General features: G+C 70.9%; 50 protein-coding genes and 1 tRNA gene (1 of these 51 only partly in view). 28 read left to right on the top strand and 23 right to left on the bottom strand.

Translation table 11 applies throughout. The features are described 5' to 3' along the window. Together P8S73_RS08870 and P8S73_RS08875 are read left to right on the top strand one after the other, a co-directional pair. A protein-coding gene (locus tag P8S73_RS08870) for a hypothetical protein (protein WP_135010682.1) crosses the window boundary here: on the top strand, positions 1-287 show its 3' portion. The gene continues 259 nt to the left of window position 1, outside the view; 287 of the gene's 546 nt are visible here — the last part of the coding sequence; its start codon lies off the left edge, out of view; its stop codon occupies positions 285-287. Further along, positions 284-1,444 (top strand): PrsW family intramembrane metalloprotease, encoded by a 1,161-nt coding sequence (locus tag P8S73_RS08875; RefSeq protein ID WP_396350341.1) that lies wholly within the window; start codon positions 284-286, stop codon positions 1,442-1,444. Before P8S73_RS08870 ends, P8S73_RS08875 begins: the two co-directional genes overlap by 4 nt. Positions 1,445-1,507: 63 nt before the next feature. On the opposite strand, the gene P8S73_RS08880 is transcribed toward P8S73_RS08875, so the two are convergent. Further along, on the bottom strand, positions 1,508-2,416 hold the full coding sequence (locus tag P8S73_RS08880; protein WP_235005117.1) for a hypothetical protein: 909 nt from the start codon (positions 2,414-2,416) through the stop codon (positions 1,508-1,510). Between the two features lie 300 nt (positions 2,417-2,716). On the opposite strand from P8S73_RS08880, the gene rlmC reads away from it, so the two are divergent. Then, positions 2,717-3,853 carry a 23S rRNA (uracil(747)-C(5))-methyltransferase RlmC gene (gene rlmC / locus P8S73_RS08885; RefSeq protein ID WP_047978771.1) on the top strand — a complete coding sequence of 379 codons (1,137 nt, stop codon included), beginning with the start codon at positions 2,717-2,719 and terminating at the stop codon, positions 3,851-3,853. A gap of 139 nt (positions 3,854-3,992) precedes the next feature. Here rlmC and P8S73_RS08890 read toward each other — a convergent pair whose 3' ends face one another. Further along, positions 3,993-4,532, bottom strand: coding sequence for a gluconokinase (locus tag P8S73_RS08890; protein ID WP_047978772.1), 540 nt, complete (start codon positions 4,530-4,532; stop codon positions 3,993-3,995). A gap of 333 nt (positions 4,533-4,865) precedes the next feature. Here P8S73_RS08890 and P8S73_RS08895 point away from each other — a divergent pair, with 333 nt between their 5' ends. Next, complete coding sequence (locus tag P8S73_RS08895; RefSeq protein WP_047978773.1) at positions 4,866-5,615, top strand: rhomboid-like protein; 750 nt, start codon at positions 4,866-4,868, stop codon at positions 5,613-5,615. 160 nt (positions 5,616-5,775) lie between these two features. Further along, complete coding sequence (locus tag P8S73_RS08900) at positions 5,776-7,005, top strand: MFS transporter (protein WP_059281797.1); 1,230 nt, start codon at positions 5,776-5,778, stop codon at positions 7,003-7,005. Positions 7,006-7,195: 190 nt separating this feature from the next. Here the strand turns inward: P8S73_RS08900 and P8S73_RS08905 are convergent, their stop codons facing one another. Then, positions 7,196-8,653 carry an MFS transporter gene (locus P8S73_RS08905; protein WP_039101370.1) on the bottom strand — a complete coding sequence of 486 codons (1,458 nt, stop codon included), beginning with the start codon at positions 8,651-8,653 and terminating at the stop codon, positions 7,196-7,198. Between the two features lie 152 nt (positions 8,654-8,805). Continuing rightward, on the bottom strand, positions 8,806-9,555 hold the full coding sequence (locus tag P8S73_RS08910; RefSeq protein ID WP_070636696.1) for a sulfite exporter TauE/SafE family protein: 750 nt from the start codon (positions 9,553-9,555) through the stop codon (positions 8,806-8,808). A gap of 248 nt (positions 9,556-9,803) precedes the next feature. Between P8S73_RS08910 and P8S73_RS08915 the strand changes: the two genes are divergently transcribed. Beyond that, positions 9,804-10,403: a bifunctional 2-polyprenyl-6-hydroxyphenol methylase/3-demethylubiquinol 3-O-methyltransferase UbiG gene (locus P8S73_RS08915; protein WP_070636697.1), complete on the top strand. Its 600-nt coding sequence runs from the start codon at positions 9,804-9,806 to the stop codon at positions 10,401-10,403. Positions 10,404-10,452: 49 nt separating this feature from the next. On the opposite strand, the gene P8S73_RS08920 is transcribed toward P8S73_RS08915, so the two are convergent. Then, positions 10,453-11,556, bottom strand: a complete 1,104-nt coding sequence (locus P8S73_RS08920; protein ID WP_121242106.1) for a type I restriction endonuclease — start codon at positions 11,554-11,556, stop codon at positions 10,453-10,455. Positions 11,557-11,862: 306 nt separating this feature from the next. Here P8S73_RS08920 and P8S73_RS08925 point away from each other — a divergent pair, with 306 nt between their 5' ends. From P8S73_RS08925 to P8S73_RS08935, 3 genes are all read left to right on the top strand, one after another. Continuing rightward, positions 11,863-12,954, top strand: a complete 1,092-nt coding sequence (locus P8S73_RS08925; protein ID WP_070636612.1) for a DUF808 domain-containing protein — start codon at positions 11,863-11,865, stop codon at positions 12,952-12,954. A gap of 125 nt (positions 12,955-13,079) precedes the next feature. Then, positions 13,080-14,117: an NAD-dependent epimerase/dehydratase family protein gene (locus tag P8S73_RS08930; protein ID WP_039101373.1), complete on the top strand. Its 1,038-nt coding sequence runs from the start codon at positions 13,080-13,082 to the stop codon at positions 14,115-14,117. Between the two features lie 279 nt (positions 14,118-14,396). Continuing rightward, positions 14,397-15,782 (top strand): hypothetical protein, encoded by a 1,386-nt coding sequence (locus tag P8S73_RS08935; RefSeq protein WP_223110536.1) that lies wholly within the window; start codon positions 14,397-14,399, stop codon positions 15,780-15,782. Between the two features lie 44 nt (positions 15,783-15,826). On the opposite strand, the gene P8S73_RS08940 is transcribed toward P8S73_RS08935, so the two are convergent. From P8S73_RS08940 to hisC, 3 genes are read right to left on the bottom strand one after another with little or no spacing between them, the layout of a single operon-like run. Then, positions 15,827-17,512 carry a thiamine pyrophosphate-dependent enzyme gene (locus tag P8S73_RS08940; RefSeq protein ID WP_121242108.1) on the bottom strand — a complete coding sequence of 562 codons (1,686 nt, stop codon included), beginning with the start codon at positions 17,510-17,512 and terminating at the stop codon, positions 15,827-15,829. Positions 17,513-17,523: 11 nt separating this feature from the next. Beyond that, positions 17,524-18,957 (bottom strand): amino acid permease, encoded by a 1,434-nt coding sequence (locus P8S73_RS08945; RefSeq protein ID WP_039101375.1) that lies wholly within the window; start codon positions 18,955-18,957, stop codon positions 17,524-17,526. 5 nt (positions 18,958-18,962) lie between these two features. Further along, on the bottom strand, positions 18,963-20,096 hold the full coding sequence (gene hisC, locus P8S73_RS08950) for a histidinol-phosphate transaminase (RefSeq protein WP_181950985.1): 1,134 nt from the start codon (positions 20,094-20,096) through the stop codon (positions 18,963-18,965). Between the two features lie 188 nt (positions 20,097-20,284). Between hisC and P8S73_RS08955 the strand changes: the two genes are divergently transcribed. After that, positions 20,285-20,773, top strand: a complete 489-nt coding sequence (locus P8S73_RS08955; RefSeq protein ID WP_019311071.1) for an Lrp/AsnC family transcriptional regulator — start codon at positions 20,285-20,287, stop codon at positions 20,771-20,773. Between the two features lie 160 nt (positions 20,774-20,933). Here the strand turns inward: P8S73_RS08955 and P8S73_RS08960 are convergent, their stop codons facing one another. The 4 genes from P8S73_RS08960 to P8S73_RS08975 form a co-directional block, all read right to left on the bottom strand. Beyond that, positions 20,934-22,409 (bottom strand): RNA-binding domain-containing protein, encoded by a 1,476-nt coding sequence (locus P8S73_RS08960; RefSeq protein ID WP_052239282.1) that lies wholly within the window; start codon positions 22,407-22,409, stop codon positions 20,934-20,936. Positions 22,410-22,621: 212 nt separating this feature from the next. Beyond that, positions 22,622-22,705: transfer RNA gene (locus P8S73_RS08965), tRNA-Leu, on the bottom strand. A gap of 173 nt (positions 22,706-22,878) precedes the next feature. Beyond that, positions 22,879-23,793 carry a metal-dependent hydrolase gene (locus P8S73_RS08970; protein WP_396350562.1) on the bottom strand — a complete coding sequence of 305 codons (915 nt, stop codon included), beginning with the start codon at positions 23,791-23,793 and terminating at the stop codon, positions 22,879-22,881. Between the two features lie 323 nt (positions 23,794-24,116). Continuing rightward, the gene (locus P8S73_RS08975; RefSeq protein ID WP_223246107.1) at positions 24,117-24,755 is read right to left on the bottom strand and encodes a YdcF family protein; all 639 of its coding nucleotides are present in this window, start codon (positions 24,753-24,755) and stop codon (positions 24,117-24,119) included. 117 nt (positions 24,756-24,872) lie between these two features. On the opposite strand from P8S73_RS08975, the gene P8S73_RS08980 reads away from it, so the two are divergent. After that, positions 24,873-25,349 (top strand): thioesterase family protein, encoded by a 477-nt coding sequence (locus tag P8S73_RS08980; protein WP_019311075.1) that lies wholly within the window; start codon positions 24,873-24,875, stop codon positions 25,347-25,349. A 21-nt stretch (positions 25,350-25,370) separates the two neighbouring features. Here the strand turns inward: P8S73_RS08980 and P8S73_RS08985 are convergent, their stop codons facing one another. The 3 genes from P8S73_RS08985 to P8S73_RS08995 all read right to left on the bottom strand — a co-directional run bounded on the left by P8S73_RS08985 (position 25,371) and on the right by P8S73_RS08995 (position 27,767). After that, positions 25,371-25,922: a DUF2617 family protein gene (locus P8S73_RS08985; protein ID WP_019311076.1), complete on the bottom strand. Its 552-nt coding sequence runs from the start codon at positions 25,920-25,922 to the stop codon at positions 25,371-25,373. A gap of 136 nt (positions 25,923-26,058) precedes the next feature. Beyond that, complete coding sequence (locus P8S73_RS08990; protein WP_235005115.1) at positions 26,059-27,135, bottom strand: aldo/keto reductase; 1,077 nt, start codon at positions 27,133-27,135, stop codon at positions 26,059-26,061. Further along, on the bottom strand, positions 27,132-27,767 hold the full coding sequence (locus P8S73_RS08995; RefSeq protein ID WP_019311078.1) for a tetratricopeptide repeat protein: 636 nt from the start codon (positions 27,765-27,767) through the stop codon (positions 27,132-27,134). Before P8S73_RS08995 ends, P8S73_RS08990 begins: the two co-directional genes overlap by 4 nt. A 106-nt stretch (positions 27,768-27,873) precedes the next feature. Here P8S73_RS08995 and P8S73_RS09000 point away from each other — a divergent pair, with 106 nt between their 5' ends. Both P8S73_RS09000 and P8S73_RS09005 read left to right on the top strand, forming a co-directional pair. Further along, on the top strand, positions 27,874-28,323 hold the full coding sequence (locus tag P8S73_RS09000) for a YsnF/AvaK domain-containing protein (RefSeq protein ID WP_019311079.1): 450 nt from the start codon (positions 27,874-27,876) through the stop codon (positions 28,321-28,323). Between the two features lie 241 nt (positions 28,324-28,564). Beyond that, positions 28,565-29,110 carry a histidine phosphatase family protein gene (locus P8S73_RS09005; protein ID WP_019311080.1) on the top strand — a complete coding sequence of 182 codons (546 nt, stop codon included), beginning with the start codon at positions 28,565-28,567 and terminating at the stop codon, positions 29,108-29,110. 58 nt (positions 29,111-29,168) lie between these two features. Here the strand turns inward: P8S73_RS09005 and P8S73_RS09010 are convergent, their stop codons facing one another. Then, on the bottom strand, positions 29,169-30,023 hold the full coding sequence (locus P8S73_RS09010; RefSeq protein WP_019311081.1) for a formate/nitrite transporter family protein: 855 nt from the start codon (positions 30,021-30,023) through the stop codon (positions 29,169-29,171). Positions 30,024-30,364: 341 nt separating this feature from the next. Here P8S73_RS09010 and P8S73_RS09015 point away from each other — a divergent pair, with 341 nt between their 5' ends. Both P8S73_RS09015 and P8S73_RS09020 read left to right on the top strand, forming a co-directional pair. After that, positions 30,365-35,497: an NAD-glutamate dehydrogenase gene (locus tag P8S73_RS09015; RefSeq protein ID WP_396350342.1), complete on the top strand. Its 5,133-nt coding sequence runs from the start codon at positions 30,365-30,367 to the stop codon at positions 35,495-35,497. Positions 35,498-35,797: 300 nt separating this feature from the next. After that, the gene (locus P8S73_RS09020) at positions 35,798-36,298 is read left to right on the top strand and encodes a DUF456 domain-containing protein (protein WP_047979373.1); all 501 of its coding nucleotides are present in this window, start codon (positions 35,798-35,800) and stop codon (positions 36,296-36,298) included. A gap of 445 nt (positions 36,299-36,743) precedes the next feature. Here P8S73_RS09020 and P8S73_RS09025 read toward each other — a convergent pair whose 3' ends face one another. The 6 genes from P8S73_RS09025 to P8S73_RS09050 form a co-directional block, all read right to left on the bottom strand. Beyond that, on the bottom strand, positions 36,744-38,132 hold the full coding sequence (locus P8S73_RS09025; protein WP_191550803.1) for a molybdopterin molybdotransferase MoeA: 1,389 nt from the start codon (positions 38,130-38,132) through the stop codon (positions 36,744-36,746). Between the two features lie 22 nt (positions 38,133-38,154). After that, entirely contained in the window at positions 38,155-38,763 is a 609-nt protein-coding gene (locus tag P8S73_RS09030; protein ID WP_191550802.1) for a molybdenum cofactor guanylyltransferase, read from the bottom strand. Between the two features lie 4 nt (positions 38,764-38,767). Continuing rightward, positions 38,768-39,190, bottom strand: coding sequence for a hypothetical protein (locus tag P8S73_RS09035; protein ID WP_121566216.1), 423 nt, complete (start codon positions 39,188-39,190; stop codon positions 38,768-38,770). Positions 39,191-39,344: 154 nt separating this feature from the next. After that, entirely contained in the window at positions 39,345-40,160 is an 816-nt protein-coding gene (locus P8S73_RS09040) for an ABC transporter permease subunit (protein WP_059280707.1), read from the bottom strand. Then, positions 40,157-41,080, bottom strand: coding sequence for an ATP-binding cassette domain-containing protein (locus P8S73_RS09045; RefSeq protein ID WP_396350343.1), 924 nt, complete (start codon positions 41,078-41,080; stop codon positions 40,157-40,159). Before P8S73_RS09045 ends, P8S73_RS09040 begins: the two co-directional genes overlap by 4 nt. Positions 41,081-41,126: 46 nt before the next feature. Further along, positions 41,127-41,495: a GntR family transcriptional regulator gene (locus tag P8S73_RS09050; protein WP_039100967.1), complete on the bottom strand. Its 369-nt coding sequence runs from the start codon at positions 41,493-41,495 to the stop codon at positions 41,127-41,129. Positions 41,496-41,586: 91 nt separating this feature from the next. Here P8S73_RS09050 and P8S73_RS09055 point away from each other — a divergent pair, with 91 nt between their 5' ends. From P8S73_RS09055 to P8S73_RS09095, 9 genes are all read left to right on the top strand, one after another. Then, entirely contained in the window at positions 41,587-42,813 is a 1,227-nt protein-coding gene (locus tag P8S73_RS09055) for an acyl-CoA dehydrogenase family protein (protein WP_237573698.1), read from the top strand. Continuing rightward, entirely contained in the window at positions 42,807-44,144 is a 1,338-nt protein-coding gene (locus P8S73_RS09060) for a PIG-L family deacetylase (RefSeq protein ID WP_039100966.1), read from the top strand. The genes P8S73_RS09055 and P8S73_RS09060 overlap by 7 nt, the downstream gene beginning before the upstream one ends. A 269-nt stretch (positions 44,145-44,413) precedes the next feature. Then, positions 44,414-45,130, top strand: coding sequence for a glycosyltransferase family 2 protein (locus tag P8S73_RS09065; RefSeq protein ID WP_237573697.1), 717 nt, complete (start codon positions 44,414-44,416; stop codon positions 45,128-45,130). 65 nt (positions 45,131-45,195) lie between these two features. Beyond that, complete coding sequence (locus P8S73_RS09070; RefSeq protein ID WP_019311091.1) at positions 45,196-45,660, top strand: SRPBCC domain-containing protein; 465 nt, start codon at positions 45,196-45,198, stop codon at positions 45,658-45,660. Positions 45,661-46,110: 450 nt separating this feature from the next. Next, positions 46,111-47,148, top strand: a complete 1,038-nt coding sequence (locus P8S73_RS09075) for an IS30 family transposase (protein WP_168165702.1) — start codon at positions 46,111-46,113, stop codon at positions 47,146-47,148. Between the two features lie 210 nt (positions 47,149-47,358). Beyond that, a complete protein-coding gene (locus P8S73_RS09080) occupies positions 47,359-48,582 on the top strand; it encodes an MFS transporter (protein ID WP_035885291.1) in 1,224 nt (407 codons plus the stop codon). A 127-nt stretch (positions 48,583-48,709) separates the two neighbouring features. Then, positions 48,710-48,907, top strand: coding sequence for a helix-turn-helix transcriptional regulator (locus P8S73_RS09085; RefSeq protein WP_019310632.1), 198 nt, complete (start codon positions 48,710-48,712; stop codon positions 48,905-48,907). Then, positions 48,904-50,097, top strand: a complete 1,194-nt coding sequence (locus P8S73_RS09090) for a type II toxin-antitoxin system HipA family toxin (protein ID WP_019310631.1) — start codon at positions 48,904-48,906, stop codon at positions 50,095-50,097. The genes P8S73_RS09085 and P8S73_RS09090 overlap by 4 nt, the downstream gene beginning before the upstream one ends. A gap of 238 nt (positions 50,098-50,335) precedes the next feature. Next, the gene (locus tag P8S73_RS09095; RefSeq protein WP_019310630.1) at positions 50,336-51,430 is read left to right on the top strand and encodes an alanine--glyoxylate aminotransferase family protein; all 1,095 of its coding nucleotides are present in this window, start codon (positions 50,336-50,338) and stop codon (positions 51,428-51,430) included. Between the two features lie 87 nt (positions 51,431-51,517). Here the strand turns inward: P8S73_RS09095 and P8S73_RS09100 are convergent, their stop codons facing one another. Further along, positions 51,518-52,072 (bottom strand): type 1 glutamine amidotransferase domain-containing protein, encoded by a 555-nt coding sequence (locus P8S73_RS09100; protein WP_019310629.1) that lies wholly within the window; start codon positions 52,070-52,072, stop codon positions 51,518-51,520. A 353-nt stretch (positions 52,073-52,425) separates the two neighbouring features. Here P8S73_RS09100 and P8S73_RS09105 point away from each other — a divergent pair, with 353 nt between their 5' ends. From P8S73_RS09105 to P8S73_RS09120, 4 genes are read left to right on the top strand one after another with little or no spacing between them, the layout of a single operon-like run. Continuing rightward, positions 52,426-53,067 (top strand): ABC transporter permease, encoded by a 642-nt coding sequence (locus P8S73_RS09105; RefSeq protein ID WP_019310628.1) that lies wholly within the window; start codon positions 52,426-52,428, stop codon positions 53,065-53,067. Beyond that, positions 53,060-54,499, top strand: coding sequence for an ABC transporter ATP-binding protein (locus P8S73_RS09110; RefSeq protein WP_100205740.1), 1,440 nt, complete (start codon positions 53,060-53,062; stop codon positions 54,497-54,499). The genes P8S73_RS09105 and P8S73_RS09110 overlap by 8 nt, the downstream gene beginning before the upstream one ends. Further along, positions 54,496-55,275 carry an ABC transporter permease gene (locus P8S73_RS09115; protein WP_183085932.1) on the top strand — a complete coding sequence of 260 codons (780 nt, stop codon included), beginning with the start codon at positions 54,496-54,498 and terminating at the stop codon, positions 55,273-55,275. The genes P8S73_RS09110 and P8S73_RS09115 overlap by 4 nt, the downstream gene beginning before the upstream one ends. Then, a complete protein-coding gene (locus P8S73_RS09120; RefSeq protein WP_019310625.1) occupies positions 55,272-56,417 on the top strand; it encodes a glycine betaine ABC transporter substrate-binding protein in 1,146 nt (381 codons plus the stop codon). The genes P8S73_RS09115 and P8S73_RS09120 overlap by 4 nt, the downstream gene beginning before the upstream one ends. Positions 56,418-56,465 lie beyond the last annotated feature (48 nt).

The following is a 56,465-nucleotide window of genomic DNA, read 5'->3' on the forward strand; positions in this document are numbered from 1 at the left end:
ACGGCAGCCAGAACTTCGACACCACCGCGGACCGCGTGCTGCGCCAGCAGGCGCTCGACGGCACGTCCGCCGCGTTCGACGGCGGCACGGTGTCCGGTGGCGGCGGGTTCACCGGCAAGAGCTGCGTGGCCATCAAGACGGAGCAGAAGGTCACGGGCCCGTGCGCCGTGGTCCACAACGGTGCCACGGTGGTCCTGGCCACCGCCACGAGCACGAGCAAGGACGAGGCCCCGGACCTTCAGGGTCTGCTGGACAGCCTCGCGGCGAGCAAGGAGGGCGCCCGATGAGCTCCGCCGCCGTTGCACCGACCCGCCCCGCAGTGCGGGGCCACGCCGGTCAGGACGGGCCCGGGTACGGGCACGAGTTCTTCCGCCCGCGCTCGGCCGTGTGGTGGCTGTTCTGCGCGCTCGTGGCGCTGGGCACCACCGGGGTGTCCCTGGCGGTGGCGAAGTCCTTCACCACCGCGAAGGACTCGCTGCTGGCGATCGCCCCGATCTTCGCGCTCACCCTGGTGCTGTTCGCGGTCATCGTGCTGTGGGCGGATCCGTACCGGGCGCGTCGGCCGTGGATCCTGCTGCTGGCCACGGTGTTCGGGGCCACGGTTCCCACGTGGCTCGGGGGTCACGCCAACGAGCACATCCTGGAGCTCGCGGCCAAGGTGCTCCCGTGGGGAGTGGGCGCGGACTGGGGGGCCGCGTTCGCGGGGCCCACGAGCGAGGAGTGGGGCAAGACCATCGGGGTGCTCGTGATCATGCTGGTGGCCTCCCGCACGCTGACCCGGCCCATGCAGGGGCTGCTGGTGGGGGCGTTCGTGGGTCTGGGGTTCCAGATCTTCGAGAATGTCTCCTATGCCGCGAACAATGCGCCCACGGATGCGAACAGCGATTTCTCCGGTGCTTTCAGTGTGACGCTGCTGCGCAGCACCATTGGCATTTCCTCCCACTGGCTGTACTCCGCGATCATTGGCGTGGGGGTGGCATATCTTCTGGGCCGCACCGTGAAGCACTGCTCCGTGATGGTGCGCATCTCGGCATTCGCCGGGCTCTACGCCCTGGGGTGGGTGCTGCACTTCCTCTGGAACGCTCCTCCGGTGGCGGCGCTGCCGTGGCTGGGCATGCCGGTCAAGGTCGTACTGGCGCTGGTGTGCTTCGTGCTGGTGGCGCGGATCGCGTGGCGTCAGGAGCGTGAGTGCCTCGCGCGGGCGGAGCAGGAGCTGCGCGGGTCGCCTCTGGCCCGGGAGCTCCCGGCCGAGTACGGGCAGCCCGCGGTGACGAGTGCGGTGGGCACGCGCACGCAGCGGCGTCGTGGGCTCAAGGAGGCCCGCAAGGCCGGGGGACGCAGCGCCGTGAAGCAGGCCCGGCGCGCCCGCGCGGGCTACCTGGACGTGCTGCAGGCGTGGGGGCGCCGCGGCACCGGTGTGGACGAGCCGCCGGTGTCCGTCTGACGGGCAGTCGTCGGGCAACGCCGCGGGCCGGGCCCGGGGACCGTGCTGGTTCCCGGGCCCGCCTCACCGCACGTCGATGCCGAACACCCGCTTGACCGCGGTGACCACATGGCGCCCGTAGCGCTGCGAGGACGGTGTGGAGGAGAACGGCAAGAACCGGCCGGGCACGTCCGGGTGGGTGATCTTGCCGTGCGTGGGCCCCGAGGTGGTGACCTCGAAGCCCGCCGCGCGCAGCCGTTCCAGCAGCTCTCGGCGGTTGGTGGGGTAGCGCGTGCCGCTGCCGCCGGGCTTGGCACCCGTGCGCTCCAGGGAGTCGGGGGTGTCCGCCCAGGTCTCGTCCGGGCGGCGCGCGATCGCCCAGCCGCTGCGGTAGATCCCCACCACGCGGTGCTCCGCTCGCGTGACCTGCACGCACAGCGGGCCGCGCACGTAGTAGTCGGTGCGGCCCAGGTCCGCGGTCCACGTGTCCTCGGGGTCCGCCACCACGGCCCGCAGGGCGTCTTCGCCCACGTCCCACACACCGTGCACGTCCACCCCGTCCGCGGGGACGTCCAGCTCCCGCTCCTGCCCCGGTGCGGAGTCCACCGTGTAGAACGCGTTCTCCGGCGTGCCCGTCACCGGGGCCACCCCGGACCGCAGCCGCGCGACCATGGCCGCGAGCTGCGGGTCCACGGTCAGCTCGCGGGGCGCGTCTCCCACGGTGGCCGCGGGCGCCGGGCGCGGTCCGGGTCCCGGCTTGGGCGTCCCACCCGGTGCCACGTGGGCCGCAGCTCCGGGTGCCGCGGGGGACGACGCCGCCCGCGTGCCCCGTTCTGCCGCGTTTCCTCCTGCGGTGGTGGCCGTTCCCTCCTCGCCGGCGGTCCCCGGGGCCGCAGGGGACGGGCGCCACGAGGTGTAGTCCACCGGACGCACGTCCCGCGCGGGATCGGTGCGGCCCCGCATCACGGCGGGGGAGGGGCGCTGGGTGCTCATGGCTGTGGTCCTCGGGGTGGGCGGCGAATGCCCTCACGGTGCCACGATCCTCGGGTCCACGCCACACGCCGGGATCGCAGGAGGGCAGGATGGGAGCGCGGGCTGTGCGCCCGGTGGTGGCGGCGCGGGGTCGAGTGCGTGGCTTAGCCCCCGTGCGCGGCCCGCACGTCGGGGGTCGCCCTGGCGTCTGGCGTCACGCCGTGGCGGACGAACGGGGCCCCGCACCGGGTGCAGCCCGCGGGAGCCGGCCGTGCGGCGTCGTCGTGCCCGGCAGGGGAGGCCCGCCGTACACTCGGGCGGGTGGAATGCGGATACTACGACCGGGGTGAGTGCCGGTCCTGCACGGTGATCGAGGTCCCGTACGCGCGGCAGCTGGCCCGCAAGCAGGAGCTGGTGCGGGAGCTCGTGGACGCGCACGGTGCGCCGCGGTGGCTGGAGCCGGTGGCCTCGGCGGAGCGGGGGTTCCGCAACAAGGCCAAGATGGTGGTGGCCGGTGAGGTGGGGTCGCCCACGCTCGGCATCCTGGACGGCGCCGCGGGCGTGGACCTCCGGGACTGCCCGCTGTACCCCGAACCCGTCACGCGGGCCCTGCACACGCTCGCGGAGTTCATCGGGCGGGTGCGGCTGCTGCCCTACGACGTCGCGAAGCGCCGCGGCGAGATCAAGCACGTGATCGTCACCGGCAACCCCGAGGGCCGGCTCATGGTGCGCTTCGTGCTGCGCAGCACCCGTCAGCTGCCCAAGATCGCCGAGAACCTGGACCTGCTGCGCGAGCTGGTGCCCGCCGCGGACGTGGTTTCCGTGAACATCCAGCCCGAGCACAAGGCCGTGCTCGAGGGCCCCGAGGAGATCCTGCTGAGTGAGCAGTCGGAACTGGTGATGCGCCTCAACGGGATCGACCTGCGCGTGCGGCCGCGCTCCTTCTTCCAGACCAACACGGCCGTGACCGAGCAGCTGTACCGACAGGTGGCGCAGTGGGTGGACGCCGTGGGCCCGGCGAGCGTGTGGGACCTGTACTGCGGCGTCGGCGGCTTCGCGCTGCACGTGGCCGGGCCGGGGCGCGAGGTGGTGGGCACGGAGATCTCGGAGGAGGCCGTGGCCTCGGCGCGGGACACCGCCCGGGCGATGGGACTGCCGCAGGACGGCCCGGGCTCCGTGCGCTTCCTGGCGGACGACGCCGCCGCGACCCCCGCAGACCTGCCCGGCACCCCGGAGCTCGCGATCGTCAACCCGCCGAGGCGCGGTCTGGACGCCTCCCTGTGCGCGTGGCTCGAGACCTCGTCCGTGGGCCACGCGGTGTACTCCTCGTGCAACGCCACGACCCTCGCGCGGGACCTCGCCCGCATGCCGTCCCTGCGCCCGGTGGAGGCTCGGCTGCTGGACATGTTCCCCCACACCGGGCACTACGAGGTGGCGGTGCTGCTGCGGCGCGGCTGAGGGGGCAGGCAGCGCCCGGCGCAGGACGACGCCGCCGGGCCCGGGGGCAGCGCGCGTCCGCCCCGTCGATTCCGTCCCGCGGCCCCGAGACCTTCCGCCGGGAGGGCCCGGCCCGGACGATTCGGTCAGGCCGGCGCGCTCAGGACTGTGCGGCCACGAGTGCGCGGAGCCTCGTGACGGCGTCGTCCACCATGTCCGCGACGGGCTGGTCGATGTTGAGCACGTACCCGCCCTCCTCCTGGGCGAGCGGCTCCAGGGTCTCGATCTGGGACTCCAGCAGCGCGGCCGGCATGAAGTGCCCGCTGCGACCCTCGATGCGCCGGGTCAGCACCTCCACGGTGCCGTCCAGGTGCAGGAACAGTGCGGAGGGCGCCTGGGAGCGGATGCGCTCGCGGTAGACGCGCTTGAGCGCGGAGCACGCCACCACGAGGCCCTCGCGGCGCTCGCCGTGCTCGTGCAGGGTGCGGCCCACGATCTCGAGCCAGGGCCAGCGGTCGTGGTCGTCCAAGGGGGTGCCCGCGGCCATCTTCTGGACGTTCTCCAGGGGGTGCAGGCTGTCCCCGTCGATGAACTCGACCCCCAGCTCGTGGGCCACGAGCGTGCCGATGGTGGTCTTGCCGGAGCCCGAGACCCCCATGACCACCACGAGCGGTGGCAACGGTTCGCGCACCCGGCTCATGCCCCGGCCCCCGTGGTGGGTGCCGGGTGTGCTGCCGGGCCCTGTGGGGCAGAGTCCCGGGGCGCGGGGCCGGTGCGGACGTCGTCGTCGTTCACGGTGTTCCTCTCAGACGGAGCGTGACCACGAGGTCACCCGGTAACCCTGCCACGCCGGGGGGCCTTCGTGCGAGACGGGCGTGTCCGAAGGGGACGGGGCGACGACGCCGCCGGGCCGGCTGTGCACGACCCCCCGCTCCCCGACGGCCCACCGTCCTGGCCGCGCCGCGGGAGGCGCGGTGTCCCGGGCGGGGGCACTCCGCTGCCGGGGCGTGCACCACGGGCGCATACTTTCCCCGTGATCACTCTCGCGCTCGTGCTGCTGGTGGTGGGGTTCCTCTACGCCGTGGACCACGCCTGGCCCGGGTTCCGCGGGATCAGTGCGTGGTGGCTGCGCCGTGGTGAGCCGGTCAAGGACTGGGTGCGCCGGGCCCCGCTGACGTACCTGTACCTCACGCTGCTCACGTTCACCACGTGGCTTTTGGCCAACACCTCCGAGCCGCTGCGCAAGGCGTTCCTCGCGGAGCAGTCCACCAACCTGCACGAGCTCAGCACCAACCCGGTGACGGTGCTCGTGCGCAGTGCCATGTACGTGTCCCCCGTGGAGCTGCTCATCTGGTGGGTGGGGTTCAGCCTGGTGGTCGCACCCCTGGAGCACCGCTTCGGATGGCAGCGTACTCTTGCAGGGTTCGCACTGGGGCACGTGGGCGCCACCGTGGCCGTGGCCTACCTCCAGGTGTGGCTGTTCCGCACCGCGGAGCTGCCCGTGCCGTCCCCCGTGCTGATCGACGTGGGGGCGAGCTACGGGTTCTGCGCCCTCGCCGCGCTGGCCACCTACCGGGGAGCGCTGCTGCGCAGACTGCTGTGGGCCGGGGCGCTCGTGGCGCTGCTCGCCACGGGCCTGCTCCTGGACCTCGACTGGTCCTCGATCGGGCACACCGTGGCGGCGCTGCTGGGGTTCGCGTTCTGCCGGCTCGTGCGCCCGGAGGCCGCGGTCCACCACGAGGCGCGGGTCCGTGCCCGGCGGCTCTACCAGAGCGAGCACTGACCAGCCGGCGCGGCAGGGTCCGTCCCGCTCTGGACCCCATTTGTTACCGGCGAGTTTTGTGACCTGTCCCACCCTGCCCTAGCATGCAGACACTGTTCAGGGGTCGCGTGCCGCCGGTGGCGGGCCCCCACCCCGAGGGTGACTGCGAGGGAATGACGTCATGAGAACCAAGCCCTGGATGAGGGTCAGTTCCGCGCTGCTGGCGGTGGCGTGGGGAGGCAACGAGTTCACGCCCCTGCTGGTCATGTACCGCACGGTTGAGGGCTACGAGCAGGTGGCCGTTGACATGCTCCTTGCGGCATATGTGTTGGGCATCGTGCCCGCACTGCTGATCGGTGGGCCGCTCTCGGACCGGCACGGGCGCCGCACGCTCATGATCCCGGCCCCGGTGCTGGCCATGGTGGGCAGCATCCTGCTGGCCGTGGGTGCCGAGAGTCTGCTCCTGCTGTTCGTGGGCCGGGTGTTCTCCGGGCTGGCCCTCGGGCTCGGCATGGCCGTGGGCACCTCCTGGATCAAGGAGCTCTCCGAGAAACCGTACGAGGAGCACCCCGAGCGCGTCTCGGGAGCGCGTCGCGCCTCCCTGTCCCTGACCGCCGGGTTCGCCCTCGGTGCCGCGGTGGCCGCGGCCCTCGCGCAGTTCGCGCCCCTGCAGACCGTGCTGCCCTACATGATCAACCTGGCGATCTGTCTGCCCGCCGTGTTCCTGGTGGCCGGCGCTCCCGAGACCCGGCGCGCCACGCCCCCACACGGGCCGCTGCTGGCGGACCTGAAGATCCCGGCCACCCGGCAGCACCGCTTCTGGTTCGTGGTGGCGCCCTCCGCCCCGTGGGTCTTCGGCTGCGCGGCCTCTGCCTATGCGATCCTGCCCGCCCTCATGGCGGACGTGGTGGGACCGCAGTACGGGATCGCGTTCTCCGGGCTGATGTGCCTGGTGGGGCTGGGCTTCGGGTTCTTCATCCAGCCCCTGGGCAAGCGCCTGGACCGGGACGGCTCCATCCGCTCGCTCGCCGTGGGGATGTGCGCCGTGATCCTGGGGATGCTCGCGGCGGTGCTGGCCTCGGCCACCCTGAACCTCGCGCTGGTGCTGCTGGCCTCCGCGATGCTGGGCTGCGGCTACGGGCTCGTGCTGGTCTCCGGCCTGCAGGAGGTCCAGCGGATCGCCCGCCCGGACGACCTCGCCGGGCTCACCGCCGTGTTCTACTCGCTCACCTACATCGGGTTCTTCGTGCCCATGGTGCTCGCGCTGATCTCCGAGTTCACCACCTACCCCTGGCTGTTCGCCTCCGGCGCCGTGATCGCCACCCTGTGCCTGGGCATCATGGCCTACGGCCGCCGCCACGAGGTCCGGGACCTGGACGCGGTGGAGGCGGGCGCCGCCGGGCGCTCCTGACCTTGTCGCGACGACGCCGCACGCCACCGGACCCGGCGCGGGTCACGGGGCGTGCGGCGTCGTCGGTCGTGGACACCGACCGCGCCGTGCGGTGACCGCCGGAATTCTGGCCCTGCGGCGTCGTCCGCGAAATGGCAGGGTCCGGGGCCGGACGGCGCAGCGGACGCGCGCCGCCCGGCACGGGGCAGGCTCAGGAGCGGGTCTCCTGGGCGTCCGTGCCGCTCAGCGAACGGTGGTGCGCCATGAGCTGCTTCTCCCGCGGCAGGACGCACAGCAGCAGGGCGATTGTCAGCACCACGGACAGCGTGAGCAGCCCGTAGGTGGCGCCCCAGCCGAACTCGTGGACCACCCACCCCACGCCGGTGGACGCGAGCGTGGCGCCGAAGACGTAGCCGAACAGGCCCGTGAAGCCGGCGGCCGTGCCCGCCACGTGGCGCGCGGACATGTCCAGGGCCTGCAGGCCGATGAGCATCACGGGGCCGTAGATGAACGCGCCGATGAAGAACAGGAACACCATGAGCAGCCAGTACGGCGTGCCCACCGGGGCGAGCCAGTAGGCCACCAGGAACACGCCCACGCCGAGCATGAACACGATGCCGGTCCAGCTGCGGTTGCCGCGGAACACCTTGTCCGAGACCCAGCCGCACGCCAGTGTGCCGAAGATCCCGGCGAGCTCGAACAGGGAGAAGCCGGCGATGCCCTGTGCCAGGGACATGCCGTGGTGCTCCGCCAGGTAGGTGGGTGCCCAGCTGAGCACGCCGTAGCGCAGGGAGTAGATGAACACGTTGGCCAGCGCCAGGAACACCATGGTGGGGTTGAGCAGCACGTGCTTGGTGATGATCCCCCAGTAGGAGGACCCCTCGAGGTCGCTCGCATCCGCTTCGACCTTGGCGGGATCGTCCCGGTACTCCTCGATCGGGGGCAGGCCCACCGCTTCCGGGCGGTCCCGGACCATGACGAAGGCGATCGCGGCGACCACGAGAGCGCCGAGAGCCGGGACCCAGAATGCCGACTGCCACGAGTCGCCCGTGATGGCCAGGCCGAAGGCGGCCAGTGCGCCCACGCCCATGCCGCCCACGTTGTGCGCGGTGTTCCAGATGGCGGTCTTCCAGCCGCGCTCGTTCGTGGAGAACCAGTGCACGAGCACGCGCCCGCACGGCGGCCAGCCCATGCCCTGCACCCAGCCGTTGAGGAACATGACCGAGGCGAAAAGCGCCACCGAGGCGGAGACCGCGGGGACGAACGCGACCACGAGGTTCGCCACGGCGGACAGCGCCAGGCCGATCGGCAGGAAGTACCGCGCGTTGGAGCGGTCCGAGATGGTCGCGGAGAAGAACTTGGAGAACCCGTAGGCCAGCAGCACGGCGTTGCCGATGATGCCGATCCCCACGGTGCTGATGGTGCCCTCGTCCATCAGCAGGGGTGCGATCAGGGAGATGTTGTTGCGGATCAGGTAGAACCCGGCGTAGCCGATGAAGATCCCGAGGAACACCTGCAGGCGCAGGCGGGGGTAGCTCCGGGCGACCTCGTCCTCCGGCAGCCGGGGGGCCGTGGGTGGGGCAGCCAGCCAGCGCAGCGCGCGGGGCGCGCTCCTCGCGGAGGCGGGGTCCGCGGCGGTTGCGGCGGACTGTGGTGAGGGTGCGGACATGCGCTCCACCTCTCAGGTCTCGGGGAAGGGCCGCTGCTGACCCGGGGTGCCCGGAGAGTTCAGCCGGTCGTGTTCCCCGGAGGAGCGGAGGAAAACGCCATGGTACTCACAGGCGCTCGCCGGTTTCGAAGGCGCGGGGCATGTCGCCCGGATCAGGCGGTCAGCAGGGTGATGGTTCCGCGGGCCAGCACGACGACGCCGCCCACGGTCGCGAGCGTCATGGCCAGTTTCTGCGCAGTCGCCTTGGACATGTGGCGGGCCAGCCATGTCCCGATCGCAATCCCGGCCAGGACCGTGAGCACGAGGGCCACCACTGCCACGAGCGCCGGAACGGGCAGGGCGAAGTGCACACCCGCCACCAGCTTGGAAGCGGCCGAGAGCGCCCCCATGGACATGAACACCGGCTGCATGGTGGCCGCGAAGTGCACCTGGTCCCACCGGGTCACTCGCGAGTAGATGACCATGGCCGGCGCCGCGACACCCGCAGTGGCGTTGAAGAACCCGCCGATCACGCCCGCAGGCACCACCGTGGCGCGTCGGGAAGCGTAGGGGGTGGCGGGGGAGAAGCGGGTGATGGCCAGCCCCGCGAGCACCACCGAGCCCACGGCCACCTGCAGCCACGCGCTGGGCACGTGGCGCACCACCACGGCCCCCGCCACGATGCCCGGAACCGCGGCCGCCACCAGGACGGCGGCGTGGCGCCACTCCACGAGCCGGCGCACGGAGAGCGTGATGAGGAACCCGGAGCACGTGGTGGCGGCGTTGGTGGCCAGCACGCCGGCACCCGGTCCCATGAGCAGGGACAGCACGGGCGCCACCACGAGGCCCACACCGGTGCCCGAGACCCGTTGCAGGATCGTGCCCACCAGGACGGCGGCCAGGGCGGCCAGCAGGATGCTCATGTGCTGCTCCTCGGGGTACGCCGCGCGTGTGCGGTTGGCGGGGCATGGCGCGGGGTCCGTGGTGCGGTGCACGGCAACCCCGTGAACGGGGTCCATGCTCTCAGACGGGGCGCTCCCTCGTGGCCGTGCGCACCGGGGTGACGCCGCGGCGTCGTCGTGACCGGTGGCGGGCCCGACCCTGGCAGCGGCGGGCAGCGGCGGAGGACGGTCCTGGCGTGCGGCACCGCGGCAGGGCCTACCCTGGCCCCATGGTGGAACAGAGCAGGTGGATGGCCCAGGTGGCGCAGAACCCGAGGCACTCGCAGTGGTACATCGACAGGTTCCGCACCATGGCGCGGCGCGGCGAGGACATCGTGGGGGAGGCGCGCCTCGTGGACGCCATGGTCCCCCGCAGGGCGAGGATCCTGGACGCCGGCTGCGGGGCGGGTCGGATTGCCGGCCACCTCCACGGGGTGGGCCACACGGTCACGGCCGTGGACGTGGACCCCGAGCTGATTCGCGCCGCCCGCGAGGACCACCCCGGGCCGGACTACCGCGTGGCGGACCTCGCGCTGCTGACCGAGCTGGACCTGGGCGACCCTTTCGACCTCATCGTGTGCGCCGGCAACGTGATGACGTTCCTGGCGGAGAGCACGCGCCGGGACGTGCTGCGCGGTTTCGCCGCCCACCTGACGAACGAGGGACGCGCCGTCGTGGGCTTCGGCGCCGGACGCGGCTACCCCGCCGGAGACTTCCTCGCCGACGCCGCCGCCTCCGGTCTGGCACCCCAGCTCACCCTGGCGGGGTGGGACCTGCGCCCCTGGACCGAGGACACCGACTTCATGGTGACCGTTCTGGGGCGCCGATGACCCAATAAGCGCGGGGTGTAGATGACTGGCTGGGCCAGCCATCTACACGTCAGGCGCTCAGCCGTTCAACCGTGGCTCGCAGTTGATCGCTCAACGTGTAGATCTGCTCAAGGGCGTCCAAAGGGTGACGAGTTTCACTCTTGTTTTCATCCAGGATGCCGATGTACTTCTGGCTGCGGTTGAAGTGCAGCCGAGCAATGGTCTTTCTATTGTTGTTGTCCAGAAGGATCGCGCAGTACGACTTCGCGTCCCGGTATGAGACTCGGGACATGTCCACTTGATTACAGACGATGGCGCGCACGATATTGAAGGCGGAGAGTTCCTCCGCAGTCGTGATGATTTCCTCCTGGGTCTCTTCGAGATCCCGCACAGCTTCCTCTTGGCTGCTGATCTCTCCAGCAGGGTCGACTTCTGGGGGGAGCGGTGGTGGAGTGGAGCCAGCCCCCAACGCGGTCGCGAGCCGGTTGTTCACCTGCTCGTTGAGGAACTGCTGGGATGCCTTGCCCACCAAAGGGGTGAACTGCTCCCTCACCTTCTGCGTGAACGCGCCTTCGTAGACCCGGTTGGTGAAGAAGCGGATCCAGTCGTCAGAGGGGTCTTTGAACTCTGCGGCGATGGCCCGCTTGATCTGTCCCACATATTTCAACTCACCCGCCGCGCTGATGATCGAGTCCAGGTCGAACTCCGTCTTGCTGAGCTTGAGCAGCTCGGGGAGCAACGTGGTGTCGATGTCGAGCAGGTCCAGAACGAGGAACGGTTTCGCGTCCATTCGGTTGGGTGCATCGAGATCGGTGTAGAAGTGGTACTTCTCGCCATTTGTGAGGACGGCGATGCGGGCATTCGTCACTGCGAAGTACCTGTACAGTTGCGAGGCGTGCTCCAGCGAGAGGGGTGAACCGACGTGTTTGCACTCGATGAGCATCTGGATTTGGCCATCCTGGACGATGGCATAGTCGATCTTCTCGCCCTTCTTGACGCCGACATCGGCAGTGAACTCCGGAACGACCTCGGACGGGTTGAAGACGTCGTACCCGAGGATGGTGGAGATGAAGGGCATCACGAAAGCGTTCTTCGTGGCCTCCTCGGTCTCCAGGGCGGCCTTCTGATGGGCCACCTTGGTAGCCAGTGCGGACAACCGCTCTGCGAAATCCATGCTTCCTCCGAGTGCACAGGGGAGGGCGAAACCTGGGCTGCAGGCTGTTGCCCCCGGATGAAAATTTGCGAAACTGCATACACACTACTGAGATGTCGACACTTTACGGGCTGATTCGCGCGAGTCTCGATCCAGCAGCACCTCTGTGTCGCCAGCGGGAGCGCCGAGTGGTTCGAACCGAGTGGCATCGGAACGTCACGTATCTCTTCTCGCGGGACCAACGCCAGTCGCTGGGGAAGGCTCCCGGGCAAACCCCGTACGCTTGACCCGCACACGTGTGTTGGGTGAACGGGAAGAGGTACACGCATGTCCGCTGGACTTGCCGCACTGCTGGACGACGTCGCGGCGCTCGCCAAGATGGCGGCCGCGAACGTCGACGACATTGCCGGGGCCGCCGGGCGGGCGAGCGCGAAGGCCGCGGGCGTCGTCGTGGACGACACCGCCGTGACCCCCCGCTACGTGGAGGGCATCAGCCCGAGCCGCGAGCTGCCGATCATCAAGAAGATCACGATCGGCTCGCTGCGCAACAAGCTGCTCATCATCCTGCCGATCGCCCTGATCCTGAGCGAGTTCGCGCCGTGGTTGCTCACGCCCCTGCTCATGCTCGGCGGGACCTACCTGTGCTTCGAGGGTGCGGAGGCCATCGGCGAGCACCTGTTCTCCAAGGGCCACGCGGAGAAGAAGCCTGCAGCGGAAAAGGGCCCGGATGCGGAGAAGAAGATCACCGCGGGCGCCATCCGCACGGACCTCATTCTCAGCGCGGAGATTATGGTGATCTCCCTCAACGAGGTGGCCAACGAGCCCCTGCTGGCCCGCACACTCATCCTGATCGCGGTGGCCATCTTCATCACGTTCCTGGTCTACGGGGTCGTGGCCCTGATCGTGAAGATGGACGACATCGGCCTGGCCATGGCCAAGCGGGACTCGGAGAAGTCCCAGCGCTTCGGTGAGTTCCTGGTGCGCGCCATGCCCTCGGTCCTCAACGTGATTTCCATCGTGGGCATGTTCGCCATGCTGTGGGTCGGCGGACACATCATCCTGGTGGGCACGGCGGAGCTGGGGTTCACCGCCCCAGAGGAGCTCGTCCACCACCTCAGCGAGGCCGTGCACCACGTGGCCGTGGTGGGCCCGGTGCTCGCGTGGCTCGTGGAGACGGTGTGCGCGCTGGTCCTCGGCGTCATCTGGGGCGCGATCATCGTGGGCATCGTCCACGTCCTGCCGTTCGGCAAGAAGCACGACGACGACGCCGCGTCGGCCTCGGAGGCCGATGCCCAGGGCACTGCGCCCCGGCAGGACCAGGGCTCCGGGACCGCGGCTCCTGTCCACGGTTCCGACCTCGGATCCCCGAGCGCCGGCTCGGGATCGAGTGCGGCGCAGGATCCCTCCACCGGTCGGTGACCGCGCGCCGATCCGGCCACCGCTCAGGTCGCGGGTGGGCCGGGGGCATGGACCGGGTGTTTCCCCGGGGTGCCTTTCGTGGCGGGTGTTCGGGGACCGTCTGACCTCCGGGCCATACTGGGCCTATGGCATACCCCACCCAGCCCGTCCTGGTCACGGGCGGCACCGGCTTCATCGCCGGCCACTGCATCCTCCAGCTCCTGCACGCGGGGCGGCCCGTGCGCACCACGGTGCGCTCCGAGTCGAGCGCGCGGCGGGCCCGGAGCATCCTGGTGCGTGCCGGTGCGCAGAACGTGGACCTGCTCGAGTTCGTCACGGCGGACCTCACACGGGATGACGGGTGGCTGGACGCCACCCGGGGAACGGCGGGGGTTCTGCACGTGGCCTCCCCGGTGGCGCCGGGGCGTGTGGAGAACGAGGACGATCTCGTGGTCCCCGCCAGGGAAGGGGCGCTTCGGGTGCTGCGGGCCGCTGCGGACACCGGAGCACCGCGCGTGGTGCTGACGTCCGCGTTCCACGCCGTGGGGTTCGGGCACGGGGCCGTGGACCGGGTTTTCACGGAGGCCGACTGGTCCCCCCTGGACGGCCCCGGCATGGACGCCTACGGCCGGAGCAAGGTGCTCTCGGAACGGGCGGCCTGGGACTTCGCGGAGCGTCACCCGCAGCTGGAGCTGGTGACCATGCTTCCGACTGCCGTGGTGGGCCCCGTGCTCAGCGACGCGGTCACAGGGACCAACCACATGCTGCAGATGCTGCTGAACGGCAGGATGCCCGGCGTCCCGGACGTGGCCGTGCCGCTGGTGGACGTGCGGGATGTTGCCGCCGCGCACATCTCCGCGCTGGGGGCGCCCCGCGCCGCCGGGCAGCGCATCCTGGTGGCCTCGCAGGAGGCAGCCACCCCGCTGCGGGAGGTGGCCGAGCTGCTGCGCACCACGTTCCCGGAGACCCGGGCCGGCAGGCCCGTGCGCCGCGTCCCGTCCGGTCTGATCCGCGCCGCCGCACTCGTGGTTCCGGCGGCCCGGAGCATGGTCCCTGACCTCGGGACCGTGAAGCGGGTGTCCGCTGCACGCCAGCATGAACTCTTGGGCATCTCTCCGCGCCCGTGGGGCACAGCCGTGGTGGACGGCGCCCGATCCATGGTGGAGCGGGGCCTGGCGGGATGAGTGTGGTGTCCGTCGCGGTCCCGTGGCCCACGCCACCTCTGAAGGACCGGGCCGCACGCTCTGGGCCCCGCCCGGCGTCCTGAGCCCACCGTCCGTACCGCGGGAGGGGGAGTCACCGCAGGTCAGAACGGCCAGCATCGCAGAACAGGAGACCAGGGGATGGCATGATCGTTCACTGGACGGACGTGCGCCCCCGGCACGCCTGACCACCGCCGCGACCGGGCCTGAGCTGACCGGTCGGGGCCACAACTGCACATCCCCCTCAGAAAGCATCCCCCCATGCCTTCCCCCCGTTCTTCCGTCATGCCCGCTGCAGTCCTGTGTGCGGCAACCCTGACCCTGCTGGCCGGCTCTCCCGCCGCAGCAGCCCCACCGCAGCCGCAGCAGGCGACCGTTCAGGCGCCCCGCGCGGTCCCTCCCACCACGGCGTTCCACCAGAGGTTCACCGCGGCGGGACTGACCTCCACCTACCACGTCTACGCGGACGGCCTGGACCCCTCGAAGGCCGTGGGAGCGGTCTTCTACCTGGGTGGCGACTACGACAAGCCCGGCGAGTCCTGGGTCCACGACCCCGGGGGATCGCACATGCGGGCCATGGCCGCGGAGGCCCGGAAGAAGAACATGGTGCTGGTGGTCCCGATCTCACCGGACCGTCAGGCCAGGGGCAACGGCATCACGTGGTGGGAGGAAGCGGATGCCAACGGCGACTGGTTCCGGGCCCTGCAGAGCTCCCTCACGGCCCGGTACGGGCTGGACACCTCCCGCGTGTGGCTCACCGGCTACTCGGGCGGTGCCGAGTTCATCACCTACGAGCTGCTCGCGGACCGGCAGAGCTGGATCAAGGGCGGGGGTGCCACGATCATCGGCGGCGGCGGCTCCTACGGGATGCAGACGGACCCCGGGGCCGCGGTGCGCTCCCTGCCCCTGAGCTGGCACGTGGGGTCCGAGGACGTGGCGGGCAGCACCAACCCGCCCACGTGGTCGGCCCGCAACGCGGCGACCAAGGGCCAGAAGCGCTACGTGAAGGACGGGTTCACCCGCACCTCCCTGTCCACCCTGCCGGGGGTCGACCACGAGGAGTACGACATCGTGGGCCTGTTGCGTCACGACCTCGCGGCACTGCCCCCGGCTCCACCCGCACAGACCTCGTCCTGGTTGAAGGGCGCCATCAGGACCGACTACCTGGCCACCGGCGGGGCTGCGCGCTACGGACAGCCCACCTCCCCCGAGAAGCCCACGGGCCACCGGGGCGGGGTCTACCAGGGCTTCACGGCCAACTACACCTACTACTGGAGCTCGCAGACCGGGGCGCACCCCGTGAAGTGGGGGACCGGCATCGGCAACGCGTACCGGGCCGCCGGTCTGGAACGCGCGTGGGGATATCCCGTGATGGCGGAGAAGCCTCTCTCCGGTGGGGCGTACCAGGACTTCCACCAGGGCAGCGCCCGCTTCCGGGCCATGTACTCACCCCGCGGAGGAACGCACGTGGTCAAGCTCAGCGGGGGGATCGGCTCGGCATGGTCCAGGGCAGGACACGAGCACGGCTGGGGCTTTCCCGTCACGGACGAGTACGCGGTGTCCGGGGGCATGGCGCAGAAGTTCTCCAACGGGTGCACCGCCACGTGGCACCGCGCCACGGGGAAGGTGACGGTCGCGCGGGGCTGACCACGGCGGCGTCGTGCCCCGCCGTGGTCACCGCTGCCGCGCGCTCAGGGCCGTTCCGGCTCCGCGGCCTTCGCGCGGCTCGCGGGCATGAGGAACTTCCAGGGGCTCTGCTCGAGGGACAGCGGCATGGGCACCTCGATCACCGTGGGGCGCCGGGCGGCGATCGCCTCCGTCATGGCCGTGCGCAGCTCGTCCGGGGACGTGGCGCGCAGGCCCAGGGCACCGAAGGACTCCGCCAGCGCCACGAAGTCCGGATTGGCCAGCTCGGTGGCGGAGCCGTGGCCGTAGATCCGCACCTGGTCCGCCTGGACGTTGCCAAAGGCCTGGTTGTCGAACACCACCGTGATGAGGTTCAGCCCGTGCTGCACGGCGGTGGCGAGCTCCTGCACGCCGTACAGGAAACCACCGTCCCCGGTCACGGAGACCACCACGCTGTCCCGGTTCGCGGCCTGCACCCCCAGCGCCGTCTGGAAGCCGTATCCCAGGTTGCCCTGGTAGCCGCTGGTGATGAAGTGGCGGGGCTCGTAGACCTCCAGTGCAAAGATGGACGCGAAGCCGATCTGCGAGACCTCCTCCACGAAGTATCCGTCCCGGGGGAGCGTCTCGCGGATCGCGGCCAGGTAGTCGCTGTGGGGCTGCAGCTGTGCAATCTCGGCCCGGACGCCCTCCTTGACCTCCTCGAACTCCGCGGAGCGGGATGCCCGTGCGGGCATGTCGTCGAGGGCTTCGAGCAGCTGCACGGTGACCGCCCGGGCGTCCCCGGTGAGCGGCACGTCCGGCGTGAGCCGATCCTGCTGGGCCGCGTCGATGTCCACGTTCACGGTGCGCAGCCCCTCGGGGGTGTCCGGCCAGCGGAACCACACGAGCTCCTGCCGGGTGCCGATGCCGAGCAGCACGTCCGTCTCCGCCCAGCGCTCGAAGCCCTGAGCGCTCGTGAACCCCAGCGGGTGCTCGTCGGACACGATCCCGCGACCACCCCGTAGGGACACCACAGGGGCCTGCAGCTTCTCGGCCAGGGCCAGAATCTCCGTGCCCGCGTGCCGGGCACCGCTGCCCACCATGAGCATGGGGTTGCGGGCGGAGCGCAGCAGCTCCGCGGCGCGGGCCACCTCACCCGCGTCCGCCTCCGGTGCAGCCACGGGCGGCGCCACCACGCTCTGCATCTCCGCCTTCTGCGTGAGCACATCCCACGGGATGGCGACGACGCTGGGTCCGGGCCGCCCGCCGGTCGCTCGGGTGAACGCCTCGGCCACCGCCGCGGGCACCTCGGCGGGGTCGGTCACGGTGCACGCGGACTTGGTGAACGAGGCCACCGTGGCCTGCTGGTCCGGCATCTCGTGCAGGTGGCCCATCCCCCTGCCGATGAACTCGGTGGGGATCTCGCTCGTGAGGCACACCGTGGGCGTGCTCGTCGCCAGCGAGGTCAGCATGCCCGCGCCGGCATTGAGCACGCCCGGTCCGGGCACCACGCTGAACACGCCCGGGCGCCCGGTGGACTGGGCGTAGCCCAGCGCCATGTAGGCGCTCGCCTGCTCGTGCCGCGTGGCAATGACCTCGATGCCGGGTTCCTTCCGCAGAGCCTCGAACAGCTCGTAGGTCTGCACACCGGGGATCCCGAACACGGTGTCCACGCCGTGCTCCCGCAGCGCCGCCACGGCGGCCCGACCGGCGGTCGTCCCGCGGGGCGAGCCGGAATCGTGGGCGGCCGCGGCGTCGTCGTGCGTGCTCATGCGTGCCGCTCCTACTCGCCGAGGTCCGCGTGCTCGGTGGCGGGCTGCTCGGAGCGGCGGGTCACGAACACGCCCGTCAGCGCGATCAGCGCCGTGGCGGTGACCGTGAGCAGCAGCTGGTTGCGGGAGGCTGGGTCGAACATGGTGACCACCACGATCAGCACGAGCATGGCCACCGTGAGGTAGGACAGGAACGGGAAGAGCGGCATGGTATACGTGCTGGCACGCACCCCGGGATTCTCCCGCTCGCGGCGGTGGCGCAGGGTGATCTGCGAGGCGGCCACGGAGATCCAGATGATGATGATCGTGGAGCCCACGATTGCCAGCAGCGTGTCCAGCACCTTGCCCGGGAACAGCGCCTCCAGGATGCTCGCCACGAACCCGAAGGACACCGTGAGCAGCACGGCGCGGCGCGGCACACTGTTGTGCGCGGTGCGCTTGATCGCGGCCGGCGCGTAGTTGCGCTGGGCCAGGGAGTGCATCATGCGTGACGCGGCATAGATGTTGGCGTTGAGCGCACTGAGCAGGGCGAACACGGCGATCAGAGCCATGATGCTGCCCGCAGCCGGGAGGCCGGCGACGTTCAGCACCGCCGCGAAGGGGCCCTCGGGCGGATCCGCCTGGGAGGGCGGCAGGATCGCGACCATGATGAACACCGAGCCGATGTAGAACAGCACGATGCGCCACGCCACGGTGCGGATGGCCGTGGCCACGCTCTTCTGCGGGTCCGCGGTCTCACCCGCGGCGATCGCCACGATCTCGGTGCCGCCGAAGGAGAAGATCACGATCAGCAGGCCCGCACCCACACCGGCGATCCCGGTGGGGGCGAAGTCCTGGAAGTTGGACAGCCCGCCCTCGTGGCCGGGGATCACTCCGAAGAGCATCAGGATGCCGACCACCAGGAACGCCAGGATCACGCCCACCTTGAGGAACGCGAACCAGAACTCGAACTCGCCGTACTTGCTCACGGCGAACATGTTGATCACGGTGAAGACGGCCATGAAGACCAGGCTCAGCACCCATGTGGGTGGCACGCCGATCCCTGCCACGGAGTCCCCCAGGATGCCCGTGAGGATCGTGGCGGCTCCGTTGGCTTCGGCGGCGGTCACGACCGCGAGCTGCACCCAGTACAGCCAGCCCACGGTGTACCCGGCCACGGGGCCGAAGGCGTTCTGCGCGTGGGTGGAGAAGGCGCCGCTCGTGGGGTTCGCGGCGGAGAGCTCGCCGATCATCCACATGATGAGGACCACCAGGGCGCCCGCCACCACGTAGGAGACGAGGATGGCGGGGCCCGCCACGGCCACGCCCTTGCCGCTGCCCAGGAACAGGCCCGCGCCGATCGCGCCGCCCAGTCCCATCATGGTCAGCTGGCGGGGCTTGAGGCCGCGGACGGTCTTGGTGGAGGCGTCCGGGGCGTGACCCGGGGCCTGAGGGGTGGTGCTCATGGGGTTCAGCCCTCGTTCCGGGAGGTCGCGGCGCCGTCGAGGTGGGCGCGGACTTCCTCCGCAGCCACCAGGAAGGCCTGGTTGCCGGCGGGGGAGCCGATGCTCACGCGGATGCCCTCGTCGGTGAAGGCGCGCACGATCACGCCGTGCCGGGTGAAGATCTCCTCCGCGGCCGCGGTGTGCTCACCCGTGCGCAGCCACACGAAGTTCGCCTGCGACTCGACGACGTCCCAGCCCTGCTCCGTGAGCCGCTGGTGCACGTGGTCGCGCTGCTCCACGAGGGCGGTGATGCGCTCCTCGACCTCGGACTCTGCGGCGAGGCTGGCCAGGGCCGCCTGCTGCGCCAGGTTGGTCACTCCGAAGGGAATGGCCACAGCCCGCAGCGCGGCGCTGATGTAGTCCGGGGAGATCGCGTAGCCGATGCGCAGACCGGCCAGCCCGTACGCCTTGGAGAACGTGTGGAGGACCACCACGTTCGGGTAGGCGCGGAAGAAGTCGATGCCGCGGGCCGCGTCCGGGTCCACGTTGAAGTGCACGTAGGCCTCGTCCACCACCACGAGCACGTGCTCGGGGACCTGCTTCATGAACTCGTGGAGCTCGTCAGCGGTCACGGAGGTGCCGGTGGGGTTGTTGGGTGTGCAGACCAGGATCACCTTGGTGCGCTCGGTGACGGCCGCGGCCATGGCCGGCAGGTCGTGGCGCTCGTTCTCGTCCAGCGGCACGTGCACGGCCTTGGCGCCCGCGAGCCCCGTGAGGATCGGGTACGCCTCGAAGGAGCGCCACGCGAAGACGACCTCGTCGCCCTCCTCGCACACGGCGCGGATGATCTGGGAGGCGACCTCCACGGAACCGCTGCCGAAGCTCACGGACGAGGGCTCCACGCCCCAGCGGCTGGCCACGGCTTCCGTGACGGCCTGGCAGGTCATGTCCGGGTAGAGGTTCATCTCCGGGGACATCTGGTTGACCGCGTCCAGGACGGACGGCAGGGGCGGGTACGGGTTCTCGTTCGAGGACAGCTTGTACGTGATGACGTCGGACGAGGCCGCGGACTTCCCCGGCTTGTACGGGGGAAGCGACTGCAGGGCGGAACGCAGGGACACGGCGGATCGGGCCGCGTCTCCCGAAGAATAATGGGACACGAAGGACTCCTTGCGGGATCTGTGGTGGCAGTCACAGTGACACAGCCCATGGGGGCGCACAACCGGGTCAGTCCGGAGTGAGCACAATGTGCAGTTCTCAGCGTGTGTGCCGGTGATCACTGCACAATATGTCATGTGCAACGCGTGTGCGGTGGCACTCAGGCGGTACTCAGGCAAGGGGATCGGATATGAAGATCGACGAGCTCGACGTCCGGATCGTGCAGCTGTTCAGCGAGGATTCCGGGATCGGGGTGCTCGCGGCGTCGCGCGCGCTCGGGGTGGCCCGCCCCACTGTGCAGTCCCGCCTCGACAAGCTCAAGGCCGCCGGTGTGATCCAGGACGTGGCACCCACCTTGAACCCGGCCCGGTTCGGCTACCCCGTGATGGCGATCGTCTCCATCGAGATCAGCCAGGGGGTGGGCCACGTTCCCGTGGGGGAGGCGCTGCGCGAGATCCCCGAGGTGATCGAGATGTACACGGTCTCCGGGGACCACGACGTGATGGTCCGCGTGGTGGCCCGCTCCAACGACGACCTGCAGCGGGTCATCGACGCGATCGCCCGGACCGGAGCCGTGAACCGCACCCGCAGCGTGGTGGTGCTGCAGACCCACTTCCAGAACCGGGTGCTGCCGCTGTTCGCGCAGGTGGGCGGGTCGGCCGCGGCACAGGAGGGATAATTCGGGCCCCGGCGAGTTGAGAAGTCGCGAACAACCCAAATGGATGCCTTGGTTCGTACCGGCGCACCCACCACTGCTCGTGCAGTGCGGCTTGCAGTCTTTCGTGGCGGACGCGCAACTGCCCATTTTCGAAAGATGGTTGTCGACGACGGTGGCAGCCCTATGCGTCGTTGTTCATGACGTACCGCGTCCCCTTGCGTCCCTGGCCGCCCTGCATCGCCACAAGACCCTCCGCGAGCGGCAAGCGCAGGGCATAGCGGAGTTGGGATGTGGTCAAACCCGTCTGGACTGCGAGATCTTCCAGCCGAAGAGGGGAATGGAGACGCAGAACCTCCAGCACCTTGGCTTCGTGAACGGTAGGGGCGGAGGTTTGCGGCGTGGCCTTGCTGCGCTGCGCTGCGCTCGCAGCAGGCGGAGTCCCGGAATGCGGGGTCTGGCTCGTGGGGCGCCACAGCAGTGCCTTGAACTGCACCCCCGTGTCGTGCAACTGCGGGCGCGGCAGGCCGTGCCGGCGGGCGGCGTCGTAGACCTCCCGGAGCCCGCCGCCCTCGCCTTCGATGATCGAAGCGCCGTCACTCGTGGTGAGCTTTTTTGCCATCTGGTAAACGCGCTGGTTCACTGCAGCCTGAGCATGGTCCTCACTTTCAAGCTGTGCGAGAGACACCCCGCGCAGTCCCCCGGGGCTCAGGACGAACAGATTTCTTGGCGTCAGTCTGACCTGGATCGACTTGCCCACACCGAGGGTGTTCGGTCCCAAATCCCGGTGGACGAGAGCATTTCCGATGAGCTCTCGGACGGCGTTCAACGGGATCTCGGCCACGGATTCCATGTGCCCGTCTTCCCTGTACCGCTGAACTGTGCCCAGGTTCCGCCGAACCCATGCCAAGAGGTCTTCGAGAAGGACGGGGAGTGGCCCGGTGAAATCCTCCAAATTCTGATTTCGAACATTGCCCCCGCTCTCCGGCAGCTGCACGGCAGCCGTGACAGTGAGCCCTGGATAGTGTCCCTGGGGATACATGCCGAGGGCATAGAGTCCTGCGAGGGTCGGAACGCCGTCCGCCGTCACCACCGAGGTCGTGCGAAGAATCTTGTCGTCGTCAAGCGATCGAAGACGCTGGTCCCGCTCGCGGGTGGTGTGAAGGTACGCGCTCACCGCCTCGGGCAGCAGATCGTCGATGGAGCGGCCCCGCGCTGGCTGAAGGTCGTAGTCGACCTGTTCGTCAGCGTGCAGCTTGGCCACCTCCAGCATCCGGAGTTCGTGTTCCTGCATGGTGTAGTCGCCGTCCGATTGCCGTAGGTAGGCTCGACCGCCCGTAGTTGCCGGTTTGTCGACGATGCGCAATGGGGCAACGTGGGCCACGAGCACGACACGCCCATCGAGGGTGTGGGTTTCGGTCGTGATGTGCGGGGAGGGGGACACCGATTGTCTCGCGGTAGCTACGAGCCCGCTTTCTGCTGCTGCGACGTCGTCCAGTCCTGTCACGTCGAACGACCCCGAGGACTCGTCGACCCCCAGGATGATGCTTCCGCCTCCGGGCATGTTTGCGAAGGCACAGATGGTGTCGGCGAGGTGGGGTAGGCCACCGGACGCCCGTTTGACTTCGACCGAGGTGGTGTCTCCCCTGCGGGCGCGCATGTCTTCCAGAACGGACTGCAGACGGGCGGTGCTCCATGCCGTGGCGTCAGAGTACTGGCATCAGTGACAAAATTGGGAGTTTGATTGACACTTTGATTCTCAGTGACGGTGCAAGTGAGTGACAAGTGCGTGATGAGAGTCCCCGGGGGCGCATGACCATCGGAATGACAGAAGTCCCGCCCGACCATCCGGTCGAACGGGACTTCCTGCGGTGCGCGAGGGGGGAGTTGAACCCCCACGCCCTCTCGGGCACACGGACCTGAACCGTGCGCGTCTGCCTATTCCGCCACTCGCGCTCGTTGTCCCACTCGGCGTACGCCCGTGAGCAACGTCGAAAAGCCTACCCCACCCTGCCCGGGTTGGCGAATCGTGGCCTCGGAAGGCGGGGTGCGGCGCGCGACAGCGCGTCGCGGCGTGCTCGGAGCCGGGGCCGACGCCGCCCGCGACCCGGGCCGCGGCGTCGTCGCCATCACATGCTGACCGTGAGCCCCGTCCACGCGATCGCGGCGCAGAGCAGCCCCGCCACCGCGTACAGCGTGACGGGCACGAGCAGCAGGATCTCCCGGCCGGATCCGGCGTTGCCCAGCAGGGGGAGGCGCACGAACGAGCGCCGCCGGTAGAGGGAGGCGGGGAGCGGGAGGGGGAGGCGCAGCGGCCACAGCAGGTGGATGCCCTGGGTGGTCAGCAGGTCGCCGGCCATGTGCACGGCGCACCCGAGTCCCACGGCCACCACGAACCAGTGCGGATGCTCCGGGGGGTGCGCGGCCACGAACGCCCCGAGCAGGATGCCCACCACCCAGTTGGCGTGGGAGAGCCGGTCCGGGACGAAGGCCAGCACCTTGACCGCGCACGCGATCAGCAGCACGGACAGCACCGCGGCCAGCGGCCACACCTGCCCGGGCAACAACGCCGCCGCGTCACCGACCGCCCCCGACCCCCCGGACCCTGCGCCCAGCCCGCCGGACACCACGGCACCGGTAGCCGCACCGCCTGTCGTGTCCGCCGCGGACTCCGTGCCGCTCCACTGCAGGGCGTCGCCCACCGGAACAGAAGCGCGCTGGGAGAGCTCGGCGAGCACCATGATCGCAAGCAAGCCCAGAAGCGAGTGCGTGCCGCGGCGGTGCCCGCCGGCGAGTCGGCTCAGACCCTTCGCGAGCCAGCGCGAGACCGGCGGCAGGGACCGTGCCACGGTTCCGCCCGGGTGGTCGAGGTCCGTCAGCAGGGCCGCCCCGGCGCAGATCAGCGCGCCGGTGACCACCCCGGGATCCCCCACGGGCATGAGACCGAGGCCCACGGGGAAGGAGACGTCCGCGAGATCCACGGTGTAGGTGCCGGTCAGTGCCACCCACGCGGCGGCACCGCACGCGGCGTGGCTGGGGCCCATCACGGGGCGGTCCTGGGCATGGGGCGGTCCTTTCCAGACCTCGGGGAAGAAGAGAAACCCCAGGTTAGGAACGGGTTCCGACCCGCATAAGCGCCCTCCGGTCAGCGTCCTGGGCCGGTCTGCGTGGGGGCGACGCCGCTCGCGGACCGGCGCGCTCGGTGTCTCCGCGAAGTGGGCCGGTGTCCCCACGGAGAGGGCGCGCCCGGTGTCCCCGCGGTGCGGGCCGGTGACCCCGTGGGCGGGGTGCCCGTCGCGCGACCTTCAGAGCCTCCGGCCGCAACGATCCGGAGCGCGGCCACGAGATCGGACGGCTGCGCTCCGGTTCAGTCCTCGGACTTGGGGGTCCAGGGCAGCTGCTGGTCGCACCCCGGGGTGACCCAGGCCTTCACGTACCCGGCGCTCTGGTGGAGGTACTGGTTGAAGAGACTCTTGCCCGTGAGCTGGAAGTCCACCGCGGACATCCGCAGCTCCCCGGAGTAGCAGCGCTCCAGGATCAGCCGGGAACGGGAGACGTGCTGGGTGAACGTCACGGCGGTGACGGTGTCCCAGCCGTGCTGCGCCGAGAGCTCCTGCAGCTTGATGGCCTCTCCCTGCGTGGTGGAGGGATTGGGCTTGAAGCACAGCACCTCCACACCGTCGCGGGGTTCGCAGAAGGACTTGGCGGTGTAGTACTCCACCATCTCGGGCGGGTCGAAGGGCTGGGCGTCCGGTGTGGAGACCACCAGGGTGTCCGCGATGTGCTGGTTGTAGACGAGGTCCTCCGCGTAGGCCATGCGGGCGGGGTCCGGAGGGCCCAGCACGAACACGGCGTCGGAGGTGCGGGGCGGGTCCACGTCCGGGCTGTCGAGGACGGCGTGGCACACGGCGAGCCACAGGGTCACGAGGAGCGTCAGGGTGATCAGCACCACGAGGGGCCACTTCCGCCTGAGCGCAGGGGGGTGCCCGGAGGGAGTCGGGGCCACGGGGTTCCTCTCACTGGGGCTGTTCGGCGGGCGCGCCGCGGATATCATCTCACCCAGCACGGCAGGGACCCACGGCTGCGTGCGTCCGCCGGTAAACGCCCAGCAAGGAGTCAGCACATGCGATCGGATGAACACCTCGAACGCGCCGTGACCTGCCCGGTTCCTCTGCGGTGGGGGGACATGGATCCGTACGGCCACGTGAACAACGTGGAGGTCATCCGTGTTCTGGAGGAAGCTCGGATCGCGGCCTTCGGCGTTCCCGTGGGCACGGGGGAGCAGGTGGTCCCGCCCAGGATTCCGCTGTTCTCCGTGCTGCCGGAAGGAACCCAGGCACTGATCGCAGAGCACCGCGTGAAGTACCTGCGGCCCCTGGAGTACCGCAACGAACCGGTGGACGTGCGCGTGTGGGTGGTCTCAGCGAGGGCCGCCACCCTGGTGCTGGGGTTCGAGATCCTGGACTCCGCGGACGGTTCCCCGTGCGTGCGCGCGCAGACCCAGCTGGCGTTCTACCTGCCGGAGACCCGCACGGTGCTGCGCCTCACGCGTGAGCAGCGGGACGTGCTCGCGCCGCACACCGCGCCGTCGCCGTTCTGAGGCAGGACGGGCGCGCAGGGCTCAGGCCGCGACGCCCGGGGCCGTGGCGAACTGCAGCTCGGCGCGCGTGCGCAGGACCGCGCCGTGCTCGGGCAGCACGCGCCAGGTCCACCACAGCAGGGCGTGGGACTCCCGGTCCACGTGGCACGTGGCTGCCGTGATGGCGGCCGGCTCCTCCGGGTCCTGGACGCAGACCGCCAGGGGCGCGCTCTCCAGCGTGGTCCGGATCCGCGCGAGCTCCTTGCGCAGTCCGCGGGCGGAGTGCTCGGTGACGGTGCAGCCCACCTCCACGCGGGAGGCGAAGGGGCAGGGGTGCGAGATGTCGCGCAGGATGGGCAGCTCGGCGGCGCCGTCCTCGAAGACCCCCACCGTCTCCACCCAGCTCTGCCCCGCGTGGGTGATGACGAACTGGTGGTGCCCGGATCCCACGCGCAGCTCCACGTCCGTGAGCCCGTCCACCCGGAGGCGGCGGCCCGCGGGGGCGTCGAGCACCGGGAGGTCCGTGCGGTAGCCGAACTGGTCCGGGCGGCACACGACGTGCCCGGGCACTCGGGTGAGCCAGTCATGCTCCATGCTTGCCATCTTCCTGTCGGCCGCGCGGCAGCCCGCCGCGCCTTCTTAACGATCGAAAATATCCCCGGCTCGGGGGACAGGCAAGCACCGAATGGTCACTGTTCGGTGACGGGAGGCGCGCATCAGGACTGCGGGGCTACGGCAGCGGGCGTCCGCGTGCCGCGGTCCACAGGGCGTACCAGTCCTCGTGCGTCATGAGCTGCGCCGCCCGGGGAGCCTGCGCACAGGCCGCGATCCGCCGGGGATTCAGCGTCCCCACCACGGGGCGGATGCCGTGGGGCAGTCGCAGCAGCCAGCCGACCACCACGGCCTCCGCCGGCACCTCCAGGCGCTCCGCGAGTCGGGCGACCAGCGCGCTCGTGCGCTCCTCGGGCGTGTCGGGGAGGCCCCCGGCACCGGCGGACGACGCCGCACGGTCCGGTTCCCCCGCGGCGTCGGCGGCCGGGCGGTCCCGCCGACCCGCCTCGCCCTGGTCCGAGGGGCCGTGGGCCGCGGCGGAGGCCCGGGGAGGGGTGGCACCGGAGTAGACGCCGCCGGCGAGCGCACCCCACGCCTGGATCTCGATGCCCTCCGCGGCGCACAGCTCCGGCAGGCCGCGGGGGAAGGACACGGCGGCCCCGTCCGGGTGGTTGGCCAGCACCTGGGCCTCCACGAGGTTCCGGTGGGCCAGGCTCAGCTGCATCTGCACGGCAGTGACGGGTGCCCGCAGGTGGCGGCGCAGCTCCACCACGTGCTCCGTGGTCATGTTGGACAGCCCCACGGAGCCGATGAGCCCCTCCTGGTGCAGCTCGTCCAGGGCGGCGGCGGTCTCCTCCGGGGGCGTCAGGGGATCCGGGCGGTGCAGGAACAGCCGCTCCACCCGGTCCACCCCGAGCCGTTGCAGGGAACCCTCGAGCGAGGAGCGGACGGCGTCCCGGTCCAGCCGGTAGTGGGCGGGAGCCCCCGCGGGAGCGGTGTTCCCGGGGAGCCGGATGCCGCACTTGGTCTGGACCTGCACGGCCTGGCGCAGCACGGCGTCCTCGCCGATGATCCGCCCGAACACGGTCTCGGAGTCCCCGCCGATGTAGATGTCCGCGTGGTCGAAGAGCGTGTACCCGGCACGGTGCGCGGCGTGCACGGCGTCGCGGGCGGCGTCGTACTGGGCGGCCGGGATGCGCTCCTGGCCCCAGGCACCGCCCAGGTTCATGCATCCGAAGACCAAGGAGTGGCTCACGCGCGTCCGCCGTGCTGCTCGGCGGCGCGCCGCAGCCGGGCCGCCTCCGCGAAGGCCGCGGCGGACTCGTCCAGCTGCCCCGCAGACTCGTGGAGAGCGCCCAGCTCGGTGAAGCAGTCGGAACGGTCCCGGAACGAGTCCGGGTCCTGCTCGTAGAAGTCCACGGCGCGGTTGTAGGCGGTCACGGCCTGGGCGTGGCGGCGGGTCTCCCGGTAGACGCGCGCGAGGTTGACGTAGCAGTCCGCCTGGTCCCGCGGCTCGTGCGGGGCGTCCAGGTACTGCCCGAGGGCGTCGAGGAGATGCGTCTCCGCGCCGTGCAGGTCACCGGTCTCCACGAGGAGCGACCCCAGGATCAGGTGCGCACGGGCTTTGTGCTTGCCGCTGCCCTCCAGCCGGGAGAAGTGCTCCAGGGCGCTCTGGTACTCCGCCACCGCCTTGCTGGTGCGGTCCATGACCAGGTGGATGTGCCCCAGGTTGTAGTGGCACGCGGCGAGTTCCCTGTGCGCGGGGCCGGACTCCTGGAAGAGCTCGATGGCCTGCCGGTAGGAGGTCTCCGCCAGGGTGTGGTCACCTCGGTCCTCCGCGTCCAGGGCGCGTGTGAAGAAGCCGTTTCCGTCATCCGAGTAGCTCATCGGCCCGTCCTCCCGGGATCGCAGCGAAGTCCCCCCATGCTACTCGGGGAGCGGGGGTGGCAACCCTGCTGATAATCTCGGACCCACACTCTCCCAGGAGGTCAGGATGGCAGCACAGCACACCGCGCCGGGGCAGGACCCGCGCAATCCCCGCCACGCAGCAGCAGCCCACCACGAGGACCACGCCTCCGTGATCCGTCACGAGGAGCGGCTGGTCATCGAGCGGGAGCAGGCCGAGACGGGCCGCGCCCGGCTGCGCAAGTACGTGGTCACCGAGCCCGTGCGCCAGGAGGTCACCCTGGGCTCCGAGGAGCCGGACCTGGTGCGCACGCCCATCACGGCCGAGGAGCGCCAGGCGTTCCTGGACGGCCGCGAGCTGCCGCTCGGGGAGGACGAGGTCATCCTCTACCGCTCCGAGCCCGTGGTGCAGACCGTGCGTGTGCCCTACCAGCGCGTGCGTCTCGTGGCCCGTCGGGTGGAGCGCACCGAGGTCGTCGAGGACACCCTGCGCAAGGAGCGCGTGGACATCGAGACCCAGGACGAGCCCCGCGTCTGAGGTCTTGTCTCCCGGCACTGCCGGTACCACGACGCCGCGCCCCGCCGATCGGGGGCGCGGCGTCGTGCTCTGCCGGGCCCCCGAATGGCGGGGTGCCGCGCTCCGCGAGGGGGCGGCTCACGGGGCGTTGAGCTCTCAGGGGCCACCCTGCGGAACCGGCACGGTGTCCTCCGCCGGACGTGCCGTGGGGCGCGGGCGGCGTCGTCCGTCCGTGGCCGTGGCCCGGGGGTAGGTTGGGTGGGTGAGTGAAACGACCCTGACCCTGATCCGCCACGGCCAGACCGACTGGAACCTGCAGCGCCGGCTGCAGGGACGCTCGGACATCCCCCTCAACGACACCGGCCGGGAGCAGGCACGAGCGGTGGGCCGCGAGCTGGCGGCCTCGGGCGGGCACTGGGACGTGCTGGTCTCCTCACCGCTGCAGCGCGCCAGGGAGACCGCGCAGGTCATCGGGCGGGAGATCGGGCTGGAGCTCTCCCGCACCTACGAGGATCTCGTGGAGCGCGCCTTCGGTGACGTGGAGGGCCGCGACTGCACGGGAATGGGCGACAACGAGCGCCACGCCATGATGGAGAAGCACGGTGAGGCCACCGAGGACGTGGTGCAGCGGGGGCTCTCGGTGCTGCGCACGATCCTCGCGGACTTCCCCGGCAAGGACGTGATGGTGGTGGCCCACGGCACCCTCATCCGGCTCACCCTGGACCGTGTGCTGGACACCGAGCTGCCCAGCCTGGAGAACGGTCAGGTGCTCACGGTCACCGCGGAGCAGGTGCTGTCCGCGGACTGAACGGGTCTCGCCAGACGTTTCCCGCGCCCGTCTGCGGCGCCCGTCCGCCGGGCCCCGCTCAGGACGCGGTGCCCGGGGAGCTGCCGGCCGAGGTGGTAGACGGGCCCGCGGCGTCGTCCTGGTGAGAGCGAGCTGGGCGGTGGGCGTGCAGCAGTGATAGCCCCGTGAACACGAACCCGCCCACGAAGTTGCCCACGAGCACGGGGATCTGGTTCCACAGCCACCAGTCGCCGAACGAGACGTCCGCGCCCAGGAGCATGCCCATGGGGATCATGAAGAAGTTGACCACCGCGTGCTCGAAGCCCAGCCCGTAGAACGCCATGATGGGCAGCCAGATGGCCGCAATCTTCCCGATCGTGTCCTTGGAGACCATGCCCATGAACACTCCCAGGCAGACGAGCCAGTTGCACAGCACGGCCTTGACCAGGACCGTGGCCATGCCGGCGCCTCCCATGGCGGCGTACGCGGTGGTCTTGGCCTGGGCGGTGTCCACGAACTTCTGCCCGAGCGCACCGGCGTCGTGCGAGCCGAAGCCCGTGAGCGCGCCCGCGTAGAGCAGGGCGAACGCGGCGGCGCCGATGATGTGGCCGACGACCACCATGAGGCTGTAGCGACCCACGGCGGACCACGGCACGAGCCCGCGCACCGCCGCCATGGGGGTCAGGGCGAAACCGCCCGTGACGAGCTCCATCCCCATGAGGATCACGATCGTGATCCCGGCGGGGAACAGCACGGCCCCCACCACGGGGGATCCCGAGCTCACGGTCGCGGACACGGCGAACGAGGTGGTGGCCGCCAGGACGGCGCCGCCCAGCACGCCGCGCAGCACCAGGGCACCGGACGAGGCGGTCGCCTTCGCCTGTCCGGCGGCGACGGCGTCCGTCACCACGTCTGCGGGTTTCACGGTGGTCATGGCTGCCCTGCTCTCTGTCTTGGGGGGCGGGCCGGGTGCCCGTCGGTGGCGCCACGGGCGCCCGCACCGGCCCGTGCAGGGGGATGCGAGCGGGAAAACCGTGACCGCACGAGTGTAGGACCGTGCAACCCTGCGGTGAACACGCGCCGTGTCTGGTCCCCGTGCGTTTCGGGTCCTATGGTGGTGGAACATGCGGCAGTGTGGCCGTGGGCGGTGCAGAGGTCGTGGACTCCGGGAGAGCGTTCCGGTGGACCCTGCCCGGAGGTGCCCCACAGGGCGTCACGTGCCACGCCGTGGAGTTACGATCCCCGACTCAACGACAGCTAAGGCGTGATGCAGTAGTGACCTCTCCTCAAGCCACCACCCAGGCCATCCCCACGGTGTGGCAGCGACCGCGATGGAGCGGAGCGCAGGCATGGATCAACGAGTACTACCGCTCCGCGCCGGACGCGGACCTTGTGGGCACCCAGGAACCGGTGCTCACCGACCGGGCCGAGACCCACCGGGAGGTGGGCCGCACCCGCGGCGCCGGCGAGCTGTGCATCGACGTCCGCGAGGACCACGGGGTCACCGTGCTCTACATGGTCACCACCGACATGCCGTTCCTGGTGTCCACGCTGACCACGGAGATCGCCGCCAACTGGGGTGGCGCCAAGCTGGTGCTGCACCCGCTGCTGCTGGCCGTGCGCGACGCCGGCTCCCACGAGCTCACGTCCCTGGACGAGGTCCCCAACATCTCCGCGGTGTCCTCCGGTGACACCACGGCCATCCCCATCACGGACGAGCTGGCCGGGGCGGCAGCCGGGGGCCGTGACTCGTCCACCGCGGTGGAGTCGTGGATCCGCATGGAGCTGCACCGTTCCCTGGACCAGGTGGAACGCGGTGAGCTGGCCCGTCACATCGAGTCGCTGGTGGCGGACGTGAGCCGGGTGGCCGAGGACCAGGAGGCCATGCACGAGCAGGCCCGGGTGATCGCAGACTCCCTCGCGCCCCTCGAGAACCTCACGTTCCAGGACGGCTCCCGGCTTCCGGACGTCCGCGCCTCCCAGGACTTCCTGCAGTGGCTGCGGGACGGCAACTTCGTGTTCATGGGCATCAAGCGCTACGACCTCGAGGCGGACGGCGAGGACGCCGTGCTGCACTCCCGCCCGGACACGGGCCTGGGGCTCCTGCGGGAGCAGGGGTCCGAGGGCCACGCGCAGAAGCTCACGGGTCTGGGCAGCGCGCACGCCCGCGACCACCAGGTGGTGTTCGTGACCAAGGCGAACCGCCGCTCCTCGATCCACCGCCGCGAGTACTTGGACTACATCGGTGTGCGCACGTTCGCCGAGAACGGGGACGTGGACGGGGAGTACCTGATCCTGGGTCTGTTCTCCCGTCACGCCTACTCCGTGCCCGCGCAGCAGACCCCGCTCGTGCGGGAGAAGGTGGAGCGCGTGGTCGAGCGCTTCGGCTTCCTCCCGGACTCGCACTCCGCCCGTGACCTCATGGGGATCATCGAGGACTACCCGCGGGACGAGCTGTTCCACATGTCCGCGGAGAAGCTCTACGAGACGGCCGGTGGCGTGCTGGGGCTCAACGAGCGCCGCCAGACCCGCCTGTTCCTGCGCCAGGACACCTTCGGGCGCTTCATGTCCGCGGTGGTGTTCCTGCCCAGGGACCGCTACAACACCTCGGTGCGTCAGCGCATCGAGACCCAGCTGTTCGAGGTCTTCGACGCCGAGGCCATCGACTTCGAGGTGCGCCTGACCTCCTCCTCCCTGGCCCGCCTGTTCTTCCGCATCCGGCTGCCCTACACGGGCGAGGTGCGGGACTTCGACCACGAGGACCTCGAGTCCCGCCTGCGCGCCGCGGTGCGCTCCTGGCCCGAGTCCCTGGGCCGCGCGATCGGCCAGGAGTTCGAGGACGAGAAGGCCGGCGCGCTGGGCCCCGTGTGGGCGGACGCGTTCCCGGGCTCGTACCGCGAGGACTACGAGATCGAGGAGGCCATCCAGGACCTCAAGCGCTGCGAGAAGCTGTGGGGCCGCGACCCGGACCTGCCCGCCGAGGTCCGTGTGGCGCAGACCGAGGACGGCCAGGTCCGGCTGAACATCTACCTCACGCAGTCCCTGTCCCTCACCGAGCTGCTGCCCCTGCTGCACAACATGGGCCTGCGCGTGCTGGACCAGCGCCCCTACACGGTCACCCCCGCGGACGGCCGCGAGTTCCAGCTCTACGACTTCGGCGTGGAGCTGCCCGAGGGCGTGGACCCCGAGGGCCCCGAGGACGCCAAGACGGAGGACCTCATCGAGGACACCCTGTGCGCGGTGCTCTCCAACCGCTCCGAGTCCGACAGCATGGACCGCCTGGTGCTCACCGAGCGCATGGGCTGGCGCACCGTGGCCGTGATGCGCGCCTACGTGCGCTACCTGCTGCAGCTGAACTACCCCAACTCGTTCGAGTTCATCGCGGACACCCTGGTGGACCACCCGCAGGCCACGCACGAGCTCGCCGAGCTGTTCTCCGCGAGCTTCGACCCGTCCCGCTTCACGGACGACGACGCCGCCCGCGGCCAGGCGCGCGAGGCCGCCCTCCAGCGGCTGGCCGAGGTGCTGGAGAGCGTTCCCAGCCTGGACGCGGACCGCCTGTTCCGGGCGCTCGCGGACGTGGTCACGGCCACCCTGCGCACCAACGTGTTCCAGAACCGCCCCACCATGGCGTTCAAGCTGGACCCCGCGGCCATCCCCGCGGCACCGCAGCCGCGCCCGGCCTTCGAGATCTGGGTGTGGTCCCCGCGCGTGGAGGGCACGCACCTGCGCTTCGGCCAGGTGGCCCGCGGCGGTCTGCGCTGGTCCGACCGCCGCGAGGACTTCCGCACCGAGGTGCTGGGCCTGGTCAAGGCCCAGATGGTCAAGAACGCCGTGATCGTGCCCACGGGCGCGAAGGGCGGGTTCTTCCCCAAGCAGCTGCCGGACCCCGCGACGGACCGCGAGGGCTGGCTGACCGAGGGGCGCGAGGCCTTCAAGCTGTTCATCGCGTCCCTGCTGGACGTCACCGACAACATCGTGCGCGAGGCGGAGACCGGTGCCGGCCAGGAGGTCTCCGCGCAGAACGGGACGGACGAGACCGGGCAGGGTGCGGCGTCGTCGTCCCGCGGGGATGCCACCCCGGGTGCCGAGGGCGGTGCGAGCGGTTCCGCCGAGACCTCCGGCGAGGCCGGGGACACCGTGGTGCACCCCGAGAACGTGGTGCGCCGCGACGGCGACGACTCCTACCTGGTGGTCGCGGCTGACAAGGGCACGGCGGCGTTCTCCGACACCGCGAACGCGATCTCCCTGGACCGCGGCTTCTGGCTCGGGGACGCGTTCGCGTCCGGCGGCTCCGTGGGCTACGACCACAAGGCCATGGGCATCACCGCCCGCGGTGCGTGGGAGTCCGTGAAGCGCCACTTCTTCGAGCTCGGCGTGGACACCCAGTCCGAGGCGTTCACCGTGGTGGGCGTGGGGGACATGTCCGGGGACGTGTTCGGCAACGGGATGCTGCTCTCCGAGCACATCCACCTGATCGCCGCGTTCGACCACCGGGACATCTTCCTGGACCCCACCCCGGACGCCGCGGCCTCCTACAAGGAGCGTGAGCGGCTGTTCAACGCGGGGCGCACCTCGTGGCAGGACTTCGACCGCAGCGTGATCTCCGAGGGCGGCGGCGTGTACTCGCGCCGCGAGAAGTCCATCCCGCTCACCCCGCAGGTGCGCGAGGCGCTGGGCATCGAGGACGGTGTGGAGTCGCTCAGCCCGCAGGAGCTCGTGCGCCGCATCCTGCTCGCGCCGGCGGACCTGCTCTACAACGGCGGCATCGGCACCTACGTGAAGGCCTCCTCCGAGACCCACCAGGAGGTCGGGGACAAGGCCAACGACGCCATCCGCGTCAACGGCGAGGACCTGCGCGTCAAGGTGATCGGCGAGGGCGGCAACCTGGGCGCCACCCAGCTCGGGCGCATCGAGGCCGCGCTGAACGGGATCCTGGTGAACACGGACGCGATCGACAACTCCGGGGGTGTGGAGTCCTCCGACCGCGAGGTGAACATCAAGATCCTCGTGGACGGCATGGTCCAGGCCGGGCTGCTCTCCGCGGAGGAGCGCGCCGAGTTCATCGAGTCCATGACGGACGAGGTGGCGGAGCTGGTGCTGCGCACCAACGTGGCGCAGAACGTGCTGCTCACCACCGAGCGCGCCCGCGGGGTCTCCTTCACGGAGATGTTCATCCGGCTCATGCACTGGCTCGAGGACACCGCGGACCTCAACCGGGAGCTGGAGTTCCTGCCCTCCGACGCCGAGCTGCGTGAGCGTGCCGCTCAGGGCCAGCCCCTGACCGGCCCGGAACTGTCCGTGCTCACGGCGTACGCCAAGATCCAGCTCACGGCGGCGCTCGTGGACAGCGACCTCGCGGACGACCCGTGGTTCCACCGCACGCTGTCCCAGTACTTCCCGGCGCAGATCCGGGAGCGCTTCGACGCGGAGCTGGACACCCACCCGCTGCGCAAGGAGATCATCTCCACCGTGGTGGCCAACCAGATCATCAACTTCGGCGGGATCGCGTTCGCGTACCGCGTGGTGGACGACTCCGGTTCGGACCTCGCGGACGTGGCGCGCGCGTTCACCGCGGCCATGGAGATCTTCGAGCTGGAGAGCTACGCCGACCGCCACGCCCAGCTGGGTGCGGACGTGCCCCTGGAGGTGTGGAACCGGATGTCGCTGCGCATGCGGCGCCTGCTGGACCGCGTGGTCCGCTGGTTCCTGCACCGCCAGGACGCGGACACCGGGATCCAGGAGCTCGTGGACACCTACCGTCCCATCGTGGCCCTGCGCTTCGGCTCCGAGCACCTGATGGGCCCGGAGTCCGAGGAGCGCACCCAGACCGAGGCGGAGCTCGCCGAGCGCCACGGCGTGCCGCGGGACCTCGCGGTCGAGTGGGCGGAGCTGCTGGACGCGTTCGCGCTGCTGGACGTGGCGCGGCTCGCCGAGCAGCAGGGCATCACCGGCCCGGCGCATGACGGGACGGCGGGCGACGGAGGCGGCGCGGCGGCGTCGTCCTCCGGGCGCGGCCTGACCGGGGGAACGGACGGGAACGGCGTGAGCGTGCAGATGATCGCGCGCGTCTACTTCTCCCTGTTCGACCGCTACGGGCTGGAGAACCTGCTCAACCGCATCAGCGCCCTGCCGCAGACCACCCGCTGGGAGAACATGGCGCGGATCGCGATGCGCGAGGACCTGTACTCCACGCTGGTGGCGCTCGCCGCGCAGGCGCTCGAGTCCCCGGGTGAGGACGCCCAGCAGAAGGTGCAGGCGTGGGAGCAGGAGAACGCGGACCGGCTCGAGCGGCTGCGGGAGGTGCTGGACGAGATCGAGTCCATGTCCGAGTCGGACGACGCCGGCGCCGAGCTCGCCGCGCTGTCCGTGGCGCTGCGCACCCTGCGCGGGGCGCTCGTAGACTGATCCTCACGCCGTCGGCCCCGCCCGACGACGCCGCACCGCGCCCCCGCGGCCCACGCACCTCAGGTGCCGGGCGGCGGGGGCGCGGTCGTGCGACCGACCGGTCCTGGCGCCCGATCGGTGCGGGCGTCCGACCGGTGCGGGCGTTCGGGCGCTGGCGGCCGGGGAGGTGGCCCGGTCGTCAAGTGAGCGATGGGGCCGGAGAGGTGGCCCGGTGGGCAGGCGAGCGGCGAGGGCCGGGCCTCTCACCGCACCGGGGCGGGAGCGCCGTCGCCCACGGGGCCGTCACCGTACGATGGGGCGGTGACCGCAGACATCATTGCCACCATCGTGACCGTCGCCCTCATCATCGTGGGCTGCGTGGGAATCGTGATCCCCGTGCTGCCCGGATCCATCCTGGCGCTGATCGGGCTGGTGATCTGGGCCTTCGTGGTGAACGCCCCCGAGGGGTGGGTGGTGCTCGCCCTGGGTGGGACCCTGCTGATCGCGGGGCTGTCCTCGAGCATGGTGCTCACCAGCAGCAAGCTCAAGCGCCGGGCCATCCCCAACCGCACGCTGCTCTTCGGAGTGGTGGGCGCCGTGGTCGGGATGTTCGTGATCCCGGTGGTGGGCCTGTTCGTGGGGTTCCTGGTGGGGCTGCTGCTCTCCGAGACCGTGCGCAACCGCAACCTCAACACGGCGCTGGCCAGTTCCTGGGTGGCGGCCAAGGCCATGGGGGTGGGGATCTTGCTGGAGCTCACGTGCGCGCTGCTGGCGTCCCTGACGTTCATCGTGGGGGCGATCACGTACTTCGTGACGGCGTGACGGCGTGACAGCCGCAGCCGGCGTGATCGGTGGGGGCGCCCCTACCGGGGTCCCCGACCGGCGGCGGGCCTCTGCTGACGGTGCGGCCCGACCGGAGGCGCGCCCCTACTGGCGGGGCGCCCCGCTGGTCGGCAGCGGAGCGAAATCATGGTGCTCTCTAGTGGAGTAAAAGCACGCTGAGGCCCGTTCTGCTGCATTTACTCCACTTCACAGCACCTCACAGCACCTCACAGCACGGCGCGGCACGGGAGAGTGGCCCACGCGCGCCGTGCAGCTACCTCCTCCAACGCAAAGTGCAGACTTTGCCACTGATCGGCGCTTTTGTGGCAAAGTCTGCACTTTTTATGAGGGCGAAGCCCGCTACCTCTGGGGTGGGGATTCGGTTGATCTCCGCAAGACCCGGTTCACGTCATGGGGGTTCGACGTGTTTCCGTCGCGAGTCGGCTCACAACCGCCAGGGCAGCGGGATGGCCTCCATGTCCTGGCCCGGCTGCATCCCGTCCTCGGGGACCACCAGCAGCACGTCCGCGTGGGCGAGGCCCGAGAGCATGGCCGGGCCCACCGTGGGCTCGGGGATCACCCGGCCGTCCTGGATGTAGGCCGGGATCACGCGGGTGCGGCCCAGGGGGTCCAGTGCACGTCCGGCCGTGAGCCGGCGGGTGGTGGGCAGTCCCTCACCGGTGGCCCCGGCGATCAGCGCGTGGCCCACCGTGAGCAGACCGGTCATGGCGCACAGGGGCGAGCCCGGCAGTGCGAGCACCACGGGACCGTCCTCCGGGAGCTTCGCCAGGATCACGCCGTGAGCCGGTTCCTGCGCCACCCCGTCCAGGATGAGGTGGGCGCCCAGCTCCTCGAGGGCCTGACGGACGTGGTCGTCCTCCCCGTGGCCCGTGCCGCCCGTGGTCACGACCATCTCGGCGCGGGCGTCCAGCAGCGAACCCGCACCCATGGGGGACTCCGTGAGGGCGGAGACCATGCCCTCGCAGCCGTCCGCCACGCGGCGCACCTGGTCCACGTTCGCGCCCAGTTCCCGGAGCACCGCGGGCAGCTGCAGGCTCAGCGAGTCGCGCACCTCACCGGGCCCGGGGATGCCGTCCTCCACCACGTTGGCGTAGCCGAGCAGCACGGTGACGCGCGGGCGGCGTCGTACGGGGAGCATGTCGTGGCCGGCGCTCGCCGCGAGCCCCAGGTGCACGGGGTTGAGCTTGCGGCCCGCACGCAGCAGCAGGTCACCCTGCTGGATCTCCTCGCCCACGGCGCGGACGTCCTGGTTCTTCACCAGGGGAGCGGCGGGGGTGGCGTCCTCCAGGGTGTCGCCCTCCACGGCCCTGCGTCCGTGCTCGGTGTCCTCGGGGACGTCAGCGGCGGGGTCCGCCGGCACCACGTGACCGCGGTGGGCCTCCAGCACGGCACTGGTTCCGTAGGGAACGGCGTCCCCGGTGTTCACGTGGGTGGCTTCCCCGGGGTGCAGCTCCACCACGGCCAGCATGCGCTTTTCCGGGGGCAGGGTCAGCAGTAGCCGCTCGTCGGTCTCGGCGGGCTGCGGGGTGCGGACCCGCCACGGGCCCTCGCCGGCCACCGCCCAGCCGTCCGTGGCGGCCGTGGCGTAGTGGGGGACCGGCATCTCTGCGGTCACGGACTCGGCAAGGGTCTCCTCGAGGCACTGGGCGAGCGGCAGGAGGATGTTGGGCAGCGGCTGGGGCACGCCGTACGCGATGCGGCGGGCCTCGTCCCAGGACGCCCAGTGCGCGGTCGGTTCGGCGGCCTCGCGGTGCTGCGACTGCTCGTGGTCCTCGTGGGCGGCGGCATCGTGCGGGTGCGGAAGTCCGGGCATCTTGTCTCCTCAGCGTGCTGATTCAGTACGAGTCGAGCCTGTGAACATCCTCCCACGTATCCACGTCCGCAGTGCTCCCGGCGGGCACGGTGACCTCCTGCGGGCCCAGCCGCCGCCACACGGAACGCAGGGACGCGTTCTCGGTGGGCGCAGCCGCGAGGGCGCGGGAGAGCGCGTCCGTGCGGGCCAGGACCACCAGGTTCTCCCGGCGTCCCTCGCCGGTCACCGCGATCAGCCCTGCCACGTCCGACGCCGCCCGGTCCGCCGTCGCGCGCAGCTGCGCCAGGGCGCGGTGCACGTCCGGCATGTCGCACGCGAGCACGGCGGTCCAGGGGAGCCGCTCGGGGGTGGCAGCCAGGGTGACGACGCCCGCGGCCACCGCGGCGGCCGGCCCCGAGAACGGGGGATCCTCGCGGACGCGCAGCACGTATAGCGGCAGTGGGAGATCCTCCGGGCCCACGACCACCACGGTCCCGAACGGCAGGGCCGCGTCCACGGTGCGGGCCAGCAGAGTGGAGCCCGCTACGGGCAGCAGGGCCTTGGGAGTTCCCCCGAGCCGCGAGGAGCGGCCCCCGGCCACCACCACGGTGTCGAAACGGGGGCCCTCGTGGGCGTCGCCGCGGGCGGTCATGCGATCAGCGGGCGGGCTCGTCGGCGTCCTGCGCGTCCTCTGCGTCCTCGAAGTCCTCGTCGAGCTCGGGATCCTTGGGACGCTCCTTCTTGGGCAGCCCGGCGATCCGCAGCCCGCACTCCACCACGAGCAGCACGAAGGCGATGTAGTAGATGATCATCGTGGGGTAGAAGTACGGCAGCTGCTGGCTCATGCCCACCAGGGACAGCACCAGCAGGACCACGGAGAGGATCAGCACGACCATGTGCGCGGTGCCGAAGACCCCGGGGCGGCCCTTGCGGGAGAGGTACATGGCCGTGAGTCCGAAGAGGATGGGGAAGAGCAGCTGTCCGGCGAGCGTGATGCCGTCCTGGATGTAGGGGTAGACCCCCATGGCCTGGAGGACGGCGGTGATCACGAGCAGGGCGGGAGCTACGAAGGACTTCATGGGACACCAGTCTAGGTGCGGCACGTGGGAGGACCGTGTGACGGCAGACCCGCCCAGCGGGTGGTCAGGGCGGTGGCTGGCGGGGTGAGGTGCCCCGCCACCGGGGGTGCGGCGTCGTCGAGCGAAATCAGCGGCGGGCGGACCGCGGGGCGGATCAGGCGTGGAGATCCCGGCGGGTGAAGGCGAGGTGGCCGAGGAGGTAGACCACCGCGGAGTAGACGAGAAGCAGACCGATCCCCGCCCAGCCCTCTCCCGTGCTCAGCGGATCCGAGCCGAAGGCCCAGTGGTAGGGCGAGATGGTGGAGAGCCAGTCCAGCGAGTCCTTGCTCCGGGCCACGGCGTCGAACGCGTAGGACGCGATGGCGACCGCCGCCCCCGTGCCCACGGCGAGGCCGTGGCGGCCGCTGGCGGCCCCGGCGGACAGTGCTGTGACCCCGAACGCGAGGCAGAGCACGCCCCAGGCTGCCGTGGTGGTGAGCACGTGGCTGGGCGTGAGGGAGAGTTCTCCGGGGCCGTTGAGCGCCAGGACGACCGCCAGGGTCAAGGCGCACAGCACCAGCACACGCAGCACCAGGGTGCCCAGACTCTCCAGCGCGTACTGGCCGCGGCCCACGGCGTGGGTCAGGCTCAGCTCCAGGCGGCCGGACTCCTCCGCCCCCGCGATCAGCTGAGTCCCCCAGGAGACGCTGGCCAGTGTGGCGATGAGCAGACCGAGCAGGCCGAAGTAGGTGGCCTGGGTGTAGCCGGCTCCCGTGGCGATCTGGTCGAAGCCCAGGGTCTCGGTGAGCGTGGGCGGCATGGCCGCGACCATCTCGCTGAACCCGGGGGTCTGGATGCTCGGGTAGAGGGGAAGGTAGAGGCACAGCACCGCGGTCAACCCGAGGCACCAGCAGAGCAGCCCCCGCAGTCCGCCGCGCAGCTGCCGGCGCAGAACGGGGCACGCAGTGGCGTGAGGCCCGGGGGTGGTCATGACCGCGTCACCGTGCTCTCGTAGAGTTCCAGGACGGATTCCTCGAGGTCGGGGGCCTCGAGGGTGAGCTCGTGGACGGTGTGCTGGGCCAGCGCCTTGAGCAGCGCGTCCGGCTCGCCCCGCAGCAGCCCCGTCACCTGGACCGCCGCTCCGTCCGTGCCCCGGACGGTCAGCTCGCTCAGCCCGGGGAGCCCCTCGAGGGAGGTGCGCACGGTGCCCGGTGCGGATCCGGAGAGCACGGCGTGCACCCGGGAGGCCCCGGCCAGGCGGAGCGAGGCAATGTCCCCCTCGGCCACCACCGTGCCGTGGGCCAGGATGGAGGCGGCGTCCGCGGTGTGCTGGATCTCGCCGAGGATGTGGGAACTGAGCAGCACCGTCTGGCCGTTGTCCCGCGCCTCGCGGACCATGCTGAGGAACTCGCGCTGCATGAGGGGATCGAGCCCGCTCGTGGGTTCGTCCAGGATCAGCAGCTCGGGGCGGTGCATGAACGCCTGGACCAGTCCGAGCTTCTGCCGGTTGCCCTTGGACAGGGTGCGCACCGGGCGGTGGAGGTCCAGGCCCAGCCGTTGCGCCAGCTCCTCCACGGTGCCGGGCGCCACCGGGCCGCTGATGCGGGCGAAGTCCTCCAGCACGGAGTGGCCGGTGCCGCGCTCGGTGAATCTGACCTCACCCGGCAGGTAGCCGATGCGGCGCCGCAGCCCGGGAGCGGCCCGGTGCGGTGCGACGCCCAGCACCGAGACCGATCCTGCGGTGGGGCGGATGATGTCCACGAGCACGCGGAGCATCGTGGACTTCCCGGCCCCGTTGGGACCGATCAGGCCGTGGACGGTGCCGCGCTCCACGGTGAGGTCTATGCCGCGCAGCGCATGGACGTCGCCGAAGCGCTTGTGCAGGGCGCGGGTCTCGATCACGGGATCCACGGGGTCGTCCTCCACAGGGTCGGGTGCGTGGTTGCCGACCGGGCGTTCACTGGGCCGCACGCCTGTCCAGCGCCCGCTCCACTAGTGCCAGGCACTCCTCGGGCGAGTAGTGCAGCTGTCCCGCCACCACGTCCAGGTAGGCGGCGGCCGCCCGCGCCGCGCTGGACTCCCGGTCGTCACGGCCCTGCGCGATGAACGTGCCCTTGCGGCCGTGGGTCTCGATGATCCCTCGGGTCTCCATCTCCCGGTACGCCTTGGCCACGGTCCCGGCCGCGAGCCCGAGGTCCGCCGCGAGGGTGCGCACGGGCGGGATGCGGTCACCCACCACGAGGTCCCCGGCTGAGACGTCCCGCAGCACGCACTCCACGAGCTGCTCGTACACCGGGGTGGTGGAGTGGGGGTCGACCGTGAACATGGGTGCGCCTTTCCGTCGTCTGCCCTCATCGTAGGGCCCGCCCCACCTCCGGCGGGGTGCGGCGGAGACGCCCGTCACTGCACGTAGGCTGATGGTCGTGTCCGCGCCTGCAGAACTTCCGTTCCCGCCCGCCGCCGTTCCAGATCCGCACGCGGTGCGGGTCTTCGTCGACCACGCCCTGGAGCGCGCCTGCGAACTCGGGCCGCAGCTGCCCGCACCGGGGGAGGGGCGCACGGCCGAGCTGTGGCGCACCCTGAGCGAGCTCGGGCGCACCGATCTGGCGCACGCGCGCATCATCGAGCCCCACCTGGACGCCCTCGCGATCCTCCGCCAGGCCGGTCGCGAGGACCTCGTCACCGACCACGACACCTGGGCCGTGTGGGCCGCGGAGGGTCCGGGGGAGCCTCTGCTGGCCACGCCGACGACGCCGCCCGGGGGCACCGGCGCGGGCGGCCAGCCGGGCACCACCTGGACCCTCACCGGCACCAAGCCGTGGTGCTCGCTCGCCGACTCCGTGACGCGCGCGGTCGTCACGGCGCACGTGACCGACGAGCACGGCGAGCCGACCGGACATCGCCGCGCGTTCGTCGTGGCCACCGACCACCCCGGCTTCCAGCCCGCGCCCGTGACGCAGTGGACTTCGCACGGGCTCGCGGAGGTCGTGACCGTGCCCGTCACGTTCGAGGCCGTCCCGGCCGAGCCGCTCGGCGCGGACGAGTGGTACCTGACGCGCCCCGGTTTCGCGTGGGGCGGCATGGGTGTGGCCGCCATCTGGCTGGGCGGCGCGCAGTCGGTTGCGGACCTGCTGTGGCGCCAGCTGCGCCACCCCCGCCGCCCGGTGGACGACGCCGCCCACACCGCCCTCGGGCAGCTGGACCTCACGCTCGGGGCGGCTCGCGCCGTGCTGGAGCAGGCCGCCGTGGCCGTGGACACGGGCGACGCCGCCGGGGACCGCGGTGCCGCCTGGGCCCTGCGCGTGCGCCGCACCGTGGCCGACGCCGCCGAGACCGTGATCCGCGTGGTCTCCCGCGCCACGGGCCCCGGCCCGCTCACCGGGGACCCCGCACACATTCGCCGCGTGGAGTCCCTCCAGGTCTACATCCGCCAGGACCACGCCGAGCGGGACACCGCCGCGCTGGGGCGCACCCTGCTGGCGCTCGCGGCCGAGGACTCGGCCCGGGTCGATGACGCCGCAACCACTGGGCCCGCCGCGACTTCCCCCGCGCGGGCGACCCGCTCGGCCGCCGAGAGCTGGGCATCGGGAACGTCCCGGGCTGTCCCCGGTGCCGGAGCGGCTCCCGAGGACACCCCGTGGTGACCTTCGACCACCGGGATCCGGGCACCCCGGAGGAGGACTGGGCCCGCTGCGGCGCCCTGCACCGTGCCCCGGAGCTGGACCTCGCGGGGGTGGACCGCGCCGTGGTGTTCGCCGCGCACCCGGACGACGAGACCCTCGGCGCGGGCGGCACCGTGCACCGGCTCGCGCGGCAGGGCACTGAGGTGCGCGTGGTCGTGGCAACCCTCGGGGAGAACTCCCACCCGGACTCCACCACGTTCACGCCGGCCGAGCTCGCGCGGCTGCGTCACGAGGAACTGGCCGCCGCGGTGCGGACTCTGACCGGGCAGGATGCGCCGCCCGTGTACCTGTCCCTGACGGACGGTGGCCTCACCGAGGAGCAGCTGCGAGAACCCGTGGCCGAGCATCTCGACTGGGCGGAGCAGGGTGAGAAGCCCCTGGTGCTCTGCACGTGGGAGAGGGACGGCCACACCGACCACGAGGTGCTCGCCCGCGCGGTGGCCCGCGCCGCCGGTGCGCGGGGTGTGCGCTGCGTGCAGTACCCCGTGTGGTTCTGGCACTGGGGCTCACCCACCCGCCTGCCGCGCGGTCTGGTGCGGGTGCCGCTGTCGGAAGAGGACCGCGCGGCCAAGTGTGACGCCCTGGCCCACCACGTCACGCAGGTGCGTCCGCTCTCGGACCGGCCCGGTGACGAGGTGCTGCTGGGGGAGCACGTGCTCGCGCACTTCGACCGCTCCGCCGAGCTCTTCGTGCTGGTCGCCCCGGACCAGTCAGCCGTGTTCGACCGCGTGCACTCCGACGCCGAGGACCCCTGGGACGTGGACACCTCCTGGTACGAGCGGCGCAAGCGCGAGGTGCTCCTCGGCTGCCTGCCGCGTCCGCGCTACGAGCGTGTGCTCGACATCGGCTGCTCCACGGGCGCGCTCACGGCGGAGCTCGCCCAGCGGGCGGGTGCCGTGACCGCGGTGGACGCGAGCGACGTCGCCCTGCGTGCCGCCCGCGCCCGGCTCGCGGAGGTGGGCGCCGCCAACGTCGACCTCGTCCACGCCGTGCTGCCCGCAGAGTGGCGAGAGGAGTGGACTCCCAGAGACCTGATCGTGGTGAGCGAGATGGGGTACTTCTGCTCGCCCGAGCAGTGGGACGAGCTGCTGGAGCGCTGTGCCACCGCCCTGGAGCCTGAGGGGCACCTGGTGCTGTGCCACTGGCGCCACCCCATCCAGGACTGGCCCCTGGACGGCGCGGACGTGCACCGCGAGGCCCGCCGCCGCCCGGATTTGCGGCGCGTGGTGAGCCACCGGGAACGGGACTTCGAGCTGGAGATCTTCGAACCCGTGCCGCGGGAGCAGGGATGATCCGGCGGGTCGCGGTGGTGGTTCCGGCCTGCAACGAGGAGCAGCGCGTGGGACGGTGCATCGCGTCCGTGGCCGCGGCGATTGCGGCGGCCTGCACCACGGCTCGCGCGATGGGGGCGCCGTCGCAGACGGCCCCCGGGGCAGTCCCTGCCGTGCCCACGGGGTCGGAGCCCGCGCCGCCGGGGGACGACGCCGCCGCGCCGCCGGCCGACTCCGAGCTATCGTCTCCCGACGGACCCGACGGACCCGACGGACCCGGCGGACCCGGCGTGTCCGCGCCGCTCCACGTGACCGTGGTGCTCGCCGCGGACGCGTGCACCGACCGCACGGTGGAGCGCGCGAGCGCCGCGTGGGCGGCGTCGGGACTGCCCGAGGGCACGGCGCGGCTCGAGGTGGTGACGGGATCGTGGCGCAGTGCGGGCGGGGCTCGAGCGGCCGCGGCGTCGTGGGCGCTGGCGAACTGCCGGCCGGAGTGGATCGCCTCCACGGACGCGGACACCGCGGTGCCCGGGAACTGGGTTGCCCACCAGCTGGAGCGCGCGGCGCACGGGGTGGACGCGGTGCTCGGCACCGTGGAGCCGGACCCCGCGGAGTGCCCGGTGGCCGTGTACCGCCTGTGGCAGCGGGAGCACACGCTCGCGGAGGGGCACCCGCACATCCACGCCGCGAACATGGGGGTGCGCGCGCGCAGCTACGAGCGTGCGGGTGGGTTTCCCGCGCTGGAGTGCAGCGAGGACGAGGCGCTCGTGGCCGCACTGCACCGGGTGGGAGCGCGCATCGAGGCCACGGATCGGATCCGGGTGATCACCTCCGCGCGGTTCGAGGGTCGCGCCGAGCTCGGCTTCGCCCACCACCTGCTGGGCCTCGCGCAGCTGGCCGGTCAGCCGGAGGAGGCGCCGTGGCCGGGGGCCGGACAGCCGCAGCGGCCCGAGCCCGCGGGCCGCGCGAACGGCCCGGAGTTCTTCGCCCACCGCAAAAACGCTTGAACCTCCACCCCCGGTCCTGGCTACCGTGGGTGGGAAAGAGCACGTCACCACACAGGAGGTATCTCGTGAGCGAGAAGAGCATCACTGTCAGCCGTGTCATCGACGCCCCGGCGGAGGAGATCTTCGAGGTCTTGACCCTGCCCGCCAAGCACCCCGGCCTGGACGCCTCCGGGACCGTCATCTCCGGCACGGACCAGCGCATCCAGAAGGTGGGGGACGTGTTCGTGATGAACATGAACGCCGAGATGATGGGCGGGGACTACAAGATGGAGAACCACGTCACCGGCCTGGACCCCAACAAGCTCATCGCGTGGAAGCCCTGCCCGGAGGGCACCTCCGTGGAGGACAACGGCTGGGAGTGGATGTACGAGCTGCAGCCCGAGGGCTCGGACTCCACCATCGTGACCCTCACCTACTCGTGGGAGCACGCCAACCCCAAGGTGGAGAAGAAGGTCAGCTTCCCGGTCTTCGACCAGAACGTCCTGGAGGAGTCCCTGGACAAGCTCGCCGCGTCCGTCTCGGGTTCCTGACACCCTCGCGGGGCCACGGCCCCGCGCGCCGGTGAACGACGCCGCCCGCACTCTCCCACGGGTGGGTTCTAGCGATCCCCGCAACACCCTGAATTTCAGGGAGTTGCGGGGATCGTGTTGTCAGATGAGTTGAAGGTGGCGTTTTTCCAGGCGCTGGAACGTGGGGATGGCAGCATCACAGTGGCTGCTCGCGATGTTGGTGTGAACCGGAATACCGCATACGGCTGGGCACGTAAAGCAGGGATCCGTGGTCGCGGGATCCCCAGCACCGGGCCGCACCCGCGGAAGGACGAGTACTTTCAGCTCAGGGCCGGAGGCCTCTCGCGGCGTGAAGCGGTAGCCATCGTCGGAGTCCATGAGCGCACCGCGCAGGAATGGGACCGCGGCATCAAACACACGGGCCATGTCCGCATCTATCCAGATGGCCGCCGGGTGGACTACAACACCGGTATGACCACACTCCTCGCGGGTCCTGCGCTACCAGCTCTGGAAGCCCAACTAGATCCCCGCTTCCTCACGCTGAAGGACCGGGAAGTGATCGCTGACCTGCACCGTGCTGGCCACAGCTTGCGTGCGATCGGCCGAGCGTTGGGCAGGCCGGCCTCGACGATCAAACGCGAGCTCGATGCCCGTTCAGTGGACGGGGCGTACCAGCCGTATGCCGCTCAGCGTGGCTGGGCAGCATCTCGGCCCCGGCCGAAGAAACCCAAGCTCTGCCTGCCTTCCCGGCTGCGGGACTACGTCCAGGACAAGCTCATGCTGCGGTGGTCTCCGGAGCAGATCAGTCACACTCTGGTCAAAGAGTTCCACGACGATGAGAGCATGCGAGTGAGTCCCGAGACTATCTATCAGGCCCTCTACCTCCAGGCCCGTGGCGGTCTGAAACGGGAGGTCGCAGCCGCGCTGCGCACCGGCCGGACCCGCCGCAAGCCCCACAAACATCCTGATCAACGCACCTCGCGGTTCGTTGATCACATGGTGATGATCTCCGACCGCCCACCGCAGGTCGAGGACCGGGCCGTGCCCGGGCACTGGGAAGGCGATCTCATCGTGGGCCCCGGCAGCGCCTCGGCGATCCTCACCTTGGTCGAGCGTTCCACTCGCTACGTTCTGCTGGGGCACCTGCCCGGTGGCCACAGCGCCGAGGAAGTCCGAGATGTGCTCACAGCGCTGATCACCACGTTGCCCGCACACCTGCGGGGCTCACTGACCTGGGACCAGGGATGCGAGATGGCACGGCACAAACAATTCACGGTCGCGACAGGGGTGCCGGTGTACTTCTGCGACCCCCACTCACCATGGCAGCGCGGTAGCAACGAGAACACCAACGGCCTGTTGCGTCAGTACTTCCCCAAGAGCACCGACCTTCGGCCTTACAGCCCGCAGGACCTCGAGCACGTCTCACAGGAACTCAACGCACGCCCACGCAAAACGCTCAACTGGGATACCCCAGCCGAGCGTCTGCGTGATCTACTGACAACCACATAACCATCAGGTGTTGCGAGGACCCCTAGAAACCGCCACGGAAGGGTGCGGGCGGCGTCGTGCTCGGGGGCACGCCCGGACGATGCCGCGCGGTCGCCTCCCCAGCCCGGGCGACGTCGTCCGGGCGTAGCCTGGCGGGGGCCGGGTGGGACACGGACGACCACGTGGTGCCCGGAACAGCGGATCGTCAGCGAGCAGAAGGTGGCTTCGAGCATGGGATCGTCGCGCACGGCGTGGGAGGGCTACGAGAAGGGCAGCTCGGGGTACCGGCGGATCCTCGTGGCGCTGCTGTGCGCGGGGGTCGCGACGTTCGCGCAGCTGTACTCGGTGCAGGGTGTGCTCCCCATTCTCGCCGAGGACCTCCACGTGGACGCCGCACAGTCTGCGCTCGCGGTCTCCTCGGCCACCATGGGCCTGGCGGTGGGCGTGATCCCGTGGTCCCTGGTTTCCGACCGGTGGGGGCGACGTCGCACGATGGTCGCCGCGGTGAGCGCGGCCACGGTGCTCGGTGTGCTCGTGGGGCTCATGCATACGTTCGAGTCCCTCGTGGCCCTGCGCTTCGTGGAGGGCGTGGCCCTGGGTGGCATCCCGGCGGTGGCCATGGCCTACCTCGCGGAGGAGGTCAGCTCGCGCCACGGAGCAGCGGCGGCGGGCACCTACATCTCCGGAACGAGCCTCGGCGGGCTCTCCGGCAGGATCGTGGCCGCACCCCTCGCGGACTTCTTCGGCTGGCGCGTGGGCACGTCGGTGGTTGCCCTGATCGCGGCGGCCGCCGCCGTCGTCTTCATCCTGCTCGCCCCGCGGCAACGCGGTTTCACGGCTCAACCCGTCAAGATCACGGGCGAGCACGGGCTGCTCGAGCACCTGTGGATCAACCTCAAGGACCCCCGCCTGCTCACGCTCTACCTGCAGGGCTTCCTGCTCATGGGCGGGTTCGTGGCCGTGTACAACTACATCGGCTTCCACCTGGGCGAGGCCCCGTACAGCGTGCCGCAGAGCGTGATCTCGGTGCTGTTCCTGGCCTACCTCTCCGGCACGTGGTCCTCCGCCCGGGCCGGGGGCCTCGCGGGGCGATTCGGTCGGAAGCCCGTGCTGCTCGGCTCCGCCCTGGTGATGCTCGGCGGACTGCTGCTCACCGCCGTGCCGTGGCTGCCGGTGATCGTGGCGGGGCTGCTCGTGTTCACGGCCGGGTTCTTCGCGGCGCACTCCGTGGCGAACGGGTGGGTCCCCGCGCTCGCCACGGAGGGCCGGGCGCAGGCGTCTTCGCTGTACACGCTGTTCTACTACGGGGGATCGTCGGTGCTCGGCTACGCGGTGGGCGTCCCCTTCACCGCCGCGGGGTGGAACGGGGCGGTGCTGTGCATCACGGGGTTGATCGTGGCGGCCGTGGTGCTCGCGCTGACCTTCCTGCCCCGAGCGGCAGCATCCTGCCGATAGGCCACCTCCGGCGGGTTCGACGACGCCGCGGAGCCTGGAAAGGCAACATCTTGCCGGTTTACGGGGTTTGGCGGCAGAATGAGGTCCACTGAACCGTAATCGGCAACTTCTTGCCGGAGGGGGACTGATGCAGGGGATCGTGGAGCCGGGTGAGGCCATCCGGAGAGCACGCCGTGAGGCGGGTCTCACCCAGAAGGACCTCGCGGACCTCTCGGGCGTCTCCGAGAGGACGGTGCGCGCCATCGAGACGGGACGGGGCAACCCCACGGTGGCCGCCCTCGTCGCCACCGCCGGCGTGCTCGGTCTGCGGGTGAGCGTGGCATGACGGCGGACGTGCAGCGCCTGCGCTCGGTCGCCGCGGCGGACGTCTACAAGGCCGGACGGCTGGCGGCACGACTGGAACGGGGTGACGCTGCGAGCACCGTGTTCACCTACGACGAGCAGTACCGGCAGCTGGGAGGCCCTCCGGTGGCGACGACGCTGCCCGTCCAGGAGGCGCCCGTCGCCACGGCCTCGGGCGGGGTGCCCGCGTTCTTCGCGGGTCTGCTGCCGGAGGGTCACCGTCTGACCGTCCTGCGGAACGCGATCAAGACGAGTCCCGATGACGAGCTCTCCCTGCTCATGGCTGTGGGGGCAGATGCCCCGGGGGACGTCCAGGTGGTTCCCGCGGGAACCCCTCCGGCCGAGCCCGACCCACTGGTCGACACGGCTCACCTGCAGGACGTCGACTTCTCACGACTCGCCACCGCTCTGGACCTCCACGCCCTGCCGGGGGTCCAGGAGAAGGCCAGCGCGTCGATGCTCACCGCCCCCGTGGCCGCGGCGGAGAAGCGCTACATCCTCAAACTGGATCCCCCGGACCACCCCCATCTCGTCGCCAACGAGGCACTGCACCTCGCCGCCGCGAGGCACCTCAGGATCCCGGTGGCCCCGGCGCAGACCGTGGTGGACCGTCATGGCGTTGCCGGGCTGATGGTGGAGCGGTTCGACCGGACATTCCGCGACGGCAGCTGGTCCCGCAATGCCGCGGAGGACGCGTGCCAGGTCATGGGGCTGGCTCCGGCGGCGAAGTACACCCTCACCTCGGAGGAAGTGGTGCGCGCGCTCGCGGACACGACGGCGGCTCCCCTGGTGGCCACCAGAAACCTCTACCTGCAGTTCGTGTTCTCCTGGCTGACCGGCAACGGCGATCTCCACGCGAAGAACGTCTCCGTGCTCGCGGGCACCGGCGGACGGTTCGAGGTGGCCCCCGTCTACGACGTGCCCTGCACGCTCCTCTACGACGACAGGACCCAGGCGCTGCCGGTGGACGGGCGGGTCAAGAACCTTCGGGCGGGTCACTGGGCAGCCTTCGCCCGTGCCATCGGGCTGCCGGAGCGCGCGGCCCACTCGGCGAACGCGCTGGCGCTGAAAGCCGCGAGCACCGTCGACCTCGAGGCCCTGCCGTTCCACGGGTCCCCCCTGCGATTCGCGGAACGGGAGCTGCGCCAGCGGCGGGCCGAGCTGGCCGGCTGAGCCCCGCGGCGTCGTCGGGCGGAAAGCACGGCACGAGAGCGCCGGGGTGAAGCGGTTCGACCGCAGAAGCGCGAGCGAGTGGCCGGGGCGGGAAACGGCCGGTCATCGCGTGGGCTGTGATCTGGCTCTACTCTGGAGGTGGCCCCGCACACCACAGCGCGCCGCCGTCCGCCGGTTCTCCCGCGGACACCGCCTCGCGAGAACTCGAGCGAGGCCGGCGCAGTCAGGAGACCCTTCCATGAGCGAGATCATGACCGTCCGCCACCTGTTCGGTCCCGGCCCCACCAACCCGTACCCGGAGGCCACCGAGGCGCTCGCGCGCCCGCTGCTCGGCCACCTGGACCCGCAGTTCCTCGCGGTCATGGACAGCGCGTGCGACGGGCTGCGGAAGGTGTGGGGCACCGACAACCGCCGCACCCTGCCGCTGTCCGCCACGGGCTCCGCAGGCATGGAGGCGGCGTTCGTCAACTTCGTGAACCCGGGGGACCCCGTGGTGATCGCGGTCAACGGCCTGTTCGGGGAGCGCATGTGCGACGTCGCCGCCCGCTGCGGTGCCGAGGTGACCCGTGTGGACTTCCCGTTCGGCGAGCCCGTGGATCCTGAGAAGGTGGCCGCGGCGCACCCGTCCCCGAAGATCATCGCGGCGGTGCACGCGGAGACCTCCACGGGTGTCCGCTCGGACATCGCCGCCCTCGGCGCGCTCAAGGGTGACGCCCTGCTCCTCGTGGACGCCGTGACGTCCATCGGCGGGATCGAGCTGAAGGCGGACGAGTGGGGCATCGACATCGGCTACGCGGGCACCCAGAAGTGCCTGGGCGTGGCCCCCGGCCTGGCGCCGTTCACGGTGTCGGACCGGGCGTGGGAGCGCCGCGTGGACAAGCCCCGCTCGTGGTACCTGGACCTCGGGATGCTGGGCGGCTACGTGGGGGAGGCCTCCGGGGCCACCCGCACCTACCACCACACCGCGCCGGTCGCGATGGTCGCCTCCCTGGAGGCCGGTCTGCGCCGCGTGCTGGCCGAAGGTCTCGACGCCGTCCGCGAGCGTCACGAGGCCGCGGGCCGTGCGCTGCAGGACGGGTTGCAGGAGATGGGCCTGGAGCTCTTCGCCCGTGAGGGCCACCGCCTGCCGGAGCTGACCACCGTAAAGGTCCCGGAGGGCGTGGACTCCGCCGCGGTCCGCAAGGAGCTGCTGGAGACCTACAACATCGAGATCGGCCCCGGCGTGAAGGAGTACGCGAGCACCGTGTGGCGCATCGGGCTCATGGGCCCGAACGCGTCCCTGGAGTCTGTGACCCTGATCCTGGGTGCGCTGAGGAACGTGCTGGGCCGCTGACCCTCGCAACCACCTGACCCACGCGAACGGCGGGCCCCACCGGGAAGGTGGAGCCCGCCGTCGTCGTGCGGTGTGAAGGGGCGCGGATCAGGCGGTGAGCTGGTCCTCGATGGCGCCCACGAACGCGTCCAGGTCACCGGGGTTGCGGGAGGTGATGAGCGTCCAGCCGTTGGCGGGGCACACCTTCACCTGCTCGTCCACCCAGCTGCCGCCGGCGTTGACGATGTCCGTCTTGACCGACTGGTAGGAGGTCAGGGTCTTGCCGTCCACCAGGCCGGACTCCACGAGCAGCCACGGGCCGTGGCAGATGGAGGCCACCGGGCGCCCGGAGGAGGCGAAGGCCTTGGCGATCTTCTGCGCGTCCTCGTCCAGGCGCAAGGAGTCCGCGCTCAGGGTGCCGCCGGGCAGCAGCAGGAGGTCGTACGCGGCATCGTCCACGGAGGAGATGGTCGCGTCCACGGGGAAGGTCTCGCCGAGGTCCCAGTCGCCCACGAGGGACTTCACCTCGCCGGACTCGGGGGCGGCCACCGTGACCTCCGCGCCGTCGGCGCGCAGCTTGTCGGCGGGCACCTTCAGCTCGTCCTGCTCCACGCCCTGGTTGTTCACGAGGAGGAGGATCTTCTTTCCGGACAGGTCAGACATTGCTAAGGGTCCTTTCTATCGGGTGATGACTTCTACTGTGGCACCGCGCTCCCGAAGCCTGCAAGATCGTGGCGGCGGGTTCCGCTGACAGCGGGACGCGCACGACGCCGCTCGGCTCGGCCCCGGTGCGGAGGCGCGGGGGCACGGTGGCTCGGAGAACCACGCTGGAGTCGCGCCGGGTGCGGGCCGAACCCGCGGGGTGCGGCGCGGCGTGGTCCCGAAAGATGCGAATGCACCTACGATCGAAGAGCGAGAGACGGCTCCTGCCGGCACCGAGCCGGCAGTCCGCGGCGGGGCCACGGCCCGCTGCGTCGAACGCCGGTTCCGCGCCGATCCGAGGAGCCGGTACACCCATGTGGGACTTCATCACCCAGAGACGCGAGGAGATCCTCTTCGCGTCCTGGCAGCACTTCAGCCTGGTGGTCCAGTGCCTGGTGCTGGCCACGGTGCTGGCGGTGGTCATCGCCGCGCTGGTCTACCGCAGCTCCACGGCCTCGGGGATCGCCAACGGGGTCTCCGCCGTGGGGCTCACCATCCCGTCCTTCGCGCTCATCGGGCTGCTCATCGCACCGTTCGGCTTCGGCGTCACCCCGGCCGTGATCGTGGTGACGTTCTTCGCCACCCTGCCCATCCTGCGCAACGCCGTGGTGGGACTCAGCGGGATCCCCGGCGCCGTGCGGGAATCCGCGCGCGGGATCGGCATGAGCCAGCTGCGCACCCTGCTCACCGTGGAGATCCCCATGGCCTGGCCGGTGATCATGGCGGGCATCCGGGTCTCCGCGCAGATGGTCATGGGCATTGCCGCCGTGGCCGCCTACACCCTCGGCCCGGGACTGGGCGGATTCATCTTCTCGGGCCTGTCCCGGCTGGGAGGTGCCAATGCCTTCGAGTCGGTCGTCGTGGGCGTGGTGGGTGTGATCGTCCTGGCCGTCATCCTCGACCTGGCGCTCGTGCTCATCGGTCGACTCACCACTCCGCGAGGTATCCGTGTCTGAACAGTCAGCAGCAGCAACCGGCGAGCAGTCCGTGAGCGGTGCCGCCATCCTTCTGCAGCAGGTCACCAAGCGGTACCCGGGCCAGAAGAAGCCCGCGGTGGGTGGTCTCACCCTGGAGATCCCGGCCGGCAGCGTGGTCATGCTCGTGGGCCCCTCCGGGTGCGGCAAAACCACCACGCTGAAGATGATCAACAGGCTCATCGAGCCCTCGAGCGGCAGCATCGTGATCAACGGGGACGACGTCACGGGCATGGACGGTGACAAGCTGCGCCGCAACATCGGCTACGTCATCCAGGCCGGTGGGCTGTTCCCGCACATGACGGTGGGGGCGAACATCGCCCTGGTCCCCAAGATGCTGAAGTGGGACAGAAAGCGCATCGCGCGCCGCGTGGACGAGCTGCTCGAACTCGTCTCCCTGGACCCGGACACCTACCGGGACCGCTACCCCAAGGAGCTCTCCGGCGGCCAGCAGCAGCGTGTGGGAGTGGCCCGGGCGCTCGCGGCGGACCCGCCCGTGCTGCTCATGGACGAGCCCTTCGGAGCCGTGGACCCCATCACCCGTCAGCGGCTGCAGAACGAGCTGCTCAACATCCAGGCCGAGCTGCAGAAGACCATCGTGTGCGTGACCCACGACTTCGACGAGGCCGTGAAGCTCGGGGACTGGATTGCCGTGTTCGACGAGGGGGCACGGCTCGTGCAGTACGACTCCCCGGAGCGGATCCTGGCCAATCCCGCGGACGACTTCGTGGAGAGCTTCATCGGTTCCGGCGCGGGCCTCAAGCAGCTCACCCTGAGCAGGGTGGGTGAGGTGGAGCTGGCAGACGCCCACGTGGCCGCGGCGGACACCGCACCCGCTGACGTGCTGGCGGGCATGGTGGCCGCGGGAGAGGAGAACGTGGTGCTCACGGATTCCTCCGGACGGCCCGTGCAGTGGTTGTCCCGCCGGCAGGTGGAGCGGTTGCGGACCTTGCCCGCCGCGGCGGACCCCACCCTCCCCCTGGTGACGGCGCAGTCCACGCTCCACGACGCCCTGGATGCGATGCTCATGGGCAGCACGGGCAGTGCGCTCGTGGTGGACCGCCGGGGCCGCCTGGTGGGCCTGGTGACCATCGCGACCATCATGGACGCGATCTCCGCATCCCAGTCCGCGGCCCGAAAGGACTCCGAGAGCCCCGAGGGAGCGAACACGGCGCAGTTCACCGCCTCCACCTCCGAGCCCGCAGCCGCCGGATCTCACGCCGCGGCACCGGGCGAAGCACCCGTCGGGCACGGCAGAGCTCCCGCCGGGGAGGGCGAGGCGACCGCCGAGGGCAGCGACGCGGACCCCTCGGTGAGCGCCACGCCGTCCCCCGGCCACGGAGACCCGGCGCACGGAGGCCCCGCAGGGCCCGAGCAGGGTGCCGCTCCCGAGGTCCGGGGCGGGCGGGCATGAGCGCCACGACTCAGGCCCCCGATGCCGCCCGGGCCGAGGCCGAGACCCTCACGAGCGGGGGCATGCGCGCACTGTGGATCCAGCTGGTCGTGGTGCTCCTGGCGATCGTGGGCCTGTGGTCCTACCTGGCCTTTGGCGACCTGAGCGAGACGGAGCGGACCACTCTGGCCCCGGCAAACCTCTGGGACTACACCGTGGAGCACCTGCAGCTCACGGTGGTGGCCGCGGCCATCGTGCTGGTGATCGCCATCCCGCTGGGCATCCTGCTGAGCCGGCGCCCGTTCCGGCGGCTCTCCGGGCCGGTCATGGTGGTCGCGAACATCGGGCAGGCCGCTCCCGCGATCGGTCTGATCGTGCTGCTGGCCTTCATCGTGGGCTTCGGTTTCACCGCGGCCGTCATCGCCCTGGTGGCCTACGCCGTGCTCCCGGTGCTGCGCAACACCATGGTGGGGCTGCAGCAGGTGGACCAGCGGCTCGTGGAGGCCGGGCGGGGCATGGGCATGAGCGCCGCCGCGGTGCTGTTCCGGGTGGAGCTTCCCCTGGCCGTCCCCGTGATGCTCGCCGGGATCCGCACGGCGCTCGTGCTGCTGGTCGGCACGGCCACGCTGGCCACGTTCATCAACGGCGGCGGGCTGGGCATCCTCATCACCACCGGTGTGAACCTCAACCTGACCAAGGTCCTCGTGGTGGGATCGCTGCTGGTGGCACTGCTCGCCATCGTCGTCGACTGGCTCGGCCGCGTGGTCGAGCACGTGGCCCGACCGAAGGGACTGTGACCATGACGCACGCATCGGAAGTCCACGGCTGCGGGTGGCCGGGCGGCGCGGCGTCGTCGGGCCCGGCCGCTCCCGCCCCGGACGGCGACGACGCCGCGCACCGGAACACCGCGGCCCCGGCGTCCCCCGGTGGGCGGCACCGCTCGCGCCGCCGGGGGCGACGTGCCGCCTCGGGTGTGGCCGCCGTGGCCGGGGTCCTGCTGCTGGCGGGCTGCGGACTGCAGCCGGCCTCGTCCTACGTGCCCGCGGCCGGACCGGGCACCATCCAGCCGATCGAGGGGCTGCCGGAGGACGCGCACCTCACGGTGGCGGGCAAGAACTTCACGGAGCAGCTCATCCTGGGCAAGATGGCCGTGCTCGCCGCGCAGGCCGCCGGGTTCGAGGTCACGGACCTCACCAACATCCCCGGCAGCCAGCCCACCCGCGAGGTCATGCTCTCCGGGGAGGCGGACATGACCTACGAGTACACGGGCACCGCGTGGATCACCTACCTCAACCACGAGAAGGGGATCGCGGACCAGCAGAAGCAGTACGAGGCGGTGCGGGACGCGGACCTGGAGAACGGGCTCACGTGGGCGGAACCGGCCCCGCTGAACAACACCTACCGGTTCGCGGTGCGCAGCGAGGCCGTGGCGGAGCTGGGTGACATCAAGACGTTCTCGGACGTGGCCGAGCTCCCCGTGAGCGAGCGCACGTTCTGCGTGGAGGCGGAGTTCAACTCCCGCCCGGACGGGCTGAACCCCATGCTGGAGGCGTACGGGCTGGACCGCGGCGCGGCGGACGGGGTGCCGGACGAAAACATCGGGGTCTACGACACCGGCGCCGTCTACACCGCCACGGACGCCGGGGACTGCAACTTCGGCGAGGCCTTCACCACGGACGGACGCATCGACACCCTGGACCTCACGCTGCTGGAGGACGACCGCGGGTTCTTCCCCGCCTACAACGCCGCGCCGGTGTTCAGCACCGAGACCCTGGAGCAGTACCCGGAGCTGGAGGACGTGTTCGCGCAGCTCTCCCCGCTGCTCACGGACGAAACCATGCGCGAGCTCAACGCCCGCGTGGACCAGGGCGGCGAGGAGCCGGGGGACGTGGCCTACGACTGGATGGTGGAGCAGGGGCTCATCACCCCGGCGTCCTGACCCTCCCGGGGTGCGCGTCGCCGACGGCGTACCGGTCCGCCCGGCGCC

This window comes from Kocuria sp. ChxB, assembly GCF_044359605.1.
Lineage (GTDB): Bacteria > Actinomycetota > Actinomycetes > Actinomycetales > Micrococcaceae > Kocuria > Kocuria rhizophila.

What these genes read in the sequence shown, in the direction of transcription:
- P8S73_RS08920 (WP_121242106.1), bottom strand. Translation starts at nt 11,556, where the DNA reads ATGGATTTCGCAGAGCGGTTGTCCGCACTGGCTACCAAGGTGGCCCAT.
- P8S73_RS08985 (WP_019311076.1), bottom strand. Translation starts at nt 25,922, where the DNA reads ATGGAGCATGACTGGCTCACCCGAGTGCCCGGGCACGTCGTGTGCCGC.
- P8S73_RS08875 (WP_396350341.1), top strand. Translation starts at nt 284, where the DNA reads ATGAGCTCCGCCGCCGTTGCACCGACCCGCCCCGCAGTGCGGGGCCAC.
- P8S73_RS08935 (WP_223110536.1), top strand. Translation starts at nt 14,397, where the DNA reads ATGCCTTCCCCCCGTTCTTCCGTCATGCCCGCTGCAGTCCTGTGTGCG.
- P8S73_RS08930 (WP_039101373.1), top strand. Translation starts at nt 13,080, where the DNA reads ATGGCATACCCCACCCAGCCCGTCCTGGTCACGGGCGGCACCGGCTTC.
- P8S73_RS09035 (WP_121566216.1), bottom strand. Translation starts at nt 39,190, where the DNA reads ATGAAGTCCTTCGTAGCTCCCGCCCTGCTCGTGATCACCGCCGTCCTC.
- P8S73_RS09100 (WP_019310629.1), bottom strand. Translation starts at nt 52,072, where the DNA reads ATGTCTGACCTGTCCGGAAAGAAGATCCTCCTCCTCGTGAACAACCAG.
- P8S73_RS08880 (WP_235005117.1), bottom strand. Translation starts at nt 2,416, where the DNA reads ATGAGCACCCAGCGCCCCTCCCCCGCCGTGATGCGGGGCCGCACCGAT.
- P8S73_RS09115 (WP_183085932.1), top strand. Translation starts at nt 54,496, where the DNA reads ATGAGCGCCACGACTCAGGCCCCCGATGCCGCCCGGGCCGAGGCCGAG.
- P8S73_RS09010 (WP_019311081.1), bottom strand. Translation starts at nt 30,023, where the DNA reads ATGACCACCGTGAAACCCGCAGACGTGGTGACGGACGCCGTCGCCGCC.
- P8S73_RS08905 (WP_039101370.1), bottom strand. Translation starts at nt 8,653, where the DNA reads ATGTCCGCACCCTCACCACAGTCCGCCGCAACCGCCGCGGACCCCGCC.
- P8S73_RS09075 (WP_168165702.1), top strand. Translation starts at nt 46,111, where the DNA reads ATGACCACACTCCTCGCGGGTCCTGCGCTACCAGCTCTGGAAGCCCAA.
- P8S73_RS09055 (WP_237573698.1), top strand. Translation starts at nt 41,587, where the DNA reads ATGGTCGTGTCCGCGCCTGCAGAACTTCCGTTCCCGCCCGCCGCCGTT.
- P8S73_RS08910 (WP_070636696.1), bottom strand. Translation starts at nt 9,555, where the DNA reads ATGAGCATCCTGCTGGCCGCCCTGGCCGCCGTCCTGGTGGGCACGATC.
- P8S73_RS09000 (WP_019311079.1), top strand. Translation starts at nt 27,874, where the DNA reads ATGGCAGCACAGCACACCGCGCCGGGGCAGGACCCGCGCAATCCCCGC.
- P8S73_RS09095 (WP_019310630.1), top strand. Translation starts at nt 50,336, where the DNA reads ATGAGCGAGATCATGACCGTCCGCCACCTGTTCGGTCCCGGCCCCACC.
- P8S73_RS09030 (WP_191550802.1), bottom strand. Translation starts at nt 38,763, where the DNA reads ATGACCGCCCGCGGCGACGCCCACGAGGGCCCCCGTTTCGACACCGTG.
- P8S73_RS09090 (WP_019310631.1), top strand. Translation starts at nt 48,904, where the DNA reads ATGACGGCGGACGTGCAGCGCCTGCGCTCGGTCGCCGCGGCGGACGTC.
- P8S73_RS09085 (WP_019310632.1), top strand. Translation starts at nt 48,710, where the DNA reads ATGCAGGGGATCGTGGAGCCGGGTGAGGCCATCCGGAGAGCACGCCGT.
- P8S73_RS08995 (WP_019311078.1), bottom strand. Translation starts at nt 27,767, where the DNA reads ATGAGCTACTCGGATGACGGAAACGGCTTCTTCACACGCGCCCTGGAC.
- P8S73_RS09050 (WP_039100967.1), bottom strand. Translation starts at nt 41,495, where the DNA reads ATGTTCACGGTCGACCCCCACTCCACCACCCCGGTGTACGAGCAGCTC.
- P8S73_RS08900 (WP_059281797.1), top strand. Translation starts at nt 5,776, where the DNA reads ATGAGAACCAAGCCCTGGATGAGGGTCAGTTCCGCGCTGCTGGCGGTG.
- P8S73_RS08940 (WP_121242108.1), bottom strand. Translation starts at nt 17,512, where the DNA reads ATGAGCACGCACGACGACGCCGCGGCCGCCCACGATTCCGGCTCGCCC.
- P8S73_RS08955 (WP_019311071.1), top strand. Translation starts at nt 20,285, where the DNA reads ATGAAGATCGACGAGCTCGACGTCCGGATCGTGCAGCTGTTCAGCGAG.
- P8S73_RS08980 (WP_019311075.1), top strand. Translation starts at nt 24,873, where the DNA reads ATGCGATCGGATGAACACCTCGAACGCGCCGTGACCTGCCCGGTTCCT.
- P8S73_RS09040 (WP_059280707.1), bottom strand. Translation starts at nt 40,160, where the DNA reads ATGACCACCCCCGGGCCTCACGCCACTGCGTGCCCCGTTCTGCGCCGG.
- P8S73_RS09080 (WP_035885291.1), top strand. Translation starts at nt 47,359, where the DNA reads ATGGGATCGTCGCGCACGGCGTGGGAGGGCTACGAGAAGGGCAGCTCG.
- P8S73_RS08945 (WP_039101375.1), bottom strand. Translation starts at nt 18,957, where the DNA reads ATGAGCACCACCCCTCAGGCCCCGGGTCACGCCCCGGACGCCTCCACC.
- P8S73_RS08890 (WP_047978772.1), bottom strand. Translation starts at nt 4,532, where the DNA reads ATGAGCCGGGTGCGCGAACCGTTGCCACCGCTCGTGGTGGTCATGGGG.
- P8S73_RS09025 (WP_191550803.1), bottom strand. Translation starts at nt 38,132, where the DNA reads ATGCCCGGACTTCCGCACCCGCACGATGCCGCCGCCCACGAGGACCAC.
- P8S73_RS08970 (WP_396350562.1), bottom strand. Translation starts at nt 23,793, where the DNA reads ATGGGCCCCAGCCACGCCGCGTGCGGTGCCGCCGCGTGGGTGGCACTG.
- P8S73_RS08915 (WP_070636697.1), top strand. Translation starts at nt 9,804, where the DNA reads ATGGTGGAACAGAGCAGGTGGATGGCCCAGGTGGCGCAGAACCCGAGG.
- P8S73_RS08960 (WP_052239282.1), bottom strand. Translation starts at nt 22,409, where the DNA reads ATGCGCGCCCGCAGGGGAGACACCACCTCGGTCGAAGTCAAACGGGCG.
- P8S73_RS09105 (WP_019310628.1), top strand. Translation starts at nt 52,426, where the DNA reads ATGTGGGACTTCATCACCCAGAGACGCGAGGAGATCCTCTTCGCGTCC.
- P8S73_RS08925 (WP_070636612.1), top strand. Translation starts at nt 11,863, where the DNA reads ATGTCCGCTGGACTTGCCGCACTGCTGGACGACGTCGCGGCGCTCGCC.